At 74.1% G+C, this 56,159-nt stretch carries 49 protein-coding genes, 1 other RNA gene and 1 pseudogene (2 of these 51 running past the window's edge); 17 read left to right on the plus strand and 34 right to left on the minus strand.

Going from position 1 to position 56,159, the window contains the following annotated elements; translation table 11 throughout:
* Nucleotides 1-168, minus strand: the 5' end (the start) of a protein-coding gene (locus tag ACFQRF_RS06375) for an ABC transporter substrate-binding protein (RefSeq protein ID WP_379869617.1). The gene continues 1,110 nt to the left of window position 1, outside the view; only the first 168 of its 1,278 coding nucleotides appear in the window; it begins with the start codon at nt 166-168; the stop codon falls past the left edge of the window.
* Between the two features lie 235 nt (nt 169-403).
* Between ACFQRF_RS06375 and ACFQRF_RS06380 the strand changes: the two genes are divergently transcribed.
* Nucleotides 404-2,065, plus strand: a complete 1,662-nt coding sequence (locus ACFQRF_RS06380) for a discoidin domain-containing protein (RefSeq protein WP_379869619.1) — start codon at nt 404-406, stop codon at nt 2,063-2,065.
* 89 nt (nt 2,066-2,154) lie between these two features.
* On the plus strand, nt 2,155-3,267 hold the full coding sequence (locus tag ACFQRF_RS06385; RefSeq protein WP_379869621.1) for a serpin family protein: 1,113 nt from the start codon (nt 2,155-2,157) through the stop codon (nt 3,265-3,267).
* A 78-nt stretch (nt 3,268-3,345) separates the two neighbouring features.
* On the opposite strand, the gene ACFQRF_RS06390 is transcribed toward ACFQRF_RS06385, so the two are convergent.
* A complete protein-coding gene (locus ACFQRF_RS06390) occupies nt 3,346-4,227 on the minus strand; it encodes an alpha/beta fold hydrolase (protein ID WP_379869623.1) in 882 nt (293 codons plus the stop codon).
* A gap of 107 nt (nt 4,228-4,334) precedes the next feature.
* Between ACFQRF_RS06390 and ACFQRF_RS06395 the strand changes: the two genes are divergently transcribed.
* Entirely contained in the window at nt 4,335-4,838 is a 504-nt protein-coding gene (locus tag ACFQRF_RS06395) for a CGNR zinc finger domain-containing protein (protein ID WP_379869625.1), read from the plus strand.
* Nucleotides 4,839-4,936: 98 nt separating this feature from the next.
* Here ACFQRF_RS06395 and ACFQRF_RS06400 read toward each other — a convergent pair whose 3' ends face one another.
* From ACFQRF_RS06400 to valS, 3 genes are all read right to left on the minus strand, one after another.
* Nucleotides 4,937-5,698, minus strand: a complete 762-nt coding sequence (locus ACFQRF_RS06400) for a DUF3710 domain-containing protein (RefSeq protein ID WP_379869626.1) — start codon at nt 5,696-5,698, stop codon at nt 4,937-4,939.
* Nucleotides 5,699-5,870: 172 nt separating this feature from the next.
* Complete coding sequence (gene dut, locus ACFQRF_RS06405) at nt 5,871-6,380, minus strand: dUTP diphosphatase (protein WP_379869628.1); 510 nt, start codon at nt 6,378-6,380, stop codon at nt 5,871-5,873.
* Nucleotides 6,381-6,466: 86 nt separating this feature from the next.
* Nucleotides 6,467-9,040 (minus strand): valine--tRNA ligase, encoded by a 2,574-nt coding sequence (gene valS / locus ACFQRF_RS06410; protein WP_379869630.1) that lies wholly within the window; start codon nt 9,038-9,040, stop codon nt 6,467-6,469.
* A 215-nt stretch (nt 9,041-9,255) separates the two neighbouring features.
* Here valS and ACFQRF_RS06415 point away from each other — a divergent pair, with 215 nt between their 5' ends.
* Nucleotides 9,256-9,561 (plus strand): DUF4235 domain-containing protein, encoded by a 306-nt coding sequence (locus ACFQRF_RS06415; protein ID WP_379869782.1) that lies wholly within the window; start codon nt 9,256-9,258, stop codon nt 9,559-9,561.
* 34 nt (nt 9,562-9,595) lie between these two features.
* On the opposite strand, the gene ACFQRF_RS06420 is transcribed toward ACFQRF_RS06415, so the two are convergent.
* The 4 genes from ACFQRF_RS06420 to ACFQRF_RS06435 form a co-directional block, all read right to left on the minus strand.
* On the minus strand, nt 9,596-10,570 hold the full coding sequence (locus ACFQRF_RS06420; RefSeq protein ID WP_379869631.1) for a hypothetical protein: 975 nt from the start codon (nt 10,568-10,570) through the stop codon (nt 9,596-9,598).
* A gap of 191 nt (nt 10,571-10,761) precedes the next feature.
* Nucleotides 10,762-11,061, minus strand: coding sequence for a DUF4193 domain-containing protein (locus ACFQRF_RS06425; RefSeq protein ID WP_078762498.1), 300 nt, complete (start codon nt 11,059-11,061; stop codon nt 10,762-10,764).
* A gap of 465 nt (nt 11,062-11,526) precedes the next feature.
* A complete protein-coding gene (locus tag ACFQRF_RS06430) occupies nt 11,527-12,789 on the minus strand; it encodes a sensor histidine kinase (protein WP_379869633.1) in 1,263 nt (420 codons plus the stop codon).
* A gap of 107 nt (nt 12,790-12,896) precedes the next feature.
* A complete protein-coding gene (locus tag ACFQRF_RS06435; RefSeq protein WP_379869635.1) occupies nt 12,897-13,550 on the minus strand; it encodes a response regulator transcription factor in 654 nt (217 codons plus the stop codon).
* A gap of 644 nt (nt 13,551-14,194) precedes the next feature.
* Here ACFQRF_RS06435 and ACFQRF_RS06440 point away from each other — a divergent pair.
* On the plus strand, nt 14,195-14,365 hold the full coding sequence (locus tag ACFQRF_RS06440) for a hypothetical protein (protein WP_379869786.1): 171 nt from the start codon (nt 14,195-14,197) through the stop codon (nt 14,363-14,365).
* A 106-nt stretch (nt 14,366-14,471) separates the two neighbouring features.
* Here ACFQRF_RS06440 and ACFQRF_RS06445 read toward each other — a convergent pair whose 3' ends face one another.
* The 3 genes from ACFQRF_RS06445 to ACFQRF_RS06455 form a co-directional block, all read right to left on the minus strand.
* Entirely contained in the window at nt 14,472-15,272 is an 801-nt protein-coding gene (locus tag ACFQRF_RS06445; RefSeq protein WP_379869637.1) for an inositol monophosphatase family protein, read from the minus strand.
* An 81-nt stretch (nt 15,273-15,353) separates the two neighbouring features.
* Entirely contained in the window at nt 15,354-17,375 is a 2,022-nt protein-coding gene (locus ACFQRF_RS06450; protein WP_379869638.1) for a S9 family peptidase, read from the minus strand.
* Between the two features lie 111 nt (nt 17,376-17,486).
* Entirely contained in the window at nt 17,487-18,524 is a 1,038-nt protein-coding gene (locus ACFQRF_RS06455; RefSeq protein WP_379869639.1) for a ferrochelatase, read from the minus strand.
* A 161-nt stretch (nt 18,525-18,685) separates the two neighbouring features.
* Between ACFQRF_RS06455 and ACFQRF_RS06460 the strand changes: the two genes are divergently transcribed.
* A complete protein-coding gene (locus ACFQRF_RS06460) occupies nt 18,686-19,987 on the plus strand; it encodes a D-arabinono-1,4-lactone oxidase (protein ID WP_379869641.1) in 1,302 nt (433 codons plus the stop codon).
* A 10-nt stretch (nt 19,988-19,997) separates the two neighbouring features.
* Here ACFQRF_RS06460 and ACFQRF_RS06465 read toward each other — a convergent pair whose 3' ends face one another.
* A complete protein-coding gene (locus tag ACFQRF_RS06465) occupies nt 19,998-20,966 on the minus strand; it encodes a hypothetical protein (RefSeq protein WP_379869642.1) in 969 nt (322 codons plus the stop codon).
* A 562-nt stretch (nt 20,967-21,528) separates the two neighbouring features.
* On the opposite strand from ACFQRF_RS06465, the gene sepH reads away from it, so the two are divergent.
* Entirely contained in the window at nt 21,529-22,572 is a 1,044-nt protein-coding gene (gene sepH / locus ACFQRF_RS06470) for a septation protein SepH (protein ID WP_379869643.1), read from the plus strand.
* Between the two features lie 222 nt (nt 22,573-22,794).
* Here the strand turns inward: sepH and ACFQRF_RS06475 are convergent, their stop codons facing one another.
* Nucleotides 22,795-24,465, minus strand: a complete 1,671-nt coding sequence (locus tag ACFQRF_RS06475; protein WP_379869645.1) for a PH domain-containing protein — start codon at nt 24,463-24,465, stop codon at nt 22,795-22,797.
* Nucleotides 24,462-24,980, minus strand: a complete 519-nt coding sequence (locus ACFQRF_RS06480; protein WP_379869647.1) for a PH domain-containing protein — start codon at nt 24,978-24,980, stop codon at nt 24,462-24,464. The genes ACFQRF_RS06475 and ACFQRF_RS06480 overlap by 4 nt, the downstream gene beginning before the upstream one ends.
* 168 nt (nt 24,981-25,148) lie before the next feature.
* On the opposite strand from ACFQRF_RS06480, the gene ACFQRF_RS06485 reads away from it, so the two are divergent.
* Both ACFQRF_RS06485 and ACFQRF_RS06490 read left to right on the plus strand, forming a co-directional pair.
* Nucleotides 25,149-26,141, plus strand: coding sequence for an ATP-binding cassette domain-containing protein (locus tag ACFQRF_RS06485; RefSeq protein ID WP_379869648.1), 993 nt, complete (start codon nt 25,149-25,151; stop codon nt 26,139-26,141).
* A 109-nt stretch (nt 26,142-26,250) separates the two neighbouring features.
* Nucleotides 26,251-27,072: an ABC transporter permease gene (locus tag ACFQRF_RS06490; protein ID WP_379869650.1), complete on the plus strand. Its 822-nt coding sequence runs from the start codon at nt 26,251-26,253 to the stop codon at nt 27,070-27,072.
* Between the two features lie 30 nt (nt 27,073-27,102).
* Here ACFQRF_RS06490 and ACFQRF_RS06495 read toward each other — a convergent pair whose 3' ends face one another.
* Nucleotides 27,103-30,381, minus strand: coding sequence for an AfsR/SARP family transcriptional regulator (locus tag ACFQRF_RS06495; protein ID WP_379869652.1), 3,279 nt, complete (start codon nt 30,379-30,381; stop codon nt 27,103-27,105).
* Nucleotides 30,382-30,718: 337 nt separating this feature from the next.
* Here ACFQRF_RS06495 and ACFQRF_RS06500 point away from each other — a divergent pair, with 337 nt between their 5' ends.
* The 3 genes from ACFQRF_RS06500 to ACFQRF_RS06510 all read left to right on the plus strand — a co-directional run bounded on the left by ACFQRF_RS06500 (nt 30,719) and on the right by ACFQRF_RS06510 (nt 36,681).
* Nucleotides 30,719-31,312 carry a YbhB/YbcL family Raf kinase inhibitor-like protein gene (locus ACFQRF_RS06500; RefSeq protein WP_379869653.1) on the plus strand — a complete coding sequence of 198 codons (594 nt, stop codon included), beginning with the start codon at nt 30,719-30,721 and terminating at the stop codon, nt 31,310-31,312.
* Nucleotides 31,313-31,872: 560 nt separating this feature from the next.
* Nucleotides 31,873-34,086 (plus strand): hypothetical protein, encoded by a 2,214-nt coding sequence (locus ACFQRF_RS06505; protein ID WP_379869655.1) that lies wholly within the window; start codon nt 31,873-31,875, stop codon nt 34,084-34,086.
* 273 nt (nt 34,087-34,359) lie between these two features.
* Complete coding sequence (locus ACFQRF_RS06510; protein ID WP_379869657.1) at nt 34,360-36,681, plus strand: SulP family inorganic anion transporter; 2,322 nt, start codon at nt 34,360-34,362, stop codon at nt 36,679-36,681.
* Between the two features lie 38 nt (nt 36,682-36,719).
* Here the strand turns inward: ACFQRF_RS06510 and ACFQRF_RS06515 are convergent, their stop codons facing one another.
* From ACFQRF_RS06515 to ACFQRF_RS06545, 7 genes are all read right to left on the minus strand, one after another.
* Nucleotides 36,720-36,857, minus strand: a complete 138-nt coding sequence (locus ACFQRF_RS06515; RefSeq protein ID WP_379869659.1) for a hypothetical protein — start codon at nt 36,855-36,857, stop codon at nt 36,720-36,722.
* A gap of 318 nt (nt 36,858-37,175) precedes the next feature.
* Nucleotides 37,176-37,394 carry a hypothetical protein gene (locus ACFQRF_RS06520; protein WP_379869660.1) on the minus strand — a complete coding sequence of 73 codons (219 nt, stop codon included), beginning with the start codon at nt 37,392-37,394 and terminating at the stop codon, nt 37,176-37,178.
* 47 nt (nt 37,395-37,441) lie between these two features.
* Nucleotides 37,442-38,431, minus strand: a complete 990-nt coding sequence (locus tag ACFQRF_RS06525; RefSeq protein WP_379869662.1) for an AraC family transcriptional regulator — start codon at nt 38,429-38,431, stop codon at nt 37,442-37,444.
* A gap of 387 nt (nt 38,432-38,818) precedes the next feature.
* Nucleotides 38,819-39,196, minus strand: an RNA gene (gene rnpB, locus ACFQRF_RS06530) — RNase P RNA component class A.
* A gap of 16 nt (nt 39,197-39,212) precedes the next feature.
* Entirely contained in the window at nt 39,213-40,376 is a 1,164-nt protein-coding gene (locus ACFQRF_RS06535) for a bifunctional RNase H/acid phosphatase (RefSeq protein ID WP_379869663.1), read from the minus strand.
* Nucleotides 40,377-40,437: 61 nt separating this feature from the next.
* Complete coding sequence (locus ACFQRF_RS06540; RefSeq protein ID WP_379869665.1) at nt 40,438-41,181, minus strand: zinc ribbon domain-containing protein; 744 nt, start codon at nt 41,179-41,181, stop codon at nt 40,438-40,440.
* Nucleotides 41,182-41,235: 54 nt separating this feature from the next.
* Complete coding sequence (locus tag ACFQRF_RS06545; protein ID WP_379869667.1) at nt 41,236-42,099, minus strand: Nif3-like dinuclear metal center hexameric protein; 864 nt, start codon at nt 42,097-42,099, stop codon at nt 41,236-41,238.
* Between the two features lie 222 nt (nt 42,100-42,321).
* Here ACFQRF_RS06545 and ACFQRF_RS06550 point away from each other — a divergent pair.
* A pseudogene (locus tag ACFQRF_RS06550) lies at nt 42,322-43,323 on the plus strand (2-dehydropantoate 2-reductase); the annotation flags it as partial.
* Between the two features lie 115 nt (nt 43,324-43,438).
* Entirely contained in the window at nt 43,439-43,954 is a 516-nt protein-coding gene (locus tag ACFQRF_RS06555; RefSeq protein WP_379869668.1) for an LURP-one-related/scramblase family protein, read from the plus strand.
* A 223-nt stretch (nt 43,955-44,177) separates the two neighbouring features.
* On the opposite strand, the gene ACFQRF_RS06560 is transcribed toward ACFQRF_RS06555, so the two are convergent.
* Both ACFQRF_RS06560 and ACFQRF_RS06565 read right to left on the minus strand, forming a co-directional pair.
* The gene (locus tag ACFQRF_RS06560) at nt 44,178-44,561 is read right to left on the minus strand and encodes a VOC family protein (RefSeq protein ID WP_379869669.1); all 384 of its coding nucleotides are present in this window, start codon (nt 44,559-44,561) and stop codon (nt 44,178-44,180) included.
* A 123-nt stretch (nt 44,562-44,684) separates the two neighbouring features.
* On the minus strand, nt 44,685-45,110 hold the full coding sequence (locus tag ACFQRF_RS06565) for a hypothetical protein (RefSeq protein ID WP_379869671.1): 426 nt from the start codon (nt 45,108-45,110) through the stop codon (nt 44,685-44,687).
* A gap of 203 nt (nt 45,111-45,313) precedes the next feature.
* Here ACFQRF_RS06565 and ACFQRF_RS06570 point away from each other — a divergent pair, with 203 nt between their 5' ends.
* The 3 genes from ACFQRF_RS06570 (at nt 45,314) to ACFQRF_RS06580 (ending at nt 47,307) form a co-directional block, all read left to right on the plus strand.
* Nucleotides 45,314-46,216 carry a deoxyribonuclease IV gene (locus tag ACFQRF_RS06570; protein WP_379869673.1) on the plus strand — a complete coding sequence of 301 codons (903 nt, stop codon included), beginning with the start codon at nt 45,314-45,316 and terminating at the stop codon, nt 46,214-46,216.
* Nucleotides 46,217-46,246: 30 nt separating this feature from the next.
* A complete protein-coding gene (locus ACFQRF_RS06575) occupies nt 46,247-46,576 on the plus strand; it encodes a hypothetical protein (RefSeq protein WP_379869674.1) in 330 nt (109 codons plus the stop codon).
* Between the two features lie 143 nt (nt 46,577-46,719).
* Entirely contained in the window at nt 46,720-47,307 is a 588-nt protein-coding gene (locus ACFQRF_RS06580) for a P-loop nucleotide/nucleoside kinase family protein (RefSeq protein ID WP_379869675.1), read from the plus strand.
* A 52-nt stretch (nt 47,308-47,359) separates the two neighbouring features.
* Here ACFQRF_RS06580 and ACFQRF_RS06585 read toward each other — a convergent pair whose 3' ends face one another.
* The 9 genes from ACFQRF_RS06585 to paaA all read right to left on the minus strand — a co-directional run.
* Entirely contained in the window at nt 47,360-48,691 is a 1,332-nt protein-coding gene (locus ACFQRF_RS06585) for an MFS transporter (RefSeq protein ID WP_379869677.1), read from the minus strand.
* Between the two features lie 100 nt (nt 48,692-48,791).
* Nucleotides 48,792-49,547 (minus strand): FadR/GntR family transcriptional regulator, encoded by a 756-nt coding sequence (locus tag ACFQRF_RS06590; protein WP_379869678.1) that lies wholly within the window; start codon nt 49,545-49,547, stop codon nt 48,792-48,794.
* A gap of 110 nt (nt 49,548-49,657) precedes the next feature.
* Nucleotides 49,658-51,004, minus strand: a complete 1,347-nt coding sequence (locus tag ACFQRF_RS06595) for an NAD(P)H-dependent oxidoreductase (protein WP_379869680.1) — start codon at nt 51,002-51,004, stop codon at nt 49,658-49,660.
* Between the two features lie 295 nt (nt 51,005-51,299).
* Nucleotides 51,300-52,235, minus strand: coding sequence for a peptidoglycan recognition protein family protein (locus ACFQRF_RS06600; RefSeq protein ID WP_379869681.1), 936 nt, complete (start codon nt 52,233-52,235; stop codon nt 51,300-51,302).
* A 211-nt stretch (nt 52,236-52,446) separates the two neighbouring features.
* Nucleotides 52,447-53,553 carry a 1,2-phenylacetyl-CoA epoxidase subunit PaaE gene (gene paaE, locus ACFQRF_RS06605; RefSeq protein WP_379869682.1) on the minus strand — a complete coding sequence of 369 codons (1,107 nt, stop codon included), beginning with the start codon at nt 53,551-53,553 and terminating at the stop codon, nt 52,447-52,449.
* Between the two features lie 2 nt (nt 53,554-53,555).
* Nucleotides 53,556-54,083: a 1,2-phenylacetyl-CoA epoxidase subunit PaaD gene (gene paaD / locus ACFQRF_RS06610; RefSeq protein WP_379869684.1), complete on the minus strand. Its 528-nt coding sequence runs from the start codon at nt 54,081-54,083 to the stop codon at nt 53,556-53,558.
* Nucleotides 54,077-55,000 (minus strand): 1,2-phenylacetyl-CoA epoxidase subunit PaaC, encoded by a 924-nt coding sequence (gene paaC / locus ACFQRF_RS06615; RefSeq protein ID WP_379869686.1) that lies wholly within the window; start codon nt 54,998-55,000, stop codon nt 54,077-54,079. Before paaC ends, paaD begins: the two co-directional genes overlap by 7 nt.
* Before the next feature lie 84 nt (nt 55,001-55,084).
* The gene (gene paaB / locus ACFQRF_RS06620) at nt 55,085-55,384 is read right to left on the minus strand and encodes a 1,2-phenylacetyl-CoA epoxidase subunit PaaB (RefSeq protein ID WP_379869688.1); all 300 of its coding nucleotides are present in this window, start codon (nt 55,382-55,384) and stop codon (nt 55,085-55,087) included.
* Nucleotides 55,381-56,159, minus strand: the 3' portion of a protein-coding gene (paaA, locus tag ACFQRF_RS06625) for a 1,2-phenylacetyl-CoA epoxidase subunit PaaA (protein ID WP_379869690.1). It continues 202 nt past the right edge of the window; only the last 779 of its 981 coding nucleotides appear in the window; its start codon lies off the right edge, out of view — the gene reads right to left on this strand; it ends in the stop codon at nt 55,381-55,383. The genes paaB and paaA overlap by 4 nt, the downstream gene beginning before the upstream one ends.

A 56,159-nucleotide genomic window follows, 5' to 3' on the forward strand; every position in this document is an offset into this window, starting at 1 on the left:
GGCCTCCCGCATGAGCTCGGCGCGGTCGGCGTTGCCCCACCACGAGTAGCGCAGTTCGACCGGGCCGTCCTCCCCTCCCCCACCGCATCCGGTGGCGACCAGGGCGGTCGCGAGCAGCAGGACGGTGGGAGCCGTCCAGCGGCGTCCCAGGAAACGCGTCGATCGCACGACTCCACCTCCACTGGTAAATCGATTTAAGGAAAGCGCTTGCTCACTTTGGAGGCTCAGATTAAGCTCCGGTGAACGCCGCGTCAACGACACCGACCAAAATCGTTCGCCGATCCCGCCCGAAGTCGAGCGGATGTCGCGGCCATTGCCGCTGTTCGCGATCACTTCCGGCCATCCGCGAGCATCTTCCCTTCTCCCGCATTCCGGAAAGCGCTATCCCAGCTGGAGGATTCGCGTGTCCGACCGCTCCCCCGCTTCCCCCGCCGCCCGCGCCGTATCGCGTTCCGGTGGCGGCGCCCTCGCACTGCTGCTGGCCGCCGGTCTGGCCGCTCCGGCCCCGGCCTCCGCCGGCACCGCCGCCATCGTCCCCGAGGAGGTCGCGCGCATCGACATCAGCGCGGCCGGCGGCGGCGCGCGGCTGCTCCTCGGCGACGTCAGCGGCGACGGCCGCCGCGACCTCGTCATGATGCAGCCCACCTACTCCGCCGACGACCGCTACATCGGCCGCCAGGTCCAGGCACTGACCGCCTACGACCTCAGCGGCGACCTGCTCTGGCAGATCGGCGAGCCGGACCCCCGCGTCACGACCAACGGCACCGACATCCCCGCCCAGATCCACGACGTCGACGGCGACGGCCGCAACGAGGTGGTCGCCGTCATGAACGACCGGTTCACGGTGTTCGACGGCCGCACCGGCGAGTTCGTGCGGGACTTCGCGCTCCCGGACCCCGAGGCGCACGACGCCATCGCCTTCGCCGACCTGCGCGGCCTGGGCGAGCCGCGCGACATCCTGCTCAAGGACCGTTACGAGCGGATCTGGGCCCTGGACGAACACGGCGAACAACTGTGGACGCACCACGGCAACACCGGGCACTACCCCTGGCCCTACGATCTCGACGGCGACGGCCGGCACGAGCTGATGGCGGGGTACGACCTGCTCGGCCCGGACGGCTCGGTGCGCTGGAGCGCCGACATGGCCGACCACGCCGACACGATGTGGTTCGGGGACGTCGACGGCGACGGCGGCACCAACATCGTTCTGGGCGGCGCCGAGACGGTCGCCCACGACCCGGACGGCCGGGAGGTGTGGCGCAACGACGACACGGTGGAGTCTCAGAACGTCATCCTCGGCGACTTCCGGCCCGACCTGCCCGGGCTGGAGACCCTCGGCCTGGACCGGATCGACCGCGGCGAGAACGGTGTGGACGGGCTGTTCCTCATCGACGCCCAGGGGGAGATGCTGTTCCGCGAGGACCGGCAGACCCGCGGCTGCTGGGGGTCGATCCCCGACCGGATCCACAACTGGGACGGCCGGCACTCCGACCTGATCATGGCGTGGAACCGGGGCTGCGGAGAGCCGCCGTCCATCTTCGACGGCGAGGGGAACGTGGTCACCCGCTTCGACGTGGACGGCCGGCTCGCGCACGCGGACCTGTGCGGCGACGACCGGCCCGAGGTCGTCGATTTCGTCATGGGCGAGACCGCCCACGTGTACGCCAACGGCGGCTGCGACCTCGACTCCCATGTCACCGGCACGCCGCTGCCGCAGCTCAAACAGCAGTACAACTTCACCCGCTACACCGCGGGCGAGCAACCGGTGGACCACGCGGCCGGCCGCGAGCGGGACCGGCTGCGCGGCACGCCCGGCTGGCGGATCGACCTCGGCGCGCGCCGCGAGATCACCGGAGTCGTTCTCAGCGGATCCAACCACGGCGGTTACCGGATCGCCACGTCCACGGACGGCCGCGCCTGGACGCCGCTGGCCGAGGGGCGGCTGACCCGGCGCGACGGCTCGGCAGAGCACGACGTCACCGCCGTGGGCCGGCACGTGCGCGTGGTCTTCGACGACCCGGCCGCCGCGGCCCGGGCACGGATCGAGGTGCTGGGCAACCGCTGACGCCGCCCACGGACGAGATGGCCGCGGGACGCGGCGGTGCGTAGGCTGACTCGCGAGAAGGACTTCAGGCGAGCCGGAGGAGAGCGCCGATGACCGTCGCCCCGCGTCCCGACCATCTCGACTTCGCGTTGCGGCTGCACGGGGAGCTGGCCGGCACCGCCGCCGCGGGCGGTCCGGGGCTGGTCTGGTCGCCCTACTCGGTGGCGACCGCGCTCGGGCTGGTCGCCACCGGAGCGCGCGGCGGCACGCGCGGTGAGCTCACGGGCCTGCTGGGGGCCGATCTGCCGGGCCACCTCGCCGCGCTGGACGACGCCGTCGCCGACGGCCCGGAGCTGGCCACGCTCACCGGCCTGTGGGTGCGGCGCGACCTGCCCGTGGTGGACGCGTTCGAGGCCGAGCTGCGGTCCCGGGCGAACTCGGGGGTGTACCCGGCCGACTTCGCCGGCCGTCCCGACGGCGTCCGGTCCGAGGTCAACGCCGAGGTCGCCAAGCTGACCCGGGGGATGATCACCGGTCTGCTGCAACCGGGCGACGTCACCGAGCGCACCCGGGCGCTGCTGGTGAACGCGCTGTGGGTCCACCTGCGCTGGACCACCCCGTTCGACCCGGCGCGCACCGCTCCGGGACCGTTCCACACCCCTGACGGCGAGCGTCCGGTGCCGATGATGCACCGCACCGGCAGCATGCCCTACGCCGATGCCGGGGGGTGGCGCATGGTGACGCTGGCCGGCGACCACGACCTCGCGCTGGACGTGCTGCTCCCGGGCGGGCGGGGGCGGGACGGCGGCACGCTCACCCCCACGGTGCTGCGCCGGCTCTACCGGGCGGCGAAGCCGGTCGAGGTGGATCTGACGCTGCCGCGCTTCGAACTCACCTGGCACACCGAGCTGTCCCGCCCGCTCGGCTCGGCCGGTGTGCGCACGCTCTTCTCCGACGACGCCGACCTGTCCGGTATCTCCTCCGCGCCGCTGCGCGTGGACGCGGTCATCCACCAGGCCCGCCTGCGGACGGACGAGAAGGGCGCGGAGGGCGCCGCCGCGACCGCGGTGGTGATGCGCCTGGCGTCGTTCGTCCCCAAACGGCCGGTGGACTTCACCGTGGACCGCCCGTTCACGTTCGTGCTGCGCCGCCGCTCGGCGATCCTGTTCCTCGGCACCGTCACCGACCCGCGGGATCCCGGTCCGGCCACGCCCGGCGACTAGGGTCCGTCGCCGAACGTCGTCGATGGGAAATCATGGTGGGGTGGTCCGTTGACGGGACCTTGCCTGCCCGGCGGAACGTCACACCCGGGCGACCGGCAACGTACGGGTCAGAAAGTCCCGGATGTAGCCGGCCACGGTGTCCAGGTGGCTCTCCAGCAGGAAGTGGCCGCCGCCGGGCACCAGGTGGATCTCGGCGTCCGGCAGGTCCCGCGCGAAGGCGCGCGCGCCGTCAGGGCCGAAGATGAGGTCCCCGGCCCCCCATACGGCCAGGAGGGGGACGCGGCTCTCCCGGAAGTACGCGTGCACCCGCGGGTACAGGGGCGGATTGGTGGCGTAGTCACGGAAGAGGGCGAGCTGTACGAGGTCGTTGCCCGGCCGGCTGATGTCACGGTGGTCGGCCGTCCAGGTGTCGGGGTCGACCAGTTCGGGACGGTCCACCCCGTGGAGGTACTGCCAGCGGACGGCGTCGAGGTCGAGGGCGGCGCGGACCGCCGGTTCCGTCCCGGGTCCCGGGTCGTCGGCGTAGGCCCACACGGGCGCCCAGAACTCAGGGACGAAGCCGTCCTCGTAGGCGTTGCCGTTCTGGGTGATCATCGCGGTGATCGCCTCCGGGTTCCGCAGCGCGAGCCGCCATCCGATGGGCGCGCCGTAGTCCTGTACGTACATGGCGTAGCGGGTGACACCGAGTCCGGCCAGGAGCGCCTCGGTGATGTCGGTGAGTGCGTCGAAGGTGTACGGGAACGTTTCGGCGGGCGGGGTGTCGGAGTGGCCGAAGCCGAGGTGGTCGGGTGCGATGACGCGGAACCGGTCGGCGAGCTCCGGGATCAGCCGCCGGAACATGCGCGAGCCGGTGGGGAATCCGTGCAGGAGCACCAGAGCGGGCGCGTCGCGGGGGCCGGCCTCCCGGTAGAAGATGCGGTGTCCCAGCACGGTGGCGTAGCGGTGGCGAACCTCGACCATGACTAACCCTCTCAATCACTTTTGATGGTTATTCCGGCCCCCAGTCGACCCGATGTGGGATAACCTGTCAAGTCGAACAAGAGGGTTAGCCGGGGAGGTGGCCGGGCATGATCGACGAACGGGCGCTACTCGAAGCGCTGAACAGCACCCCAATGGTGGACGGCCGGCCGCGGGATCTGTGGGCCGACGCCGCCGCGCTGCGGCGGTGGGCACAGGAGCACGGCGGCTCTGGGGACGCGCCGGCGATCGACTGGCTGCGCACGGCGAGGGACCTGCTCCAGCGCGCCACACGCGGCCCCGTGCCCGAGGCGGAGCTGCGGCGGCTGCTCACCGGCGTCCACCGGCTCCCCGAGATCGGCGCGTCGGGTCTGCGGTGGCGACTCCAGGCGCCCCCCGAGCGCGTGCTCGCGGTGGAGCTGGTGCTCGCCTGGTACGACGTCCAGGCGCGCAGACCCGGTCGGCTGCGCCCCTGCGGCAACGACGAGTGCCGCCTCTTCCTCCTCGACCGCAGCCGCGCCAACACCGCACGCTGGTGCTCGATGAAAACCTGCGGTAATCGCCTGAAGGCCCGCCGCCACCAGGAGCGCGCCCGCCAGGCTCCGCAGTCCTGACGGGCGCACCCGCCCCGCTGAGACGGGCATGGTGCGTACCGGGTTCAGGTGTCCGGCTCTCCGGAAGGCCGGGTGCCGACGGTCCGCCGGGGGTGCGGCTAGTCGGCCGCCGCGGGATCGTCCGCGCCCGGCTCGCCGGTGGCGGCCGGTGCCGGCGGCTGCTCCCGTCGCGCGGCGGGTGTGGCGGTGGGCCGCGCCTGGGGCGGGAGTTTGAGCTCCAGCAGTTCGCGCGGCGGAATGGGCATCTCGCCGCGGACCACCACGATGTTCTGGAAGATCTCCTCGATCCGGGCCGCGACCGCCGGCTGCGTGGCGCCCTCGCCACGGATCACGCCGCGCAGGAACCACCGGGGACCGTCGACCCCGATGAAGCGGGCGGGCTGCCCCAGCTGGTGCCCCTGTTCGGTCTTCTTGCCCGGCACCGGAATGATGGCCCGCAGCTCGGGACCGAAGGTGCCCTCGAAGTCCTCGACCTTGCCGCCGGACTGGGTGATCTCGGCGGAGATCTCCGCGCGGACCTCGTCCCACAGGCCGCTGGTCTTGGGCGCGGCGAACGGCTGGATCTGCAGGGCGGTCTTGCCGTTGACGACCGTGACGCCGATGACCCGGTTGTGCGGCTTGGCCACGTTGACCTGAACCTCGATGTCCGGGCCCACCGGCACGAGCAGTCCGCCGAGGTCGACCCGCTGCGTCTCCGGCGCGTCCTCCGAGGCGTCCCACGGACCCTGGGCGCGGAACCGGTCCTCGGGCTTGTTCGGCTCCGCGACGGTCCCGGGGCGCTCGACGACCCCGGCCAGGTCGCCCGCAGCGCCGTTCGCCGCGCCGTTACTGTCGCGCTTCTTGTGTCGGCGTCCGAACACGCCTGCACCTCTCCCGACTCGTCCATCCCGGACCGCCCGGGACGTGTTGCTCTTCGATCTGCCGGCGCCGCCGGCCGCCCGCGTGGGCGCTTCCGGTCGCACTCGCCACCTCGCTCCCCTCCACCGCCGGCACCACGAGCCTCCGGCGATCACGGCCGACGGCTCCGGACGCTCAGCGGCTCGTCGCTCCGTCGGCGGCCACGGTGGGCGCCGCATCTGCGTGGCCGCCGGTCGACCCGAATCCGTTCGCGCCGCGTGCGGACTCCGGCAGGGTATCCACCTCGTGGAACGTGACCCGCTCGACTCGCTGGACGACCAGCTGCGCGATCCGGTCGCCTCTGGTCACCCGCACCGGGGTGCGTGGATCGGTGTTGAGCAGGGTCACCCTGATCTCGCCACGGTACCCCGCGTCGACGGTCCCCGGCGCGTTCACCAAGGTCAGGCCGTGTCGCGCGGCCAGGCCGGAGCGAGGGTGCACGAAGGCGGCGTAGCCGTCGGGAAGGGCGATGGCGACGCCGGTGCGCACCGTGGCGCGCTCGCCGGGGGCCAGTTCGACGTCCTCGGCGGAGACCAGGTCGGCGCCCGCGTCGCCGGGGTGGGCGTAGCCGGGCAGCGGCAGGTCGGGATCGATGCGGCGGATCCGCACGGTCACCGGGCCGGTGTCACGGGGTTGGCTTCTCACATTGTGCGAGCCTATCGCGCGCGGCCGGGCGGGCGCCCCGCTCGCCGCTCCCCTGGGGAGACCCGGCGGGCGGAGCGCCCACGGCGTCACTCGGCGGTCTCGGGCAGCGTGACCTCCACCCGCAGGTCGGCCTCGTCGGTCACCGCGAACTCCAGCACTCCGGCGCGGCCGGCCGCGGCGATGTCCGAGCGCGACTGACGGGCGTGCCCGGCGTTCTTGCCGCTGACCACGACGCGGTCCACGTCGGCGCGCATGGAGAGCTTGGCCTCGGACTTGGCCTTGCGGATGGCCCGGAGCACCTCGGCCGTGGCGGCGAGCACGGCGGGGTCGCCGCCCTGCGCCGCCGTCCGGAACTCGGCCGCCTCGGGCCACCGGGCGGCGTGCACGGAGCCCTCCTGCCACCAGGACCACACCTCGTCGGCCACGAACGGCAGGAACGGCGCGAACAGCCGGTGCAGCACGGACAGCGCGATGAGCAGCGCGCTGCGCGCCGACGCCCCGGCCGGCGACTCGCTGTCGTAGGCGCGGACCTTGACGAGCTCCAGGTAGTCGTCGCACAGGTCCCAGAAGAAGCGCTCGGTGCGCTCCAGGGCACGGGTGTAGTCGTACCCCTCGAACGCGGCCGTGGCGTCCTCGACGACCTCCGCGAGCGCGGCGAGCATGGCGCGGTCCAGCGGTTCGGTGACCGCCGCCGGGTCCGCTGCGGCGTCCTCGCCGGCGACCGACAGCGCGAACTTGCTGGCGTTGAGGATCTTGATGGCCAGGCGCCGGCCGATCTTCATCTGGCCTTCGTCGAACGCGGTGTCGGTGCCGGGCCGGCCGTTGGCGGCCCAGTAGCGCACGGCGTCGGAGCTGTACTTCTCCAGCAGGTCGATGGGCGTGACGACGTTGCCCTTGGACTTCGACATCTTCTTGCGGTCGGGGTCCAGGATCCATCCCGACAGGGCGGTGCGCCGCCACGGCACGGAGTCGTGCTCGAAGTTCGACCGGACGACCGTGGCGAACAGCCAGGTGCGGATGATGTCGTGCGCCTGCGGGCGCAGGTCCATCGGGAACACCCGCTGGAACAGGTCGTCGTCGCGCTCCCAGCCGCCGGCGATCTGCGGCGACAGCGAGGACGTGGCCCAGGTGTCCATGACGTCGGGGTCGCCCATGAACCCGCCGGCCCGGCCGCGCTGGTCCTCGGTGTAGCCGGGGGGGACGTCGGAGCTGGGGTCGACGGGCAGCGCCGACTCCTCGGCCACGATGGGCGAGTCGTAGCGCGGGTTGCCGTCGGCGTCCAGCGGATACCAGACCGGGAACGGCACCCCGAAGAAGCGCTGACGGCTGACGAGCCAGTCGCCGTTGAGACCCTCGACCCAGTTCTCGTAGCGGGCCCGCATGAAGGCCGGGTACCAGGTGAGTTCCCGGCCCCGCTCGACCAGCCGGTCGCGCAGCGCGGCCTCGCGCCCGCCGTTGCGGATGTACCACTGGCGGGTGGTGACGATCTCCAGGGGCTTGTCGCCCTTCTCGTAGAACTTCACCGGGTGCGTGATGGGCCGCGGCTCCCCGACGAGGTCGCCGGACTCGCGGAGCATCTCGACCATGCGCTCGCGCGCGGTGTGCACGGTGGCCCCGGCCAGCCGGCCGTAGGCGAGCCGGGCGGCCTCGGTCTCCAGCCCCGCCGGCGGCTCGGCGACGACGCGACCGTCCCAGCCGATGATCGGGCGGGTCTCCAGCTGCAGCTCGCGCCACCAGGTGACGTCGGTGGTGTCGCCGAAGGTGCAGATCATGGCGATGCCGGACCCCTTCTCGGGGTCGGCCAGCCGGTGCGCGCGGACCGGGACCTCGACCCCGAAGACGGGGGTGCGCACCGTTCCGCCGAACAGGTCCTGGTAACGCTCGTCGTCGGGGTGGGCGACCAGCGCGACGCAGGCGGCCAGCAGTTCGGGCCGCGTGGTCTCGATGTACACCGGGTCGCCGTCGGGCCGGTGGAAGGCGAGCCGGTGGTAGGCGCCGGGCCGCTCGCGGTCCTCCAGCTCGGCCTGGGCGACGGCGGTGCGGAAGGTGACGTCCCACAGCGTGGGGGCCTCGGACATGTAGGCCTCACCGCGGGCGAGGTTGCGCAGGAAGGCGCGCTGGGCGGCGGTGCGGGCGTTGGCGTCGATGGTGGCGTAGGTGTAGCGCCAGTCGACGCTCAGGCCGAGCCGCCGCCAAATGCTCTCGAAGACCTTCTCGTCCTCGGCCGTGAGCCGGTCGCACAGCTCGATGAAGTTCCGGCGCGAGATGGGCACCTGGCGCTTGGGGTCGGGCTTGGCCGGCGGAGCGAAGTCCGGATCATACGGCACCGACGGGTCGCAGCGGACGCCGTAGTAGTTCTGCACCCGGCGCTCGGTGGGCAGGCCGTTGTCGTCCCAGCCCATGGGGTAGAACACCGCCTTGCCGCGCATGCGCTGGAACCGCGCGACGGCGTCGGTGTGGGTGTAGGAGAACACGTGGCCGATGTGCAGCGAACCGGAGACCGTGGGCGGCGGGGTGTCGATGGAGAACACCTCGTCGCGGCCACGGGAACGGTCGAAGTGGTACACGCCGGACTCGTCCCAGACGTCTACCCACTTCTCCTCGATACCGTCGAGCGAGGGGCGGTCGGGCACGCGGAAGGAACGAGAGCGGTTGGTCATGAAGCCAATGGTATGGGTGTCCCGGCCGTGATCGCTCCCGGTTTCCCCAGGGGTCCCGGCGGCGGGGCGGCTCGGAAACCGGCCGGGCTCTCCCCCTCCCACGGGAGCGGGCGCGACCGCGCGGTGGGCCCACTGCGCCGCCGATGCGCGGCATGGCAGTATTTCGGCACGTGCCGCAGCGGCACGGACCACGACAACGGAAGCGATCGATGCACATGGCAGACAAGGACGGTGAGCTGGCCGCCCGGATCGTCGGCGGTGTGGCCGCCCTGGCGGCCGGTTACGCGGCGCGCAAGGTGATCACCTTCGCCTGGACGCGGGCGGTCGGCAAGGAGCCGCCGAGCGACCCGGAGTCGCCGGACATCAGCCTGGGCGAGGCGCTGGGCTGGGCCGTGGTGACCGGTGTGGGCATGGAGGTCGCCCGGGTGCTGGCGGTGCGCGCCGCCCACAAGCGGCTCGCGCCGCGCCGGAACCGCTCGGACGCCGAGCTGGCGGTCAGCGCGGCGGCCGGCGCCGTGTAGCGGGCGGCGACGGCACCGGCGGGACACCGGGCCGTCAGTGGTCCTTCCCGCGCGGGAGGACGCGGCCGGAGGCGGGGCGGACGGAGTCGATGCGCCGGACGTTGCGCGCCTCCGGCAGCGCGGCGGCCCGCAGGTCGTCGCGGACGGCGGCGGCGAGGGCGCGAGTGCCCGCGCGGTTGAGCGTCCCGCCGGCGACCGCGCCGGTCAGGTAGGGGCCGAGCGTGGTGAGGTGCCGGCCGAGCAGCCGCATCAGGCGGTTGCGCAACGCGGTGCGGGCGGCCGTGCCCAGGGCCGCGGTGATGGACTTCTCCGCCTGGAGCGGGTCGATGCCGCGCTTCTTCGCCCAGGCCACCAGGTAGCCGGACGTGCGCTGGAGGGTGTTGCCCGCCGCGGGGGTTCCGTAGACCTCGTGAAGTTCGCCGATGAGCTTGACCTCGACCGCGGCGACCACGAGCGTCTCCGCGACGATCTGCGCGGGGGCGGTGAGCAGCAGCGGCGGGGCGGTGAACTCGACGGCGGCCAGCGCGCCGCCGGCGGCGCCCACGGCGGTCGTGGTGTTGACGGCGTTGCGCTCCAGGACGTCGGCCAGGTCCTCGCCGGTCAGCCCCTTGTGGTGCCGGATCAGGGTCTCGCGGTCCCGCACCGGGATTCGGGGGGCGATCTCGTTCGCGAAGAGGTCGGTGAGCCACCGCCCACCGGCGACGCTCCTGGCGCCGGCCGCGCGGGCGCGGGCGGCGATGGCGCGGGAGAGCCGGCCCAGCAGCCGGACCCGCCGCCGCTTGTCGGTTCCCTCGTCCGACATCAGCCGTGCGACGAGGTCACCGACCTCGTCGCCGCCCGGCTCGGCCGGCACGAGTGCGGCCCCGGACGGCCGCCCGGTCCTGGGTGCCCGCGGCGTGGCGCCAGTGCGCCCGGTCCGCTCCGCGCCAGGTTCGGGCCGCTCCGCGCGGTCCCGCCCGTCACCGGGCCCGGTCTCGCTGTTCCCGTCGTCGTGCGCGCTCCTGCTCATGTCCGTCCCATCCCGTCCGCCGCCTGCCCGTGGCGGCCTCCCTGGGCTCAACGTAGACGATCGTGGCGGACGTTCCCGCCCCGCGGCCGCCCGGGACCGGCCGGAAAAGAGTGATGCGCCTCCCACCCGGGAGACGCATCACAAGCCACTGTTCTTCGACCGTCGAGGCAGCGGGAGGGAAGCGGCCTGGCTCAGGCGGCGCACTCCTTGCACACGAGCTGCCCGTTGCGCTCCTCCGCGAGCTGGCTCCGGTGGTGCACCAGGAAGCAGCGGGAGCAGGTGAACTCGTCGGCCTGGCGGGGCAGCACCCGGACGGCGAGCTCCTCGCCGGACAGGTCCGCACCCGGCAGCTCCATCCCTTCGGCGACCTCATCAGGGTCGACGTCGATGGTGCTGGTGCCCTTGTCCACCCGACGTGCCTGCAGCTCCTGAAGGCTGTCCTCGTTCAGGTCCTCGTCGGTCTTCCGCGGGCTGTCGTAGTCGGTGGCCATCTGTCTTACTCCATCCCCCTCGTTCTGTGCCTCGTCGCGCGGGTTGTAACGCTCCAGAGACGCAACTTGTGCCCGATCAGGCAGAAAATCTTGTGGCGCGCGTGGACGGTGACCCCTCCCGGGTTCGGTCGCACCGAATGGCAGCGGCGGGTGGCCGAATCCGGCCGACGCGTCGCGTCGCCACCGCGACTCGATCCACTCCCATGTGCTACCCAACGCCCGAAGGTTCTGACCTGTTTCATCGTCTTTCCTGACGCCCGTCGGAGCGCGGGTACTCGCGCCGGATGCCAGGGCAAGAACAGACACGTTAACGGCCGGAAAAATTCCCGCCGTCGTCACGCCCGGGTGAGCATACCTACCCTGCGGACCACTCCGGACCTCGGGTGGCCGTGTCATCGGACACGTATGAATATCACGGACGGTGGCCACGGCGCAGCCGGTCCCGCGGTCCGCGGATCAGCGGGGTCAGCGGGCGGCGGAGACCGCGGTGCCGTCTCCGTCGGCACGCCGGTGCGCCACGGGGAACTGCACGGTGACGACGAGCCCGCCTCCGGCACGCGGCCAGGCCAGCACGCTGCCGCCGTGCGCCCGCACGACCGAGCGCACGATGCTCAGCCCGAGCCCCGCGCTCTTGCGGGAGCCGGTGCGGTCGCCGGAGCCGCGCCGGAACGGCTCGAACAGCCCCTCGATCTCGTAGGCCGGGATGACCGGGCCGGAGTTCTCGACCTGCACGGCGGGCATCTCGTCGTAGGTACCGGAGCGGACGGTGATCTCGCCGCCGGAGACGTTGTACCGCAGCGCGTTCTCGACCAGGTTGCCCACCAGCCGTTCCAGCAGCACCGGGTCGCCGACGACCGGGGCGCTGAGCAGGTCGGAGCGGACGTGCAGCCCGGAGTCCTCGATGTCCTGGGAGAGCTGGCTCAGGACGGTGCTGGAGACCTCCCCCAGGTCGACCAGGGTGCGCACGTCGAGTTCGCGGTCGCTCTTGGCCAGGAAGAGCAGGCCGTCGATGAGCCGTTCGTGCCGGGAGTTGGTCTCCAGCAGGGTGCGGCCGATGGTGCGCAGGTCGGCCGACGCCTCGGGGTCGGCCAGCGCGACCTCCAGGAGCGTGCGGTTGATGGCGAGCGGGGTGCGCAGCTCGTGCGAGGCGTTGGCGACGAAGCGGCGCTGGCCGTCGAAGGCGCGGTCCAGCCGCTCCAGCATGTCGTCGAAGGTGTCGGCCAGCTCCCGGATCTCGTCGTCGGGGCCGGACAGTGCGATGCGCTCGTGCAGCGACCGTTCGGAGAGCCGCCGCGCGGTCCGGGTGATCTTGTGCAGCGGTGACAGCGCGCGCCCGGCGACCGCGTACCCCAGTACGACGGCGAGGAGGCCGACGATGACCAGCGCCATGATCGAGAACCGGGTGACCTGGCCGAGGACGCTCTCGATGAAGCTGCTCTTGGCTTCCTCCACGATGGCGGGGTCGAGCGTGTAGGCCCCCGGCGCCACGGTGAACTCCAGGCTGTCCAGCACGCTGGCGACGATGACGTAGTTGAGCAGCACGAGCAGCGAGCCGGCCGCGAAGAACAGCATCCCGTAGATGAGCGTGAGCCGCATCCGCAGGCTGATGTTGTCGGTGAGCCGGACCTCATGGTGCGGGCCGCCCGGCCTGCGGGAGGCCACCGGAGCGGTGGCCGGGGTGTTCAGCCGCCGCCAGGTTCCGGTGTCGCCGGGCGGGGTCGGGGGCACCTCGCCGGGTGAGACGGGCGGGTGGGTGTGGGCGCCGCCGTCGCGCACGGTGGGCCCGCCGGGCCGGCCGGGCCCGGGCGCAGACTCACCGTGTCCGCCGGTGGACGTCAAATCCGGTACCCCGCGCCGGGGACGGTGTGGATGACCGGCGGCTCGCCGAGCTTCTTGCGCAGCGTCATGACCGTGACCCGCACGACGTTGGTGAAGGGGTCGGCGTTCTCGTCCCACGCCTTCTCCAGCAGCCCCTCGGCACTGACCACGGTGCCGTTGGCGCGCATGAGCACCTCCAGGACGGCGAACTCCTTCGGGGTCAGGCTGACGTCGCGCTCGTCCCGCCGCACGGTGTGGTTGGCGGGGTCGAGGGTGATGCCGCTGCGGCGCAGCACCGGCGGCAGCGGCGGCGCCGCGCGGCGGCCCAGCGCGCGGACGCGGGCGATGAGTTCGGCGAAGGCGAACGGCTTGGCCAGGTAGTCGTCGGCGCCGAGAGTGAGGCCCTCGACCCGGTCGCTGAGTTCGCCCGCGGCGGTGAGCATGAGGATGCGGCCGGTGTAGCTCTCCTCGACCAGCGACCGCGCGACGTCGTCGCCGTGGGTCCCGGGGAGGTCGCGGTCCAGGACGATGACGTCGTACTCGTTGACGCTGGTGCGCTCCAGGGCGCTGTCGCCGTCGTAGACGACGTCGACCGCCATGGCTTCCCGGCGGAGCCCGACCGCGACGGCGTCGGCGAGGACCTGTTCGTCTTCGACAACGAGTACGCGCACTGGTGTCCTTCACTTCCGGGCCGGCCGGTGTGGCCGCTGCCGGCGCATCCCCCAACACACCGGCAGCGGCGTTTTCCCCCGGCTGCGTCAACCGTTATCGCACGGCTTGGATAAGAACGGGGTAAACCGTCCGCATTCCCGCCATACGAGGGTCGCCGACCTGCGACCTCGGGCGACGCTCGGAGCGTCCTACGGTTCGACCCGCACGCGGCGGCACGGAACGGCCCCGGGTCGGGGACCCGGCCGCCCGCGGCGCCAACGCGGAGTCACTGGTCAGCCTAGACCACTTCTCAGCACCGTTGATCACGGGGCGGCGCCGGTCGGGCACGGGGAAGGCCCCCGGACATGCGGAGTCGCTGCCGGCGTATCCCCCAACCGCCGGCAGCGACGTTCACCCCGCACATCTCAAAAGTGACACGTGTGGGATAAGAAAGAAATAAGATCTGGTCATTCTCCGGAAATGTGGGCTGGACCACGCTCACCCACCCCGGGTGCCCCCGATACCCGCCCCGTGAACGTCCCACCGCCGGCACGGCCGGCGTGTTACCGATTGGTGAACTTCGGCTTCCGCCGGTTTTCCGGATCCGGCCACGTGGGTATGGCCAGGATCCGTCAGCCAACGCATGTGGTGAGAGAGGAGTGTGATGATGGGCGAGTTCCTGTCGGAGATCCGGGGGCGTATCAGCGAAACCTCTCGTTCGCTCCAGGCCGCGCAGAGCGCCGGGGACGACTACCTCGCCGACGCCCACGCGTCGGAGTTGGAGGACTTGCTCCGCATCGCCGCCCGCAACGGAGTCGACGTCCGCTGCGTGTAGCCGCCGCCCGGCGGTTCCCCCCGCTCGAACCGGCGCCGCCGCCGCGATCCACGGATCGCGGCGGCGGCGTTCTCGGCCGCACCGTCCCGCACGCTCCGGGCGCGGTTCAGCCGTCGCCGTCGGCGCCCAGGGGGGCCAGCAGGTCGTGCAGCTCCTCAAACAGCCCCGGCGGGGCCGCGATGGTGAGCCCGGGATTCGGCGGCGCCCCGTGCAGGCCGCCCACCCGGGAGCCGGCCTCCTGGGCGATCAGGGCGGCCGCGCCCCAATCCCACGGGTTGAGCCCGCGCTCGTAGTAGGCGTTCACCTGACCCGCCGCCAGGGCGCACAGGTCGAGCGCCGCCGCCCCGGCCCGCCGGATGTCGCGCACTCGCGGGAGCACGGTGCGCAGCACCTCGGCCTGGTGGGCACGGCGGCGGGCGCCATAGCCGAACCCGGTCGCCACCAGCGCGAACTCCAGCGGCACCGCGGGAGCCGCCCGCAGCGGGACACCGTCGCGGTAAGCGCCGCCGCCGCGCACCGCCGTGTACTGCTCACCGCGCACCGGCGCCGCCACGACCCCCGCGACGACCTCGCCGGCCACCTCGGCGGCGATGCTCACCGCCCACTCGGCGCGGCCGTACAGGTAGTTGACCGTCCCGTCGATGGGGTCGACGACCCAGCGGACGTCCGAGGAGCCGGTGGCCGCGCCGCCCTCCTCCCCCAGCACGGCGTCGCCGGGCCGGGCGGCGAGCAGCCGGGTGCGGATCAGTTCCTCGGTGGCCCGGTCCATCTCGGTGACCACGTCGGTCGGGGAGGACTTGGTGTCGAGCACCGCGACCTTCGCCTGGCCCTCGGCCGCCAGCAGCCCGGCCTCGCCGGCCACGTCGACGGCCAGCTCCAGGAGTTCACGCGGTTCGACCGCGGTCATGGTGGTTCCCCTCTTCATTCGCTCGTCGCTGTCGGGGCGGCCCGTGCCACCGGGCGGCCGCCCCCGTTCGGGCGTCCGGCCTCAGAGCAGTTCGGGCCGGCGCCACTCCTTCCCGAGCACGTGGTGGTCCAGGAAGGCGTACACGGTCTCGTACCAGACCCGGATGTTGCCGGGCGTGAGGATCCAGTGGTTCTCGGTCGGGAAGTACAGGAACTTGGCGTCCACCTCGTTGCGGAGCAGGTCCCACCACAGCCGCAGTCCCTCGCTCAGGGGGACGCGGTAGTCCTTGTCGCCGTGAATGACCAGCACGGGCGTGCGGATGTCCGGCGCGGCCCGGCGCGGCGAGTTGCGCGCGTAGCGCTCCGGGTCGGTGAACGGGTCGCCGAACTCCCGCTCCCACACCCACGGGGCGTCGGTGCTGCCGCCGAACGCGTCCAGCGACCACAGCGACGCGTGCGTGACGATGGCGCGGAACCGGTCGGTGTGCCCGGCGATCCAGTTGGCCATGTAGCCGCCGAAGGAGCCGCCCATGGCCGCGGTGCGGTCGGCGTCGATGTCGTCGCGGGCCACCGCGGCATCGGTGATGGCCATCAGGTCGGCGAACGTGCGCGGCCCCCACTCGCCGAAGGCGCGGCGCAGCATCTGCCGGCCGTACCCGGTGGACAGCGCGGGGTCGGGCAGCAGCACGGCGTAACCGCGGGCGGCCAGCAGCCACGGGTTCCACCGCCACGTCCAGGCGTTCCAGCTCATGTAGGGGCCGCCGTGCACCCACAGCAGCAGGGGCGCCGGCGAGTCGGCGGACGCCTCGGCGGGCAGCGCCAGCCAGGCGCGGATCCGGGTGCCGTCGTCGGCGGTGGTCGCCAGCTCGGTGAGCCGGCCGGGCATGTCCAGGGGCAGCCCGGGCGCCGGCAGCCGGGCCGGCTCACCGGGGGTGGCGGCGTCCAGCCGCACCGGGGTGGGCGGCTCGTCGAAGGAGTCGCGCAGCGCGTAAAGGGCGCGGCCGTCCGGCGCCGGGTTCAGCTCGCTGTAGGCGCCGTGGTCCGGGGTGAGCCGGGTGACGGTACCGGTGGCGAGCTCCAGGCGGAAGATCGGGCGGCGGCCGTCGAGGTCGGCGGTGAACAGCACGGCCGTGGAGTCGGCGGCCCACGCGTGCTCGCGGGGCCACAGCTCGTGGTCGGGCAGCAGGTCGCGGCCCTCACCGGTGGCGAGGTCGGCCAGCCACAGGGTCGCGTCGCGCGGTTCGCCGCCGGGGCGGCCGTCGAAGGAGCGGACCGCCAGCACGTGCCGCCCGTCCGGGGACACGGCGGGAGCGGTGAAGTCGAAGTCCGGGTCGTCGGTGAGGTCGCGGCGGTCGCCGGTCTCGGTGTCGATCGCGACCAAGGCCTCGTACCAGCCTCCGCGTCCGCTGGAGCGCCGCCAGCCGGCGACGACCGTGCGGCCGTCGGGGGCGACCGCGTACGGCTGGTCGACCAGGGCGGCCCCGGGCTCGGGGGTGAGGTCGCGCTCGGCGCCGAGCGGCGCGGCGGGGTCGGCGGGCGGGGCGGCGGCGAACAGCCGCGGCCGGGTGGGGCCGAGATCGTGGTCCCACGACCGGACGGGGGACTCCTCGTGCAGGATCGCGGTGACCCCGGCGTCGGACCTGGCCTTGCGCGCGGCCTCGTCGGCCTCCGCGTCGCTCGCGCCGGGGTGGGTGTCGGCGCGGAACACCACGGTGCCGGAGTCGGCGGCGACCGCGACCCCGCCGATGCCGTTCGGCCGGGTGGCCACGCGGCGGGCCTCGCCGCCGTCGGCGGGGAGCAGCCACAGCGCCGGGCGGGCCTCCTCGCCGGGCGCGGCCTCGGAGGCGGCGCGCCTGGAGACGAACAGCACCGACCCGTCGGGCAGGAACTCCGGCGTGCTCTCGCCCTCGGCGGAGCGCGTCAGCCGGCGTGGTCCGTCCGCGCCGGTGGGGTCGATCTGCCACAGCGCCGTGACGAAGGCGGTACCGGCCGAGTCGGGTTCGCTCACCGGGGCGACCAGCCGCGTGCCGTCCGGGGACAGCCGCAACCCGCCGACCCGGGGGAGCGCGAGGTAGTCGGCGAGTTCATGCCATGGGTGTGCCACGGAAACAGCCTCCGATCCGGCGCGTTCGGGACGCTGCCGAGCCTATCGGCCGAGGCCGGGGCGGCTCCAGACCCGGCCCGGCGCTCGGCGGCCCCGCTCCCCGCCTCCGGGTCAGCGGATCCGGCAGCAGTCCGGGCCGCAGGTGTGCCCGGCCGGGGTGAGCCGGCTGAGCCCGGTGCGCGGCACCGGCGACTCGGCGCGTTCGGCCACGAGGTCGCGCACCATGGCGACGAACGCCGGGTGGGTGCCGGGGGCGTGCGCGCGGACCAGCCGGATCCCGAGTTTCCGGGCGGTCTGGGCGGCCTCCACGTCGAGGTCGTACTTGACCTCCATGTGGTCGGAGACGAACCCGTGCGGCACCACGACGACCGCCTGGACGCCCTCGGCCGCGAGTTCCGCCAGCCGGTCGTTGATGTCGGGCTCCAGCCACGGCTGGGTGGGCGGGCCGCTGCGGCTCTGGTAGACGACCTCGTAGGCGTGGCCGCCGCCGAGTCGCTCGGTGACCAGCCGGGCGACCTCCGCCAGCTGGGCCGCGTAGGCGCCGCCCGGGCCGTGGTCGACCCGCGGGTCGCCGCTGGCGCGGGCCATCGCGAGGGGGATCGAGTGCGCCGAGTAGAGCAGGCGCGCGCCGCCGCGCAGGTCGGCGGGAAGCCGGTCGAGCGCGGTGCGGGTGTGGTCGACGAGGGCGTCCACGAAGCCGGGGTGGTCGAAGTACGGGCGGATGAGGTCGATCTCCGGGGCGTCGGGGCCCACCTCGGCGCGGGCGCGCTCGATGTCCTCCAGGTACTGCCGGTGGCTGGAGTAGCTGCTGTAGGCCGACGTCGACAGCGCGACCACCCGGCGCACCCCGTCTTTAACCATGTCGCGGACGGTGTCGGCCAGGTAGGGGTCCCAGTTGCGGTTGCCCCAGTACACGGGCAGGTGCACGCCGTTGGCGGCGAAGTCGGCGCGGATCGCGGCGATCAGGTCCCGGCACTGCTGGTTGATCGGGCTCACGCCGTCGAACAGGAAGTAGTGCTCGCCGACCTCGGCGAGCCGCTCGCGGGGGATGCCGCGGCCGCGGGTGACGTTCTCCAGGAACGGGATGACGTCGTCGTTCTTCTCGGGCCCGCCGAAGGACATCAGCAGGAACGCGTCGTAGGGACTCATGACTCCATGAAATCAGCACCCCGGCGATCCGGCTCGACGACCCGGTCGTGCCGCGGATGTCAATCGCCGTCGGGGGCCGACTTTGCTGCCGGGCGGGTCAACGCCTCCTCCCCTACCGGCCGGTTATCCGCCGGCCGGGGCGCTGGGTAGCGTCCCGGTGCATGTCGAACGTGACGTGGCGCACGTGGGGTGGCACTCACGAGGCCGTCCCGCGCCGGACCGCCGCGCCCAACAGCACGGGTGAGATCGCCGCGGCGGTCCGCTCGGCCGCCGGGGAGGGCCTGCGGGTCCGGATGGTCGGCTCCGGCCACTCCTTCACCGACGTGGCGGTCACCGACGGGCTGCTGCTCTCACCCGTGGCGCTGACGGGGGTACGGTCGGTGGACGCCACGGCGGGCCTGGCGACCGTCGAGGCCGGGCTGCCGCTGTGCGACCTGAACACGGTGCTCGACGCGCACGGCCTCGCGCTCGCCAACATGGGCGACATCGCGGTGCAGACCGTGGCGGGCGCGGTCCAGACCGGAACGCACGGGACCGGACGGGACGCCGGCGGGCTGGCCACGATGGTGCGCGGCATGGAGCTGGTGCTCGCCGACGGTTCGGTCGTGGCGTGCTCCGCCGAGCGCGAGCCCGCGCTGTTCGAGGCGGCCCGGGTGGGACTCGGCGCGTTCGGCGTGGTGGCGGCGCTCACCATGGCGGTGGTGCCGGCGTTCCTGCTCCGGGCGCGCGAGGAGCCGATGCCGCTGGAGGAGGTGCTCGCCCGGCTGCCCGAACTGCGGGCGGCCAACGAGCACTTCGAGTTCTACTGGTTCCCGCACACCGGCGCGACCACCACCAAGCGCAACAACCGGGCGCCCGGCCCCGCCCGCCCGCTGTCGCGGACGCGGGCCTGGCTGGACGACGAGTTCCTGGCGAACTCGCTCTTCGAAGCGGTGAACCGGGTGTGCCGCCGCCTTCCGGCGGTGATTCCGGCCGTCAACCAGGTGTCGGCCCGGGCGCTCACCGCCCGGGCGTACGTGGACGCCGCGCACCGGGTCTTCGCGAGCCCGCGCCGGGTGCGGTTCGTGGAGATGGAGTACGCGATCCCGGCCGCGGAGCTGCCCGGCGTCCTGCGCCGGATCCGCGCGACGCTGCGCCGGCGCGGCCACCGGATCAGCTTCCCGCTGGAGATCCGGTTCGCTCCGGCCGACGACGTGTGGCTGTCGACCGCGCACGGGCGCGACACCGCCTATGTCGCCGCGCACGTGTACCGGGGGTCGCCGTACCGGGAGTACTTCGCCGACCTGGAACCGCTGTTCACGGAGGTGGACGGCCGGCCGCACTGGGGCAAGGTGCACAGCCGGGACCACCGTTACCTGGAGCGCGTCTACCCCATGTTCGGGGCCGCGCTGGAGGTCCGTGAGCGCGTGGACCCGGACCGCCGGTTCGCCAACCGTTACCTGGACCGGGTGCTGGGGGCCTGACCGCGGGCCGTCAGGGGGCCGGCGTCCCGGGCGCGCCGTCCTGCGGCGGCACGGCCGGGTCGTGCTGGTCGGCCGGAGCGTCCTCGCCGGTTCCGGTCCCGGTGGAGCCGTCATCGGTGCCGTCGCTCCCGGTGCCGTCCTGCCCCTCGGAGGGGCCGTCGTCGGCGCCGGGCGCGGGGGCGGGAGCGGTCGGCTCGGTGGTGGCGCCGTCGTCCGGGCCACCGGTGTCGCCGCCCGGTGCGGGCGTGGTGCCGGGCTCCTCCCGGGTCGCGTCGCCGCCCGGGTCGCCGGTTCCGGTGCCGGACTCGGGGGTGGCGGCGGGGGTGGGCTCCACGGCCGCGCCGCCGCCGGTGCCGCCGAGCAGCGACGGGCCGGAGGAGGTGCCGCCGCCCCGCACGGTGTCGGAGAGGGACCGGCCCGAGTACAGCTCGAATCCGGTGATGACCACCATGACGGCGACGAAGAGCGCCACCGCGGGCAGCACGAGCGCGCGGCCGCGCCATCGGCCGGATCCGCCCGAGGCCTCCTCGTGGTCCCCGTCCGGTGCGCCGGCCGAAGCGGCGGCGCCGAGGGGAAGCGGCTCGGTGCGGGTTCCGGAGCCGTCGGTAGCGGCGGACCGGAACGGCTCCGTGACGGGGGCCGCATCGAACGCCGCGGTTTCGGCCTCGTCGGTGCGCGTTTCGGTGTCGCCCTTACCCGGAGTCACGGGAGGGACCGGCGGGCGCCGGGGGCCCGGCTCCTGGTTCGGGCGTCCCGCGAGGTCACGGGCCGTCTCCCTGCTTCGGCTGAGCAGGTGCTGGACCACGGGGGTGCCCGCGGTGCTGAGGACGCTCATCACCGCGGCACCGATGATCGTGCCGTACACCCCGAGGTAGGACGCCGCGGTCGCGGCGGCCAGCGTGGCGAGGCCCCCGCCGACGACCTGGGAGAAGCTGAGGTCGATGCGCCTGCCGCCGCGCTCGTCCTCGTCGGCGCTCATCCGGCCTCCTCCGGTACCGCCCTTCGGAGGGCGGGCGCGCGGTCCGCCCAGAGGTCGCCGCCGCCGCTCCGTCGCGCACCATAACGGTCACACATGATTTCCCCGTCCATATGCGGTCAACTCGCGCCACACCCGCCGGTGTTCCGGTAACCGGCGGAACTGGGATTGATCACCCTTGGGTCGCGATCGGCGTGTCGATTTGCGATCGTATGCGGCGTTCAGCAGTGAATCAGCACTCCACCGGACGATCCCCCGGAAGCCCGGCCGGACCTACCACCACATAACGGTCCCGGATAGCATCACCCGCACGGCGTCAAGGGCTTTGTGTCCGAAACCAGGCGCCACGGGCGGGCCACCGAGTCACCGGCGTGTCAAGATGGCACGATAGGGAGCGCGATGTCTGCGGCACCGGCCCCGACGGCGCGGCGGCAGCGCCGCACACCACACGACGTGGTTCGGACATGCCGACGGCGGTACTGGCCGAATGGGCGGATGCCAACAAGACTGAGGACATGGGGGATGGCCTAGGACATACCCTCGACGGGACGCGAAAGGGAGGGCGATGCAGGAGCTTCGCCTCGTCGCCGTCAGCGAGGACGGCACCTACCTGGTGTTGGCGAGCGCCGGCCGTGGGACCCGCTTCACGCTGCCCGTCGACGACCGTCTCCGCGCCGCCGTGCGCGGCCAGTTCTCCCGGCTCGGCCAGTACGAGATCGAAGTGGAGAATCCCTTGCGCCCCAAGGAAATCCAGGCCCGGATCCGTTCCGGGGAGACCGCGGAGGCCATCGCCGAGGCCGCCGGGATCCCGATCGAGCGGGTGCGCTGGTTCGAGGGCCCGGTGCTGCAGGAACGCGAGTACATGGCCCAGCAGGCCCAGCGCGCCACGGTGCGCCGGCAGGGCGAGTCCGGCCCGGGCCCCGTGCTGGGGGACCTCGTGGCCGACCGCATCGGCCGGCACCAGCTGGAGACCGGCGACGCGGTGTGGGACTCCTGGAAGCGCGACGACGGCTCCTGGCTCGTCAAGCTGGCCTTCCTGATCGAGGGCGAGGAGCGCGTCGCCCACTGGACCTTCGACCCCCGGCGCCGTTACGTCAGCCCGGCCGACGACGAGGCCGCCCGTTTCTCCACCCCCGAGCCGGAGGAGCCGCTGGACCTCGGTGCCGACACGGGCGGCGGCACGGTCACCCCGTTCGTCCCGCGCCGGCAGGGGGCGTACGAGCCCGCCGTCCGGCCGGAGCCGGCGGCCCCGGCGCCCGCCGCTCCCGCCGAGCCCGTCCGCGCCGAACCGGCGGGCGGGTCCGGACGGGTCCCGGTCACGGCCGCCTCCGAACGCGGCCGTCCCACCGCCGACCCCGCGACGCACCGGGTGCCCGAGCCCTCGAACCGGCCCGATCCCGCACCGGCCGCCGACCCCGACCGAGCCTCCGCCGCCGCCCAGCGGACCGGACCGCCCGGGTCCGCCCGCCCGAGCCAGGAGGAGCCCCCGCTCTCCGCCGCGGCGGCCGGTGGCGTCAGCGGCCAGCCGCCCCGCCGCAAGAGCCGCGGGCGGCGCGCGTCGGTGCCCTCGTGGGACGAGATCATGTTCGGCGCGAAGAAGACCGACTGACCGTCTCCCCCGTCCCCTCCGCGCCCCCGGCCCCTGCCGCTCCGCCGCGCGCGGCCGTATCGGCCCCATCGGCCACCTCGTGGCGACCCTCGCGGACCCATGGCACGCGTTCCGGGACCGTGGGCCGCGCTCTCGTGCCGAGCCGGGGGACAGGGACACCGCCGGGCTGCCGCCGAATCGCCGTGGCCTGCCACCGGCGTCCGGGCGGCCGGGAGCGCCTACTCAGCCGCCCGTCTCGGGTCCGGCCGTGCGTGCGGACGGTGCCGGTGCGTCCGCGGAGCCTTCGCCGCCGCCCTCAACCAGGAACGGCCGCAGCAGCGCCGGCGTCACGTCCGCCGCGAACGCCACCGACGTGCCGAATCCGGCGTCGACGGCGTCGTAGGTCCCGCCGCCCGCGCCGACCGCGATCTGCAGCGTCGCCAGGCCGGCCCGGCGCTGGAAGAGCGTCTGCCGCCACCGCCAGCCGATCACGGCGTCGCGCCGCAGCACCGCCTGCTCGCGTCGCAGTGAGCCGGAGCGCACGCTCACCTGGTGGCCGTCGAACCCGTGCCCCAGCGCGCGATACCGGTCCAGTCCCAGCAGCACGCCCAGCGCCGCCAGCACCGCCAGGATCGCGGCGAGCCAGTACACCCGGCCGGCGAGCGCCACGGCACCGGCCAGCGCGAACGGGCCCACGGCGCGGACCAGCCGCCGGGTGCGGGCCGCCGGCGGATGCGGGGCGAGGGCGCCGCGGTAGGGGGTCAGCGCCTGCTCGACGATCGCGTCGACCCGGTCCCGGGGGCCGGTCGGCAGCAGCGCCGCGGCGGAGGCCGCGTCGCCGAGCCCGGTGACGATCGCCCGCAGCCGGACGGCGCCGCGCCAGCGCTCCAGCGGGTTGTCCCGCAGCGCGTGGCCGCGGATGCGGCGGTGCTCCAGTGTGGCGCTGCGCCGGGTGAACAGCCCCCGCTCGGTCACCAGGGCGGAGTCGCGCCGGCGCAGCGTGAACCCCCAGTTGTTGATGGCGTAGGAGGCCACCGCGAAGATCGGCATGAGCAGCACCAGGACCAGCAGGGTGCCGGCCAGCAGCGCGATCGCCAGCGTCGTGCCGCCGTCGAGCAGCCACTCCGCGGCCCCCACGGCGGCGGGGGAGTCGACGTCCAGGTCCAGGTCGCTGAGCACCTGGGCGACGAAACCGACGAAGGCGGCCAGCGCGGCGAACGGGGTCAGCAGGTACCCCAGGCTGAGCATCGCGTAGAGGTACCAGGCGCGGGGCATCCGGAAGTACTCGGTGTCCCCCGGCGCGGGTTCGGACGGCTCGGCGTGCTCGGCCGGATCGGGCGACGCGCCCTCGGCGGACGTGGCCGCGGTCGGCCCCGCATCGGCGGCCGGCGCACCGCCGAGCACCGCCCGCCGGTGCAGCAGCACCCGGCGCAGCCGCTCCGCCTCGGTGAGCGTCACGGCGTCCAGCTTGCCCTCCTCGGCCACCCGGCCACCGGCCGCCGCCTCGATGCGGACCACCGCGAGGCCGAGGAGACGGTGCAGCAGGGTCGAGGTGACGTCGACGCCGCGGATGCGCTCCAGCGGAATGGTCCGCCGGGACCGCCCGATCAGCCCCCGGCGGATCTCCAGGCGCTCGGCCCCGACCTGGTAGCGCACGGTGCGCCAGTTGACGAAGGCGACCACGAACATGCCGGCCACCGCGGCCCCGGACGAGCCGAGCGCCCACGGATCGAACCCGCCGGCGACCAGGGCGACCACGATGGGCACGACGAAGGAGCGGAGGTAGCGCACCGGCGCGGTCACCATGGTGAGCGCGCTCAGCCGGTACTCCGGCTCGGGCGAATGGGCGGGGACGCCGTCCGGCGGCACGGGCGGCGCCGCCTCGACGGAGCGGTCGTGCTCGGGTTCGGTCACGTGGCGTCGTCCCGCAGCTCACCGGCCCGCACGGCGAGCCGCTCGGACAGCTCCCGCGCCACGTCGGCCCGCAGCCCCTCGATCGTGGAGGATCCGGCGTGCGAGGCGGTCCGCACCTCCACCGTCGCCAGCCCGAACATCCGTTCCAGCCAGCCCTGGGTGTGGTCCACGGTCTGGATGCGGCTCACCGGGACGAGCTGCCAGGCGCGGCTGATCCAGCCGGCCCGGGTGTAGACGACGTCATCCGTGACCTCCCAGCGGTGCACCCGGTACCGCCAGCGGGGCGCGACCAGCGAACGGACGGCGCCGTACACCGCGTAGCAGGCCGCCGGCCACCACGCGTACTCCACGACCGGGCCGGGCAGCCACGCCCAGCCGCCGAGGCGGATCAGCACCGCCGCGCCGGCCAGCAGCGCGGTGACGACCGCCGTGCCGGCCAGGCCGCTCAGCGTCCACATGAGTACGGCGCGCGGCGCGACTCGGTGTTCGGGCGGGCGCAGCCGGGGGTTCGTCACGGGACCGAGTGTAGGGCGTTTCTCCCGGATCGCTGCGGATCGCGAATTATGGCGTCCCGGCGGCGGGGCCGCCACCGCCCTCGCCGGGGCCGTGTCAGGGACCGCGGCGCATGTCAGCGTTTTGTCAGCACCGCACGGCAGGCTGGCACCGACCGATAGGGAGGAACAATGACGGACGCCATCCGCGCCGAGGGCCTGGTCAAGCGGTTCAAGGGCACCACCGCGCTGGCCGGGGTCGACCTCGTGGCGCGCAGCGGCGCGGTGCTCGGCGTGCTGGGGCCGAACGGTTCGGGCAAGACCACCACGGTCCGGGTGCTCGCAACGCTGCTCCGCCCTGACGAGGGCCGGGCCTTCGTCGGCGGCCACGACGTCGTCGCCGAGCCGCACCGGGTCCGGCGGCTCATCGGGCTGACCGGCCAGTACGCCGCGGTCGACCAGGACCTCACCGGCACGCAGAACCTGGTGCTCATCGCCCGCCTGCTCGGCTTCTCGCGGCGCGACGCGCGCGCCCGGGCCGCGGAGCTGCTGGACCGCTTCTCGCTGACCGAGGCCGGCGAGCGCCCGGCGCGCACGTACTCGGGCGGTATGCGCCGCCGCCTCGATCTCGCCGCCAGCCTGGTGGGCCGCCCCAGCCTGCTGTTCCTGGACGAGCCGACCACCGGCCTGGACCCGCACAGCCGCAACGAGCTGTGGGGCGTGGTCCGCGGTCTGGTGGACGAGGGGGTCACGGTGCTGCTGACCACCCAGTACCTGGAGGAGGCCGACCAGCTCGCCGACGACATCGCGGTCATCGACCACGGCCGGGTGATCTCCACCGGCACGCCCGCGGAGCTGAAGGCCCGGGCGGGCGACCAGGTGCTGGAGGTGCGGCCCACCGACGACCAGCGGCTGGCCGCCGTCTCCGGGATCGTCGGGGAGGTGACCGGCGCCACGGCGCATTCGGCGGGCGGATCGATCCGCGCGTCGGTTTCCGACCCCGCGGCACTGCCCGCGGTGGTGCGCCGGCTGGACGACGCCGGGATCGCCGTCGCCGAGCTGACGCTGCGCCGGCCCAGCCTGGACGAGGTGTTCCTGGCGCTCACCGGGCACCCGGTACGGCCTGACGACTCCGCCCCGGCCTCCGCCGCGGCGGAGCAAAGGCCGGAAAGGACGGCCGTGTGACTCCGCTCCCCCGAGCCGACGTTGCGTACCCGATCGGGACGCCCGCCGGCCCGCCCCGCAGAAGTCCCATCTCGTCCCGCCACCGGCGGAGTCCTCTCGGAGGTACCCGATGACGGCCACGGCCGAATCGCCCGCGAGCCCGGCCATTCCCCGGATTCCGGACCGCGTCACCCCGGTGACGGCGGTCTGGCACGGACTGCTGCTCACCTGGCGCAGCCTGCTGCGGATCCGTGGCAATCCCGCGGAGATCCTCGGCCTGACCTTCATGCCCATCATGTTCGTCGGCCTGTTCGTCTTCGTGTTCGGCGAGGCGATGATGGGCGACTGGCGGACCTACCGCGACTTCATCATCCCCGGCATCACCGCACAGTCGGTCATCTTCGCCACCGTGGGCACCGGGGTCTCGCTCAACACCGACATCGAGAAGGGCATCTTCGACCGCTTCCGCTCGCTGCCGGTCGCACGCTCGGCGCCGCTCATCGGCGCCATCCTCGGCGACATGACGCGCTACCTGCTGACCGTCATCATGGTGCTGCTCGTCGCCACGGCGATCGGCTTCCGCCCGCCCGGCGGGGTGCTCGGCGTGGTGGGCGCGGCGGCGGTGGTGCTGCTGTTCGCGTTCGGACTGTGCTGGCTGTCGGCCTTCGTCGGCCTGGCACTGCGCTCGGCGACCGCGGTGAACATCTTCGGCTCCATCTGGATGTTCCCGCTCACCTTCGGCAGCTCCACGTTCGTGGAGACCGACCGGATGCCGTCCTGGATGTCGGCGTTCGCGCAGGTCAACCCGGTCACCCACGTGACCGACGCGATGCGCGGCCTCATGCTGGGCGGTCCGGTGGCCGAGCCGCTGCTGTGGACCGTGGTGTGGACCGTGGGGCTGGTCGCGGTGTTCTTCCCCCTGGCCACCCGCGCCTACCGGCGCCGGTCCTAGCGGTGACGGGAGCGGGCGGCGCCGGCGGTGTCACCCGCTCCGGTCGCCGGTGGCCTCGGGCCGGGCGGCCATGCAGCGCTCCACGGCGGCCGCGCGCTCCTCGCCGGTGGCGGCTTCGGCCCGCCGGTGGAGCTCGGTGAACCGCGCCTCGCCGAGCCGCGCGCGGGCGGCGTCCCGCACCGCGAGGACGGCGGGCACCGTGCGGTTCGGCACGCCGCGGGCACCGTCGGCGTGGCCGAGCAGCCGCGCCGCGCTCTCGGGTTCGCCGGCGGCGATGGCCAGCTCGGCCAGCTGTTCCAGGATCGCGGCCTGGGTCGCTGAGTCCCGCAGCGGTCCGGGGGCATGCCAGGCGGCGGACAGCAGGCGGCGGGCCAGCGCCGTGTCACCGGCGTCGAGCTCGACGCGGGCCCGGGCGACCGCCGAGAGCGGGAACGCCTGCGTACGAACGAACTCCCCCATCTCCGCGGCCTGCCGCATCGCCGCCGCCAGCTTGCCGCGTGCGGCCGGAAGGTCGCCGCAGAGCCGGTCGACCTGCGCCTCGATGAAGGTCACCGACAGCCGGTGCTGCCATTTGAGCCCCGCCTCCCGGATCGCCGCGACCTGCTCCCGGGCCCGGGCGGTGTCGCCGGACAGCGCCGTGGAGACGGCGAGCCGCCCCCGGAACATCACGGCGTGGTCGCGCAGGCCCAGCCGCTCGGCCAGCACGACGCCCTCCGTCAGCAGCTCCCGCTCGCGCTCGAAGTCGCCGTAATGGGCGATCTCCGCCAGCCCGGCGAGTGCCTGGCAGCCGCCCCACGCGTCACCGAGCGCGCGGAACCCGTCGAGCGCGGACCGGAAGCGGCGCTCGGCCAGCCGGGTGCGGCCGCACTGCGCGGCGAGCACTCCGGTGAGCGCCGCCGTGAACGCCCGCTGCCACGGGTCGGGGTGGTCCGGAAGCCCGGCCAGGTGGTCGGTCGTCTTCTCGATCTCCCCGCTCAGCATCCCCATGTACACGGGGACCATGAGCAGATAGGGGTGCTCCTCAGCCCGCTCTCCGCCCGCCCGGAGCACATCGAGCGCGCGGCCCAGGCTCTCGGGCGATCCGGGGCCGCGCAGGTCGCACAGGGTCCGGGCGGCGAGGCACTCGGCGTAGGCGACGAGCCGGCCGTCCGGTGGGTGGTCGCCCGCCAGGCGGACGATCTCCGCACTCCACCGGCCGCCCTCGGTGAGCGTGTCGCCGATGGCCCAGTACCACTGCGCGTGGTGGGCGATGTCGAGCGCCAGCGTCGTTGCGCCCTGGTCGACCGCCCACCGCAACGCGGCGTTCAGGTTGTCGTGCTCGGCCCGCAGCCGCGGCAGCCACTCCGCCTGCTCACCGGTGCGCAGACGGGGGTCGCCGTCGCGCCACAGGTCCAGCACGTACTCGGCGTGCGCGCGGCGCAGCGAATCGGCCTCGCCGGCCTCGGCGAGCCGCCGCGCCCCGTAGGCGCGCACGGTCTCCAGCATCCGGTAGCGCGGGGCCGCGGTGGCGTCGATGGCCTCGTCGGCCACCACCAGTGACTTGTCGACGAGGGCGAACAGCGGCTCCCACACGTCCTGGCCGCCGATGCCGGCGCCGCCCGGGGAATCGGCGCAGACCCGCTCGACCGCCTCCAGCGTGGCGCCGCCCGCGAACACCGAGAGCCGGCGCAGCAGCGCGCGCTCCCGCGCGCCGAGCAGGTCCCAGCTCCAGTCGACCACCGCGCGCAGCGTCTGGTGCCGCGGCAGCGCGGACCTGCTGCCGGAGGTGAGCAGCCGGAAGCGGTCCGACAGCCGCGCCGCGAGCTGCGGGAGCGGCATGGCCCGCACCCGCGCGGCGGCCAGCTCCAGGGCGAGCGGCATGCCGTCCAGCTCGCGGCAGACCCGCGCCACGTGCGCGACGTTGCCGGCGTGCACCCGGAAACCCCCGCCCGCGGCGGCCGCGCGTTCGGCGAACAGCCGGACCGACGGGTAGTCGAGCGCGCGTTCGGCGCTGACCCGTTTCGGCGGCAGCGCCAGTGAGGAGACCCGCACCAGCCGCTCGCCCGGGACCGAGAGCGGCTCGCGGCTCGTCGCGAGCACCCGTGCCCGCGGGCACTCGGCGACCAGACGCTCGGTGAACCGGGCGACCTCGGTGACGAGGTGCTCGCAGTTGTCCAGGACGAGCAGCACACGCTGCCCGGCGAGCGCGCCGGTGAGCCGGGACAGCGGGTCGTCGGCGAGCGCGGCGCCGCGCAGCCCGATGACGGCGCGTTCGCGCAGGCCGAGCGTGCCGAGCACCGCCTGGGCGACCTCACCGGCCTCGCTGAGCGATGCGAGCTCGACGAACCAGACGCCGTCCGCGGCGAGCCCGGCGTGCCGCTCGGCGAAGCGCGAGCCCGCCTCGATCGACAGCCGGGTCTTGCCGGCGCCGCCCGGCCCGATGAGCGTGACCAGGCGCTGCCGGCGCAGCGATTCGACGGTGTCCCGCAGCTCGGTGTCGCGCCCGACGAAACTGGTGAGCGGGGACGGCAGCCGGGTCGGGGCCGCGCCGCGCCCGGCCGTCCCCGGCCCGCCGGGGACGGCCGGGGCCGGGTCGAGTTCGCCGCGGAGCAGGCGGAGATGGAGTTCCCGGGTCTCGGCGGCGGGGTCGGTGCCGAATTCGCCGGCGAGCCGCCGGCGCAGCGCCTCGTAGGCGGCGAGCGCGTCGGCCTGCCGGCCGCACCCCGCGAGAGCGCGCATGAGCAGCCGCACCCGCTGCTCGCGCAACGGCCACTCGGCGGCGAGCGCCTCGGCGTCGGGCAGCACCTCGGCGTGCCGGCCGAGGTCGAGCGCGGCGGCGAGGCGCTTCTCGACGGCGGTGTTCCGGAGTTCGCCGAGCCGGATCAGGACGCTGTGCAGTTCGTCGAGGCCGGCGAGATCGGCCGGGAGGGGACCGTTCCACAGCGCGAGGGCGGCGTCCAGCGCGCGCAGCGCCTCGCGCGGCCTGCCCGCGGCGTGGGCGGCGCGGCCGCGCTCGACGAGCTCCTGGAACTCCCACAGATCGACCTGGCCCGGATCGATGTCCAGCCGGTATCCGGCGGCGTCGGTGACGACGGGAGCGGCGGCGCCGAGGAGACGGCGCAGCCGGGAGACGAGGGCCTGCAGGGCGTTACCGGCCCCGGCGGGCGCGTCGCCACCCCAGATGCCCTCGATGAGGCGCTCGGTGCCGACCGTGCGCCCGGGGTCGAGGAGCAGCAGCACGAGGAGCGCGCGCAGCCGGGCGCCGCCGACGGCGACGGCCCGCGCCGCGTCGTCGTGAACCGTCACCGGCCCGAGGATGGAGAAGCGCACGGATCCATGGTCGCCGATGCGCGGGCCCGGCGACCAACCGATTTGGCGGGTGGTGGACGCCCGGCAGGGGGCGGGGCGGGCGCCCGTTGCGGCCCCGCGCGGCGCAGGCCCGGCCGGGCGGACGCGGGCGCCGCGGCACCCGGGCGCCCCGGCGCGCGGTACCGTTGCCGCGGCGCGACACTCCCCTGTCCGGGGTTCATCCGCACCCGGACCGCAGTAAGGTTCGGTGGGAACTCGCCGGAGGAGCGACCGCGGCGCCGGACGGCGCGCCCGGCCGGTGCCCCCGGGCCGGCGAGGTCGCCAAGCAACCACCGATCGCCCGTTGCGCAGGAGCCCCATGTTTCCGGTCCCACGTCCCGCCTCGCCCGCCTCCCGGCACCGGGGAGGCCGCCGTACGTCCGCCGCGACGGGCGGGGTCGCCGTGCTCATGGCCGTGGTCACCGGATGCGGGGTGCTGCCCACCGGGGCCAACGCGCCGACCAGCGACGACATCACCGTGACCAGCCCGATGATCCGTGAGGGCGAGACGATCCCGGAGCGCTACACCTGCGCGGGCGCGGGGGTGTCCCCGCCGCTGCGGTGGTCCGGGCTGCCGCCGGAGACCGAATCGCTCGCCGTCCTGGTCGACGACACCGAGGCCACCGGCGGCGCGCGGGTGTACTGGACGGTCTTCGGTCTCGACCCGGAGAACCCCGAACTGCCCGAGGGCAGCGTGCCGCAGCCGGCGCACCAGGCGCAGAACAGCGCGGGGGACGCCGACTACGAGCCGCCGTGCCCGGAGGAGGGGCACGAGGATCACGAGTACCGGTTCACCGTGTACGCGCTCAGTGAGGACGTCCCGCTCTCCGACGGGGCTCCGCTGGACGAGGCGCTCGGTGCGATCGCCGCGCGTACGCTGGCCCGCGGACGTCTCATCGCTACTGGGGGGTGAAATGCACCACGCGACACTCTTCTACACGCCGGTACATATCCGGAACTTCACGACATCTCGCCGTGCGCAGCCTCGGGAGAAGGCCGCCGTCTCCCCCTGCACTCGGCACGCAACTATGCATAAAGTGGGGCCGTGCCCCCCACTTCTTTCCTGATGTCCGTAATGCTGTCTTCGTGCGCCACCGCGGGTTCGCCGGCGATCGGGAACGCAGCGGTGCGCGGCGGACGGACTCTCCGGTACGGGACCGGCGGGCGTTCCGGGGGCACTCACGGCCGGCGACCCCACGGACCGGGCGCGGTGCCGAACGCCCGCCGCTGCGGCGGACCACGCGGGCGGCCCGCACCCCGCACACAGCGGCCGCACATCACGGAAAACCTGGACAACCGCCGTGCGCGACAGCGCCCGTTGCGTGTGGACGGGCGGCGACTTTTCGAGCGCGCCGCCGCACAGCGCCACGGCGCCGGCCGCCCGCACGGCTCAACACCGGCCTGTCACATCACCACCGCCGGTGGCACCTCTGTCCTCTACAAGGCCATGGGGCCTAGGGTGGTGCGTTCACCATGATCATTGCGCTCATTGCCGTCATCGTCGTCCTCGTCGTGCTGATGCTCATCATCCTGGGCATGCGCGCGCTGAGCGCGAACAACGCCCGCGACGATGACTACGACGATTACGACGACGAAGACGAGTACGGCGAGGACTCCGGCAAGGACGACGAACCGGACACCCGATCCCGGCGGGCCCGACGATCCGGCCGGGCGGACCGCGACGAACGTGCCGCCGACGACGACTGGGACGACGACCGCGCCGCCGACGAGCAGCCGGAGGACAAGCCGGCCGCACGGGGCCGGAGCGGACGCCGCTCACGCGGCGACGACGCGCCGCGGTCCTCGCGCCGCTCGCGCTCCCGCCGGAACCGGGACGACGACTGGGACGACGACTCCGACGGGCTGTCCGACAACGACTTCTGGTCCAGCCTGTCCGACGACGAACCCGTGGGCGGCGGCCGCAGTGGCCGCGCCGGCGGCCGGGACGACCGGGACGAGGACGACGAGGACGGCGACGTCCGGCCGGGGCGCCGCGACACCCGCAACGAGTCGACCGCGGCCATGGCGGCCGTCCGCGACGAGGACTACGACGACCTCTATGAGGAGGACCCGGTGCCCCGCTCGCGCGGACGCCGGGGGCGCTCCGAGACCGCCGAGCCCGCGGCGGCGGCACCGGCCGGTGAGGCGCCCGCCGATCCGGGACTCGCGGTGCTCGCCAGCCTCGGCCAGAACGGCCCGGAGCCGGCCGGCTCCCCGGCCCCGTCCACTCCGCCCACGGGCGGGCCGAGCACACCGAGCGCGGGCGAACCGCTGGGCGCGGCCCCGCTGGACGACCCGCTGGGCGCGCCGTCCCCGCGCGGGGGTGCCGGGCCGCGCAGCGCGGACCCGCTATCGGCCACCCAGGCGTGGAACCCGCCGGGCGGTGCGTCGGCGAGCCGCTCCGGTACCGCCTGGGACTCCGGTTCGTTCTCCCGCGACCCCTTGGGGTCCCCCGCGGAGACGACGGGGCCGGGCTACCGCCCCACCACCGATCCGGGACGGCCGGCGGCCGGTGACACGGGCGCGGCGGCGCGTTCGCCGCTCGACCCAGGGGCGCCGCTGCCCTCGTCCTACGAGACCGGCTCGCACACCCGGTCCTCCTTCGACACCGGCAGCCACAACCGCTCCCCCCTCGACCCCGGCCCCTACGACACCGGCAACCACACCCGCTCCTCCTACGACACGGGCTCCCACAGCCGCTCGCCGCTGAGCCCGGGCTTGTCCCCGTCGTCCGACCCCCTCGGCGGTGCGGACCCGCTGAGCGATCCGGCGTTCCCCCGGACCCCGGCCGCCGAGTCCGACCCCGGGTCGCCGATCTGGTCGAGCATGGACGGCGGGGCGCCCAGGCCGCCCGCGGCACCGGCCTCCCCGGCTTCCCCGGCGTTCCCGGGCACGCCGCCCGGAGGGGCGCCGGCGGGAGGCGGCTTCGAGCCGCCGTCCTCCTTCACCACCGGTGCTCACAACCGCGCGGCCTTCGACACCGGCGGCTACTCGCGCTCCGACTACGGCACCGGCGAGTACCCCGGCATGCGCGGCGCCCAGCCCCCCGCACCCGCGACCCCGCCCGCAGGCGGTCCCCCGGTGCCGGGGACGCCGCCGGCCGGCGGACCGGCGCTGCCGCCGGGGCCGGGATACCCGGGACCGCTCGACCCGCCGCGCCCCGACGGTTTCGGAACCGGCGCGGGCGGCGGCCCGCAGGCGTGGGAGCAGCAGCCGGGCTGGGCCCAGGGCACCGGCGAGCAGCCGTCGTTCGGCGCCGCGCCGCCGGCGGGCGGCCCGGGTGCCGGAGGAGGCCCCTCACCCTTCACCACCGGTGCTCACAACCGCGCGGCCTTCGACACCGGCGGCTACTCGCGCTCCGACTACGGCACCGGCGAGTACCCCGGCATGCGCGGCGCCCAGCCCCCCGCGCCCGCGACCCCGCCCGCGGGCGGGTACCGGGACGTGCTCGGCGACTACCGGCCGGATCAGCCGGGACCGGTGGGGGGACCCCCGCCCGGAACCGGCGGCTTCGGACCGGGGGGCCCCGGCGGCCCGCAGACCGGGGAGTGGCCGTCGTTCCGCCCAGGCCCGGGCGGGCCGGGCGAGCCGCAGCCCGGCCGACCTGGTGACCAGAATTATCCGGAGCAGGATCCGCCCCCCTACGATTCGGGCGGTTACGGATACGGTGACGGCCGGTACCGTTAGCCACCCGGTGGCGGACACGGCTCAGGGGCGAGGCGCTGACCAGCGTCTCGCCCCTTCTTGTACGTGTGGCGCCCGGCAACGCGGCATCAGTCCGCAGAGTTCCGCCAATAACGGTTATCAAGGTCACTTTGACGAATGATCGCCGATAACCAGGATTGATGACATTACGTAGCCGGGAGAGACCACCAGGTAAACGCTCCGGCACGCGGCGGCCCGCCGCGTCCGCGCGGCAGCACCCCCGGCGCGGCCCGCCCCCTGATCCTGGAGCTCCGCATGCCCGAAACGCGCCCGCCCGAGTCCGCTCCCCCACCCGTCGGCGCCCGGCTGCGGCGCACCCTCGCCGGTGACCTCGGCGCCTCGTTCGTGGTGTTCCTCGTCGCCGTGCCGCTGTCCCTCGGCATCGCCGTCGCCTCGGGCGCGCCGCTGGTCGCGGGGCTCATCGCGGCCGTGGTCGGCGGGGTCGTCGCCGCGGCATTCGGCGGATCGGCGGTCCAGGTCAGCGGGCCGGCCGCCGGCCTCACCGTCATCGTGGCCGACCTCGTGCACACCTACGGGTGGCGGGTGACCTGCCTCATCACCCTGCTGGCCGGGGTGGTGCAGCTCGCTCTCGGCGCCTGCCGGGTGGCGCGCGCCGCGCTCGCCATCTCGCCGTCCGTGATCCACGGGATGCTGGCCGGGGTGGGAGTCACCATCGCCGTCGCCCAGGCGCACGTGCTGCTCGGCGGCGCACCGCACGGCTCGGCGCTCGCCGACCTCACCGAACTCCCCGGTCGGCTCGCCGCGGCGCACTGGCCGTCCCTGCTCGTCGGTCTGACCACGATCGCCGTCATGCTGGTGTGGTCCCGGCTGCCAGCGCTGGGCCGACTGCGGCCCGGGCTGCTCCCCGCCGCCCTCGTGGCGGTGGTGACGGCGACCGCGGTGGCCGCCGGGGTGGGCCGTCCGGTGGAACGGGTAGCGCTGCCGGACTCGCTCGCGGAGGCGTGGAGCGGGCCCGCACTGCCCGCGTTGGCCGACCTGCACGGAGTGGCGGTCGGGGTCGTCACCGTTGCGCTGGTCGCCGGGGTCGAGTCGCTGCTGTGCGCGATCGCGGTGGACCGGCTGCACGACGGACGGCGGGTGCGGCTGGACCGGGAACTCGCCGGGCAGGGCGCCGCCAACGTCGCCAGCGGCGCGCTCGGGGGGCTGCCGGTGGCGGGGGTGATCGTGCGCAGCACCGCCAACGCCCGGGCCGGCGGCCGGACCCCGCTGGCGGCGATCCTGCACGGGGTGTGGATCCTCGCCTTCGTCGGGCTGTTCGCCAACGTCGTCGAACTCGTCCCCATGGCCGCCCTGGCGGGACTGCTCGTCTTCGTCGGCGTGCAGATGGTCGACCTGGCCCGCCTGCGTGACCTGCGGCGGCACCGGGAGGCCGGCGTCCACCTCGTCACGCTGGCCGGAGTGGTGGTGCTCGGCCTGCTCGAAGGCGTGCTCGTGGGGCTGGCGCTGGCCGCGCTGCTCGCGCTGCGCCGGCTGGCCCGGCTGAGCGTGCGGACCGAGGATCGGGCCGGGCGCTGGCACGTGGTGGTGCGGGGCTCGCTCACCTTCCTCGGCGTCCCGCGAGTGGCCCGGGCCCTGCGCGAGATCCCCGCCGGAACCTCCGTGGACCTCGACCTGAACGTGGACTTCATGGACCACGCCGCCTTCGAGGCCGTCCACGCCTGGCGGCTGGACCACGAGCGGACCGGCGGCGCGGTCGACATCGACGAGATCCACGAGAAGTGGTATGAGCGCGCGTCGAACCGGACGCCGCCCACGGCGAAGACACTGCCGCCCGCGCCACTCCGCTGGTGGGCGCCGTGGGCGATGCGGCGCGAGACCGGCGGCGACGCGCGGGTCTCCGGCCTGCTGCTGGCCGGTGCGCGCGACTACCACGAGAGCACCGCGGCGCCGATGCGCCCGCTGCTGAGCCGGCTGGCGAGCGGCCAGCGCCCACAGGCGCTGTTCATCACCTGCACCGACTCCCGCGTGGTGCCCAACGTGATCACGGCGAGCGGGCCCGGTGACCTGTTCACCCTGCGCAACCTGGGCAACCTGGTGCCGCCGCACGAACCTCGGGCGTCGCGGGCGCACGACGCCTCGGTGGGAGCGGCCGTGGAGTACGCGGTGGCGGTGCTGGAGGTCCCGGCGGTCGTGGTGTGCGGGCACTCGCACTGCGGCGCGATGCAGGCGCTGCTGGAGGGCGTCCCGGCAGAGGCGGGCGACTCCGACACGGCCCACGTGGCACGGTGGCTGCGTCACGGCGCGGCGACGCTGGCGCGGTTCCCGGATCTCTCCGCGTCGCTGCCGCCCGCCGAACGGGTGGACCGGCTCGGGCGGCTGAACGTCGTGCAGCAGCTGGAGCACCTGCTCGGCTATCCGGCGGTGCGCCGCCGGTACGAGGAGGGACGCCTGGAGCTGACCGGCCTGTACTTCGACCTGGAGACCGCCCGGGTGCAGGTACTGGACGAGCGGCGGGAGCGGTTCCTCCCGGTGCCCTCGGGCACCGTCCCACGGCCGCGCCCCTCCGGCGACGTACCCGTCACGGACCGGTCCGACCCGCCGCCCACCTCGCCCTGACGGCCGTCCGGCGTCCCGGCCTGGGGAGGCCGTGGACGCTACTCGTCGCCCTCGTCGTCCTTGTCGATCGGCTCCGGTCGCTCGTCCTGCGTGACGGGGGACGCCTGGTACACGGCGAACCCGATGATCACGATGATCGCGACGACAGGAAGCCCGAACATGAGAAGCCAGGTCATCAGGAGTCCCTCACCGCCGGCAACGTCTGGCACCGCCCCGCCACCGGCGTCGGCGGTGCGCGGCGCGGCTTCCCCCAATCTAGCGGCGTTTCCGGCCCGCCGACGCGCCGGAGGGCCATCGAACCGCCCGCCCGGCGGCCGAATCACGCCCGGCACGGCGCCGGCCGGGCGCCGCGGCGCGTCCGCCACCGGACCGGCCCCGCACCCGCGCCTGGGATGACCTGTGACCATCACACCGTGTTCCGGGCGCGGAGGGGGCCGGTATCGGCGGTTCGCCCGGTGGCGGTCGCCTGACCGGAAGTGGGCGCCGCGACGCCGTTACGGCGTCAGCGTGTAGACCCGGCAGTTCTGGCACCCCTTGTGCTGGGACTGGGTGACCGGGTTCCCGCTGGGAACGTCGATCCGGGCGTTGCTCGCGTGGTACACCCAGTTGCTCCAGCCGATGCCCCGGGCGTACACGCGTACCCAGGCGCCGCCCTGACAGGATCCGTTGCTCCCGTTCCGCCGATCACCGGTTCCCTGGTGCTCACCGGCCATTCTGGGAGCCGCGCACGGGCGCGTCCTTCGCATCGCGCGCCGGCTTCTTAGCGCTGGGCGCCGACCCGCAGGCACGCGTGACGGTACTCGGTGGGGGTGGGGCCGAATGCCGAACGGAAAGCGCGCGTGAAGTCGGCGGGACGGGAGAAGCCCCAGCGGGCGGCGATCGCCTGGACGGGACGGCCGGCGTTCCGGGGGTCCGCGAGATCGCGCCGGGCGCGGGTGAGGCGCTGGGACCGGACGTACTCGGCGACGGTGACGCCGTTTCCGTTCCGCTGGAAAAGGCGGTGCAGCGATCGCAGCGACATGTGGTGGGCGGCGGCGATGGTGGACGGCTTAAGGTCGGCCGCGCCGAGGTTGCGGAGGATGAACGCCTGGATCTCCAGGAACCGGACCCGCTCGCGGGTCTCGGCCGGGGTCCGCGCCTCCTCCTCGATGTGGTGGGCCAGCCACGCCGTGATCAGGTCGAGGAGCACCGGTCCGAGCCGCTGGGCGTCCGCGGGCCGGTAAGGGCCGGTCTCCGTGGCGAGCCGGGTGAGACACCCCGCGAGGATGGCGCCGACGCCTTCCCGCCCCGTCAGCCGGGTCGCCATGATCCGGCTGACCCGGTCGGCGGGGAGCGGCAGGCACTCCCGGGGAAACTGGACCACGACGGAGGTCGCTCCGCCGCACGGCGCTTCCACGATGCCCTGGTAGGGGTGCCAGGAGGAGTACAGCACGAGGTCGTTCCCGCGAAGCGGCGCGGCGCGGTGTTCCTGCACGATGGTCTGGCGGCCGCCCAGGATGAGGCACACCACGTACAGTTGCGGATCGCATCTCCGGATCAGTTTCGCCGACCGCCGGGACGTCAGCGTCGAATACATCAGCCCGGTCACCTGGGCCTCGGCCAGCCGGACCGCGCGCAGTGTGGCCAGGAATTCCGCGCCGGGATCGCCCTCGATCTCGTGGGGCACCAGGGCGCTCGCCGTGACCTCCCTCCACGCGGGTACCCGTTCCGCCTCGGGTAAGTCCCGGCTGTCGAACACCTTCCGCATCATCGGCCGCCTCCCCGTGCCCCGGGCCGCATGGTCGCCCCCGCGAGGTCCGGACCGGTGCGCCCCGGCGACGCCGGCGCCACCCCGATCACCGTCCGGAGCGGCCATGCGACCGTCCGTCTTCACGCGGCATTATCGCCGTGAGGCTCCAGCGGGGACCACAGGGAGCGGCTTCGGCTACCGGATTTCGTCAGGTGGCCGATTCGACGCACAGCGACGGCCTGCGGAAGCGGATTCGGCAGCCATCGGACCGCTCGCCGCGGAATTCGGCGGGCGTGAGCGGCCGGCACGGCCGGTACGCGGGGAACCGGAACGGGGACCTCTCCCCGGGGTACGGACGAGGAACGGAGCGGCCTGCCGACGGTCGCACCGCAGGCCGGGGAGCGGCGGCGGAAGAGTCGGCCGGTAAGCCGGATTCTGTCGGTCCGACCGGACCGGGCGGTCATCCATCTGGGACCGGCGTTGCCGCCGGCCTCGTGCGGTCTACCCGCGAACATCGGACGGGCCGCCCTCGAACGTTCGCGCAGGGGACCCGGGGGTCCCCCTCTTGACCTTGCTCCGGGTGGGGTTTACCGAGCCGGCCGGATCGCTCCGGCCGCTGGTGGTCTCTTACACCACCGTTTCACCCTTACCACCGCGAGGGTGGCGGTCTGTTCTCTGTGGCACTTTCCCGCGGGTCGCCCCGGGTCGGTGTTACCGACCACCCTGCCCTGTGGAGTCCGGACTTTCCTCGACGCCGTACGGCGCCGCGACCGCCTGGCCGACTCCTCCGCGCCGATCCAGTCTACCGGCCGGGCAGATGCGCCGTGTCGTTCAGCGACCGCACCACCATGGGACCGTCCGCGTAGCAGTCGATCGTGGTCAGCGAGGCGACGTCGAGGTGCATCCGGTACAGCGCCTGCGGCGGCGCCAGCATCGCCTGCTGGACGAGCACCTTGATCGGGGTCACGTGCGTGACGACCAGGACGGTGCGGCCCGGGTGGCGGGCGAGCAGGGCGTCGCGGGCGGCGGCGACCCGGCGGCCCACCGCCGCGAAGCTCTCGCCGCCGGGCGGTGCCGCCGCGGGGTCGGCCAGCCACCGGTTCAGCTCCCGGGGCCAGCGCTCGCGCGCCTCGGCGAAGGTGCGCCCCTCCCACTCGCCGAAATCGGTCTCGCGCAGGGCGTCGGCCTCTCCCACCGGCAGGCCGAGCTCCTTCGCCACGCGGGCGGCCGTGTCGGCGGCGCGGCGCAGCGGAGAGGAGACGATCACGTCGACGGCGGCCGTGTGCCCGGCCAGCCGGCGCGCCACCGCCTCCGCCTGCTCGTGGCCGGTGTCGGTGAGCGCGACGTCGCCGACTCCGGCGAACCGCCGCTCGGCGGACAGCGCGGTCTCGCCGTGCCGGAGCAGCAGCAGCCGGGTGGCGGCCGTCTCCGGGGCGCCCCATCCGAGGTCGGTCGTGTCCGCCCGGCCTTCGGTCGCCGCCGGCCGGGCGGCGGGTTCGGGCCGGGCCGGTGGTTCGGGCCGCGCGGTCCGGGTGATCGTTCCGGACCGGCCCCGCGCGGCGGCGTCCATCGCCTCGTTGGCCAGCCGGTCGGCGTGCGCGTTGCGGGCGCGCGGTACCCAGGTGTAGCGGACGGCCGGGAAGCCGGTGGCGAGGTCGCGGGCCCGCCGGGCCAGCGGCTGCATGTCGGGGTGCTTGACGCGCCAGCGGCCGGACATCTGCTCCACCACGAGCTTGGAGTCCATCCGCGCCTCGACCTCGGCGCCGGGGTCGATCCCGGCGGCCGCCTCCAGGCCGGCGATCAGCCCCCGGTACTCCGCGACGTTGTTGGTGGCCCGGCCGATGGACTCGGCGACCTCGGCCAGCAGCTCGCCGCTGTCGGCGTCGCGCACCACCGCGCCGTACCCGGCCGGCCCGGGGTTGCCCCGGGAGCCGCCGTCGGCCTCGATGACGAACCGCCTGCTCATCGCCGTCCTCCCCGTCCGCGCCCGCACCGGGCCCGCGTGGCCGTCCGTCCGGTCCGCCGCACTACAGCCCCGACTCGGTGGTGCGGATGAGGATGCGGCGGCAGTTCTCGCAGCGCACCACCTCGTCGGAGAGCGCGGCGCGGATCTCGCCCAGCTCGGCGGTGCTCAGCGCGAGCTTGCACCCCTCGCACCGCCCGTACCGCAGCGGCGCCGCGGCGACACCGCCGTACTGGTCGCGCAGCTTGGTGTAGAGGGCGAGCAGGTCGTCCGGGATCTCCCCGGCGACCCGGGTGCGCCGGTCGCGGGCGGTGGCCGCGTCGGCCCTGATGGCGCTGATCTCGGTGGAGCGGCGCTCCTCGGTGACCGCGCGGTCCTGTTCGGCGGTCGCCAGATCCTTGGCCAGCTCGGCGCGGCGGGCTTCCGCGGTCTCGCGGCGTTCCATCACGTCCAGCACGATCTCCTCCAGCTCGCCCTGGCGGCGCTGCAGCGAGGCGATCTCGGACTGCAGCCCTTCCAGTTCCTTCGGCGAGCTCACCTGCCCGGCCTCCAGCCGTCGGCTGTCGCGCTCGGCGCGGGTGCGCACCTGGTCCACGTCCGCCTCGGCCTTGCGCTGCTCGCGGCCGAGGTCGCCCAGCTCGGTCTCGACCACGACGAGCGCGTTGCGGAGTTCGGCGATGCGGGCGTCCAGGCGCTCCAGTTCCGCGATCTCCGGCAGCGTGCGTGCGCGGTGGTTCATCTGCGCCAGCGTGGTGTCCAGCTCCTGCAGGTCCAGCAGGCGGCGCTGGTGGACGGCTTCAGCTTTCACTTGTCCTCAGTTCCTTACGTAGCGGGGCCGGCCGGGGCGGTCACGACTGGGCGGCTACGAGACCGGGTGATCGGGACGCCCGAACGCCTGGGTCCAGGCGTCCGTCACGATCGTTGATACGCGGATCTCCACGTTAGTGGCTGCGTCCCGCAGCGCGTGCGTCAGGCGGGCGGCGCCGTCGGCCAGCCAGGGCCACTCGCTCGCCCAGTGCGCGGTGTCGACCAGGGCGACGTCGCCGTGCTCGGCGAACTCCGAGGCCGGGTGGTGCCGCAGGTCGGAGGTGAGGAAGACGTCGACCCCCGCCGCGCGGGCCGCGCCCAGCAGCGAGTCGCCGGCCCCGCCGGAGACCGCGACCGTGCGGACCTCGCGGTCGGGGTCTCCGGAGACCCGCAGGCCGGCGGCGGTGCGCGGCAGTCCCGCGGCGGCGCGTTCGGCGAACGAGCGCAGTGTCACCGGCTCGGCGAGGGTGCCGATCCGGCCGATGCCGCGCCGCCCTTCGGGGTCGGCCGGGTCCGGGTCGAGCGGGCGCAGCGGCCCGGTGAGTCCCACGGCGGCGGCCAGCGCGTCCGACACGCCGGGGTGCGCGGTGTCGGCGTTGGTGTGCGCCGTGTACAGCGCGACACCGGAGGTGATCAGCCGGTGCACCAGCCGCCCCTTGGGCGTGGTGGCGGCGACGCTGGTCACGCCGCGTAGCAGCAGCGGGTGGTGGGTGATGACCAGATCCGCCCCCCAGGCGACCGCCTCCTCGACGACCTCGGCGACCGGGTCGACGGCGAACAGCACCCGCCGTACCGGCTGCGCCGGGTCGCCGCACACGAGGCCGACCGCGTCCCAGGAGGCGGCCCACGAGGGATCGTAGATCCGCTCGAAGGCCGAGGTCACGTCGTGCAGGGTCGGGGGTGCGGATTCGGTGCTCACGGACGGCAGGGTAACGGGTGCCGGGCGGTTCCGCCGACGTCTTCCGTCCCGGCCGCTCCCCCGGCCGGGACGGCCCGCCGTGCCGGGCCGCGGCGGGCGCCCACGGACACCTGGTCCGATCCGTCCGGATATCTGGTGAGTTCGCCAGTTAACGCCGCCGTCCACGTTCGGTGACGATCACGCAACACCCTCCCCGGAGCATCGAACCGGACCGGTGAGACCCACCGGGACCTTCTGATGGAGGGCGCGATGACGGAGTCGACGGTCGACGTGTTGACTGGCGCCGCGGGCCGGGAGCCGCTGGACAGACCCCAGCGGGTGGCCGTGGTCGGCGCCGGAGCCATCGGCGGCATCGTGGCGGAGGCCGCGCACGCCGCGGGCCACCAGGTGACCCTGTGCGTCCGCAGGCCGCTGGGCGCGCTGACGGTGGAGCGCGACGGCGCGCGCCGCACGGTGCGGCTGCCCTCGGCCACCCGGCCGGAGGCGCTCGGTGCGCGGATGGACTGGCTGCTGATCGCCACCAAGGCCCAGGACACCCACCAGACGCTGGGCTGGATCCGGCACCTCACCGGACCGGGCACCCGGGTGGTGGTGTTGCAGAACGGGGTCGACCACGAGGAACGCCTCGGCCCGCTGCTCGCCGCGGGCGAACTGGTGCCGGCGCTGGTCTACATCGCGGCCGAGCGCCTGTCCCGTGAGCACATCCAGCACCGCTGGGGGCGCCGCCTGGTCGTCCCGTCCGGCCCGGCCGGCGCCGATCTGGCCCGGCTGTTCCACGGCTCGGCCGTGGACGTGGTGTGCGAGGCCGACTTCACCACCGCCGCGTGGCGCAAGCTCATGACCAACCTCGCCGCCAACCCGCTGACGGCGCTCACTCTGCGCCGGATCGGGGTGCTGCAACAGCCGGACCTGCGCGAACTCGCGCGCGGCCTGCTCGGCGAGGCCGTCCTGGCCGGCCAGGCCGAAGGCGCCCGGCTGGCGATGTCCGACGTCGACCAGACGCTGGACCTGTACAGCGCGATGCACCCGCACAGCGGCACGTCGATGCTGTACGACCGGCTGGCGGGCCGGGCGGTGGAGCACGACCTCATCACCGGCGCCGTGGTGCGCGCGGCGGATCGGCACGACGTGCCGGTGCCGCTGAACCGCGCGATCCTGGCGCTGCTGCGCGCCCTCGGCGAGCAGGGCGCGGTCGGCGTCCAGTCGCTCGCCGGCGTCAACTGAGCGCGCGTCCGGCGGGCTCGGCGGCTCCCCGCCGGACGCGGCTCCGGCTTCCCACACGGCGCGCCGTCCAATACGGTCGTCCTCGACCACAGGCACGGCGACAACGGGGGACGGCATGAAGTTCCTGGTGCGCGAGCGCATCTTCGACATCGGCGACGACTTCTGGGTGGAGAACGAGGAGGGCGAGCGCGTCTTCCTGGTGGACGGCAAGGCGCTGCGGATCCGCAAGACCTTCGAGCTCAAGGACATGGACGGCAACGAGCTCCTCGTCATCCGCAAGAAGCTGATCAGCATGCGCGACACGATGACGGTCGAGCGCGAGGGCGAGCCGGTGGCCACCGTGCGCAAGCGGCTGTTCAACCCGATCAAGGACAAGCTGATCGTCGAACTGGCCGCCGGCGGCGAGTGGGAGATCACCGGGGACTTCTTCGACAAGGAGTACGAGATCACCGATGACGCCGGCCCGATCGCGATCATCTCCCGCAAGTGGTTCCGGCTGGTCGACACCTACGCGGTGGACGTCAACACCTTCCGCGAGGACGCCGGTGGCGACCCGGCGCTGGTGCTCGCGATCGCGGTCTGCGTGGACACGATGACCGGTGACGACGACGAGGACGAGGACGACGAGTAGCCGCCCCGGCGGCGCCCGGGCCGGCGCGCACCGCGCCGGCCGGACCGGCTACCACGGGCGCTCGCGGTCGACATCGGCGGCGACCGCCGCACGGGGCGCCGGGGCGGTGGCCGCCCGGCACGGCGAGTTCGCCGCCCGCCGCGAAACGGCCGGCATCGCCGCCGCCGTCGGCGAGCGGCCGTGACCGGCCCTCACACGCGACGGCCGGGACGGCGCGCGAGCGTCAGGAATGCACGGCGGCTCGGTCGGACTCGCTGCGCAGGACGCAGAATTCGTTGCCTTCGGGATCGGCGAGAACGACCCACCCGGATCCATCGGGATTCCGGTGATCGGCGACGAAGGTGGCACCGAGGCCCAGCAACCGGTCCACCTCCTGATCACGCGACGTCTCGGGGCGCAGGCACAGGTGGATCCGGTTCTTGACCGTCTTGGCCTCGGGCACCTGGTTGAAGTACAGCACCGGGCCCTCCGCCAGCGGCACCTGGGTCTCCCGGTCCCCCGGCCGGTCCTCCGGATGCAGCGGACGGCCCGTCACACGGCTCCAGAACCGAGCCAGCTCATAAGCATCCGCACAGTCGATCGCCACGTTCTGCACTACCGAGACCATGCACGCCAGCATCCATGATCTCCCCGCCGAACGCCACCGAACCGCGCTCGTTCGTTGCGCACCCGGCTCAGGCCCTTGACGGGGCTTCCGCCGCCCGCCCTCCTGTCCCCGCGCCGGTGCCGCTCATGAGCGGCGCCCGGCCCGGCCCGGCAGCAGTCCCGCGGCGAAGACCCCGGCCGCGCCGGCGATCGGGCCCAGGATCAGCCAGCCGAGGATCGCCCCCGGCAGCGCCGGGTCGCCCTGCAGCGACCAGCCCATCACGACGTAGGCCACGGCGCCGATCAGCGCCGCGGCACCCGGCCGCGGCACGTTCAGCAGGCGCAGCAGCCACCACCCGGCCAGCGGCGTGCCGACCAGCCGTGCCGCGAACGTGGCCAGTCCCAGGCCGATGTTCGCGCCGATCACCTGATCGGCGGTGAGGCCGTTGACCACCCAGCCGGCGCCGTCGACGATCAGCCCCACCACGACGGTGGTGCCCAGTCCGACGAGCGCCCCGAAGGCGACGTTCTGCCACGCGGGCCGCAGTGAGGTCGTTCTCGTGTGGTTCATACCGCCATCCTGGCCGCCGTCGGCCGGCCGCGCCTGAGCGCTCGTACTCAGAACCGGCCGGTCCCCGCCCCCGATCGGGTGGGTACATGTCAGGGGTGCCCACTGGCCGGGCCGTCACACCGATCCGGGCGCGCTTCGGGCCCCATCGCACGGTTCCGGCGGCGGATCCGGGCGCCGCGCAGCGACGTTAGGCTGGTCGCGTCATGCACGCACTGCCCCCTTCGCCCGTCGGGGCGCACGTCCCCGTGGCCGGCGGGCTGGCGACCCGCGGTCTCGCCTACGCCGACGAGGTCGGCGCGGAGACCGTGCAGGTGTTCGTCACCAACCCGCGCGGCTGGGCCGTCACGCCCGGGAATCCCGGCGAGGACGCGCGGCTGCGCGCCCGGACCGCCCTGCCCGTCTACATCCACGCGCCCTACCTGGTGAACCTGGGCTCCCCGGACGCCGAGGTGGCCGCGAAGTCGGTCGCGGCCGTCGAGCACGCGCTGCGGCGCGGAACCGAGATCGGCGCCCGCGGCGTCGTGGTGCACACCGGGTCCGCCGTGCGCGGCGAACGCGCCGCCGGGCTGGCGCGCATGCGGGAGCGGCTGCTGCCGGTCCTGGACGGTCTGGCCGACGACGCGCCACCCGTCCTGCTGGAGCCCATGGCCGGGCAGGGCCAGGTGCTGTGCGCGGCGGTCGGGCACCTGGGCCCCTACCTCGCGGCGCTCGACCACCACCCCAAGGCCGGAGTGTGCCTGGACACCGCGCACGCCTTCGGCGCCGGGCACGACATCGCCACCCCTGAGGGCATGCGCGCCATGCTGGACGAGTTCGCCGCGGTGGTGGGACCGGGACGCCTCGGGCTGGTGCACGCCAACGACTCCAAGGCGCCGTGTGGCAGCAACCGGGACCGGCACGAGAACATCGGGGCCGGCCATATCGGCGCGCGCCCGTTCGCGGAACTGTTCCGGCACCCGGTGAGCGCCGGTGTGCCCATCGTCGTGGAGACGCCCGGCCCCGCGGGGCCGCACGCGGCCGACATCGCCACGCTGAAGGCGCTGCGCGCCGACATGCTCACCGGCTCCGTTCCGCCCGCCCGGGCGGCGGACGGTGCGCCACAATAGGTGCCAGCGGCGGAGAGAGGGCGGTGGCACATGGACCCGCTGAGTCTGGTCATCGGCGCGGCGATCGCGCTGGGAGGGGTGCTGGTCGGCCGTGCGCTGCCGAACCGCCGCCCCGGCAGGCCGCAGCCCCGGCAGGCCGTCGCGGCCGCGCCCCGGTCACCGCAGCCGATCTGCGGCTGCGGGCACCATCTGGTCTTCCACGACGCCGAGAAGCGGCTCTGCCAGGCGCAGGTGGTGATCCCCGGCCGGTGGACCGGTGAGCAGTCCAGCAGCTACCGCAAGTGCATGTGCCAGGGCTATCGAGGGCCGCTGCCGGTGGACGAGTACTACGCGCCGGACCTGCTCGGCGACGAGTCCTGACGCCGCCCGGTGTACCGGGCGCCCGGGGCGGCCCCGCGCGGTGGTGTGCCGCCGCTCCCCCACGGCGGGCCATCGCCCGGGAACTCCGGTCCGGCACCGTCCGGCGATTGCCGCCGGTGCGGTGAGGCGGCAGGCTGGTCCCCATGCGGCCATCTTCCGAAGCCGCGGCGGTGTGGGTCGTCGCCGGGGCGCCCGGCGCGGGCAAGTCCACCGTCGCGGACCTGCTGCTGCGGACGCTGTACCCGGTTCCCGCGCTGCTCGACAAGGACGCCCTGTTCAGCGGCTTCGCCGCCGCCGTGCTCGATGCGCACGGCCGGCCACGGGGCGAGCGGGAGGGGCCGTGGTACGACGCGCACGTCAAGGTGCACGAGTACGGCGGGATGACGGCGGCGGCGCGCCAGATCCGGTCGGCCGGCGCGCCGGTGATGCTGGTGGCGCCCTTCACCGGGCAGATCCGCGACGCCCGCCGGTGGCGCTCCTGGACGGCCGAACTGGGCGGCGACCCGGTCCGCCTGGTGTGGGTGCGCTGTGACGTGCCGACGCTGCGGGCCCGGCTGCGCGAGCGCGGCCGTGAACGCGACGCGGGCAAGCTCGCCGCCTTCGACGCGTTCGTCGCGCGCACCCGCCCGGACGAGCCGCCGGCCGCGCCACACCTGGTGGTCGACAACCGCTCCGGGGCGCCACCGCTGGCCGGTCAGGTCGCCGCCCTGGCCGCGGCTCCGGGCCACTGAGGGGTACGCGTTCCCCGGGCCGGGACCGCCCGGCCCGGGGAACGCGGAGGTCTCACCCCGACCGGCCGCGGAGCGGCAGGGCGGCGGCGCGCCGCTCCGCCGGGCCCCACGTGTCGCGGGTCACCGCGACCCCGACCGCGCCGATGACGCCGACGGCGCTGAACAGCAGCGCGACGCCCACCCAGTCCAGCGCCGCGGCCAGCGCGGTGGCGATGAACGGGATGAAGCCGGACAGTGCCGCCGAGCCCTGGTAGCCGAGGGAGGCCCCGGAGGTGCGCGTGCGGGTGTCGAACAGCTCGGAGAACCAGGACGCCTGGACGCCGGCCAGCGAGTCGTGCGCCACCGCCAGGGCGATGACGAACCCGATCACGATGACGACCGCGTCGCCGGTGTTCATCATGAGGAACAGCGGAACGCCGTACAGGGTCGTCAGCACGCATCCGGCGAGGTACACGGGCCGGCGGCCGACCCGGTCCGACAGCGCGCCGAACAGGGGTGTGCCGAACACGCCGATCGCCGACGCCAGCACGATGCCGGTGAGGGCGACGCCGCGGGTGGCGAGCTCGTTCTCCTGGAGGTAGCTCAGCAGGTAGGTGACGGTGACGTAGAACCCTCCGGTCTCGGCGAGCCGCAGCGCGATGGCGCGCAGCACCGTCCGCCAGTCCCGGCGGAGCACCTCCAGCACCGGGCTGCGGACGAGTTCGTCCTGCTGCTGCGCCTCCTCGAACTCCGGCGACTCCGAGACCTTCATCCGGATGAGGATGCCGGCGACGATGAGCACCGCGCTGCACAGGAACGGCACCCGCCAGGCGAGGTGATCGTCCAGTCCGGCGCTGAGCAGGAACGCCACGTTGGCGAGCAGCAGGCCGAGCGGGACGCCCGATTGCGGGATGGCGGAGTAGAAGCCGCGCCGGCGGCGCGGGGCGTGCTCGAACGTCATGAGGATGGCGCCGCCCCACTCCGCGCCGAACCCGATGCCCTGCAGCAGCCGGAGCAGCACCAGCAGGATCGGCGCGAGGATGCCGACCTGCTCGTAGGTGGGCAGCAGGCCGATGCCGACCGTGGCGGCGCCCATGAGCAGCAGGGCGCCGACCAGGACCGGTTTCCGGCCGATCCGGTCGCCCACGTGGCCGCCGATGATCCCGCCGATGGGCCGCATCGCGAACCCGACACCGAGAGTGCCGAACGCGGCGAGCGTGCTGAAGAGGGCGTTGTCGCCGGGGAAGAAGGCGGGCCCGAAGTACAGCGCGGCGGCGGTGCCGTAGGCGAGGAAGTCGTAGTTCTCGATGGTGGTGCCCACGGTGCTGCCGAGGGCGACACGGAGTCGGTCCGGTGACCCCGCCTCGGGGTCGTGCGCCGCGGGGCGCGGAGAAGTGTCGCTCACGGGTGGCTCCCTTCGTCACGGGAGCGGAGACGGCCGCTCCGCTCCACGGTCCGGTCGCCGGGTGGCAGGTGACCGGGTCCGTGCGGCGGAGGGCCGTCGGCTACCGGGTACGGGGGATGACCTGTCCGGCGGTTGTGGTGGTGTCGTAGAAGCTGGTGATGTGGTGGCGGACGAGCCGCGCGGCGCGATCCGCGTCGCGTTTCTCGATGGCGTCGAGGATGTCGCGGTGTTCCCGGCGGACCGTGGTGGCGGTCGCCCGCCAGTCGGTCAGGCCCTCGTAGGCGGCGATCATGCGGCGGTGGATGGCGGTGCGCAGCGAACTCATGAGGTAGGCGCCGAGGGCGTTGCCGGTCGCCTGCGCCATGGCGACGTGGAACTCGGTGTCGAGCCGGTTGAAGTCCCGGGCGCTGAGTCCGGTGCCGTCCATCTGGTCGAGGATCGCGCGGAGCCGGTCGTGGTCCTCCGGCGTGGACCGCCGGGCGGCCTCGGCGACGACCCATTCCTCCAGGAACACCCGCGTACGCAGGACGTCCTCGTCGCTGAAGTGGCCGAGGGCGAGTTGCAGTTTGAGCAGGTTGGCGAAGCCCTCACCCGGGGTGCCGACGAAGACCGATCCGCCTTCGGGGCCGCCTCCGGACCGCACCTCCACGACGCCGAGCGCTTCGAGCACCCGGAGCGCCTCGCGCAGGGACGGCCGGCTGACGCCCAGTAGCTGGGAGAGGTCACGTTCGCTCGGCAGCCGGTCCCCGGGCCGCAGGAAGCCGTCCAGGATGCGCTGCTCGATCTGCGCCATGACCTGCTCGTACGTGCGGATCTTTCGGACGGGCTCCCAGGCGCCCGGGTTGTCGGGACTCACGCGACTCCTCTGGCGAGCGGGGGGTGGTGGTGCTCCTGCACTGCCCCACCCTACGGCGGCCCCGGCTCGGGGCCCTCCGGGCCGGCGGCGGGCGCCCCCGGCGCGGAGTACTACGCGGCGGCGCGGGCGGCGCTCTCCAGTTCGCGGCGGAGCCGCACGGCGAGCACCGACTCGTCCACCTCGACGTCGTCCCAGGTCAGGACGGTACCGGCCGGGACGTCGCGACGGATCCGTGCTCCGTGGGCCAGCCCGATCGGGAACGCCCGCTGGGCCAGGGACGCCTGCGCCGGGGCCAGGCGGCCGTAGACCATGAACCCGCCCTCCCCGTCGAGGACCTCGCCGGCCCGCAGCGCGCGCTTGGTGACCGACGTGACGTCGCCACGGAAGCCGGTCGGCGCGCCGGTGGGCTCGCCGCGCAGCGCCACCGAGGCGACGCTGACACCCAGCTCCAGGCCGATCATGTGGTAGGGCCGGTACAGCGCGCCGTAGCGGCCGGTGGGGTCGGTGTGCACCCCGTATTCGGCGAAGCACCGCGCCGCGTAGTCGGTGCGCGCCTCGAACGTCACGTAGACGCCCCACCGCAGGTCGCGCTCGACCTCCGTGCCGTCCCGGTTCAGGCTGGAGGCGATCTCGACGGTCCCCTTCCGGGTGAGCCGGCCGCCGACCTCGCGCGGGCGGTAGACCGTAGGCAGGTCGTCCACCCCGCAGGGCGGGAACAGCAGGCCCTCGTCCTGCGGCGCCAGGCCGGTGCCGTTGGCGACGGCGGCCATCTCGATGGCGGACTTGGTGCCGTCGAGGAAGGAGTTGAACATCTTGGGGTTGAAGTCGCCGGTGGCGAGCTGCTCCGCGGTGAAGCCGTAGTGGTCCCACACGGTGTCGGGGGTGCTGGCGTGGTACTCAGGGAGGTACTTGGTGCCCTTGCCGGCCGCGACGACGTCGAACCCCACGGTCCGGGCCCAGTCGACGAGTTCGCAGATCAGCGCCGGCTGGTCGCCGTAGGCCATCGAGTAGACGACTCCGGCGCGGCGGGCGCGCTCGGCGAGCAGCGGCCCCACCATGCAGTCGGCCTCGACGTTGACCATGATGACGTGCCGGCCGGCGTCGATGGAGCGCATCGCGTGGTGGGTGCCGGCGACCGGGTTGCCGGTGATCTCCAGGATCACCTCGATCCCGGGGGCGTCGATGAGCGCGTCGCCGCTGTCGGTGACGTGGGTGCCGCCGGTCCGCAGCGCCTCGTCGAATCCGGTGGCGGCGTAGCGCTCGGGGGGCCAGCCGGTGCGGGCGAGCGCGGCGCGGGCGCGGCCGGGGTCGAGGTCGGCGACTCCGACGACGTGCATCCCCGGGGAGGTGAGCGCCTGGGTGAGGAACATGGACGCGAACTTTCCGGCGCCGATGACGCCGACGCGTACCGGGCCCTCGTCGGCCGCACGCCGGGCGAGCAGTGAGTGGAGGTTCATGAGGCTCCCTGGGCATCGGTCTGCCAGATGGTCTGACCAATTAACCAACTGGCCACGTGACCGAAACTATGGCAGGTGGTCCGGATCACAGTCAAGGGCCGGACCCGGGACGCGCCGGACGAACGTCCGCCGCCGCGTCCGGCGGGTCCGGACGCGCGACGCCCCCGGGCCGGGTCCGGTCCGGGGGCGTCGTGGCACCCGCCTCAGGCGGCGGGGGAAGGCGGGCGCCGATGTGGCGGCGCCTCGTTCGGCAGCGAATCGCTGGGACGGTGGAAACCGATGGAAACCCGTGAATTCAGTAGGACCAGGTGTGCACGGAGGCGTCGGAGGACTCCAGCACGACCGGCTGGTCGCCGTTGCTGAAGTGCGTCACGTAGAAGCGGAGCCGGTTGCCGTCCACGCAGTTGCCGTTCCACGTGTGGGTGAAGTGCCCTCCGGCGTTGGTGTGCTGGGGAGAGTTGATCGCGTACGACTGCGCGATCTCCCAGTCGTCACCGGAGCCGGTGACCTCCACGGCGCGCAGCTGGACCTCCGCGCCGGGGGCGAGTCCGGTCAGCCGGATGCCGACCGAGGCCACGAACTGCACGGGGCCGAACGCCACCGAGTAGTCGAAGGTGTCGAGGCGGTCCGCTCCCCGCTGGTTGAACGGCACGTACCGCCATTCGCCCCGGGGGATCCGGACGCTGAGGTCCCGTCCCCGGTACCGTCTGTGCTCGGGCATGTCGTCGTCCTTCCTGTCGCCCTTCCGGCTGAACGTTCCGTCCTGCACCAGCCGGTAGAGGATGTCGCCGGGGCAGGTGGTGGAGGCGAAGTCGCGATGCCCCCGTAGTGTTCCGGCGACCCCGCGTTCCATGAGGTAGCCGCGCAGCTCACGGACGGCGTTGATCTGGGCGCCGGGCGGTTTCTCGCTGGGGCCGGACATCAGCGTGACGCTGTACCAGTCGCGGTTGCCGGCGGTGGTGCCCTGGGCGGCCTGGTACTTCTTCAGGCCGCGGCCCTCGAAGACGTAGCCGTGCGGGCAGGCTCCGTAGGAGTAGCCGATGTCCGCCCATCCGTTGGTGTTGACGTGGAAGTCGCGGGTTGACTTCCAGTAGGAGACGCAGGCCGAGTGCTTCTTGTCGGCCAGGCCCTGGTTGGAGCCGTCGTAGTGGATCACCAGGCCCCGCGTGGGGTTCGCGGCGTCGGCGCCGCTCGCCCCCCACCCGAGATCCGAACGGCTGACCAACTGCATTTCAGCCCTCCCTGCTCGGCGAGCACGATCCGCGATGCCGGCGACGCCATCATTCGTCGTCGCGCGTCATCGCTCGCCCGATCATCTCGCAGGCGGCGGGCTCTACGCTCACGCTTCGCCACATATCGTGACCAACGGGTGGCCGAAACCGCCCGTACAGCACACCAGCCCCGTCCGAAACCCCGGTCGCCCGGCGGCTCCGGCGGCCACGTCAGGCGTCGAAGTCCACCGTGACCTCGTCGGTGACGGGAAGCGACTGGCAGCACAGCACGAACCCGGCGGCCAGTTCGTCGTCCTGCAGCGCGTAGTTGCGCCGCATCTGGACGCGGCCGGCCGTGACCCGCGCCCGGCAGGTGCCGCACACCCCGCCCTTGCAGGCGAACGGCAGGTCCGCGCGGACCCGCTGCGCGGAGTCGAGCACCGGGACGTCGCGCGGCAGGGTCAGCGTGGTGCTGCGGCCGTCCAGCACCACGGTGACCTCGCTGGTGGGGCCCGCGGCCTCGGGATCGTCCTGCGGCGGACGCGCGGGCGGCGGTACGTCCTCGACGAAGAACAGTTCCTGGTGCACCCGGGCCGCGGGGACCCCACGGGCGGAGAGGACCCGGCGGGCGTCGCGCACCATGCCGTGCGGGCCGCACAGCCACCAGTGGTCCACGCCCTCGGCGGCGATCAGGGTGGACAGCAGCGCCTCGATCTTGGCGGCGTCCAGCCGTCCGGTCAGCAGGTCGGCCTCGCGCGGTTCCCGGGACAGCACGTGCAGCAGTTCCAGCCGGGAACCGTACCGGTCCTTCAGATCGGCCAGCTCGTCGGCGAACATGACCGTGTCGGTGCGCCGGTTGCCGTACACGAGGGTCACCGAGGAGCCGGTGCCGCGCAGCAGCGACGCGGCGATCGAGAGCAGCGGGGTGATGCCGGACCCGGCGCCGATCAGCACGTGCCGGGCGGCCGTCCGCAGGTCCGGCGTGAACCGGCCGCTCGGCGGCAGCACCTCGATCGCGTCGCCGGGGCGGACCCGATCCACCAGCCACGAGGAGAACAGGCCGTCGGCGACCCGGCGCACCCCGATGCGCAGCGGCGCCCCGGCCGGCGCGCAGACGGAGTAGCTGCGCCGCTCCTCGCGGCCGTCCACGAGGCGGCGCAGTGTCACGGACTGCCCGGGGGCGAACGCGTACGCCCCGGCGAGGTCGGTGGGGACGTCGAAGGTGACCGCCACGGCGTCCGCGCACAGCCGGTCGACGGCGGCGACCCGCAGCGGGTGGAACGTGCGGCGGGCCCGGACCGGGCGGGTCGCGGCGGGCGTGGACTCGGCCGATCGCACGGTCAGACCTCCTTGACGTGCTCGAACGGCTCCCGGCACGACCGGCAGCGCAGCAGGGCGCGGCACGGGGTGGCCCCGAAGCGGGATACCTCCTCGGTGTCGGCGGAGCCGCAGTGCGGGCAGCGCGCGGCCGTGCGGGTGGGCAGCAGGGTCAACGGCACCGGGCCCGCGGCGCGGCGCGGCGCCGGTCCCGGCGGGGAGATGCCGTGCTCGGCGAGCGCGCGCCGCCCGGCCGCGGTGATCCAGTCGCTGCTCCACGGCGGGGACAGCACGGTGCGCACCCGCACGCGCCGGAATCCCGCGGCGTGCAGGGCGGTGACCAGGTCGTCGCGCATCGCCTCCAGGGCCGGGCACCCGGAGTAGGTGGGGGTGATGGCGACGGCGACGGTGCCATCGGCGTCCGCCTCGACCCCGCGCAGGACGCCCAGGTCGGCGAGCGTGAGCATGGGCAGCTCCGGGTCGCGGACCGCGGCCGCCGCCTCCCGGGCGCGGGCGAGTCCGGCCGGGCCGGTGCGGGTGGTGCTCACCATGTCGCCTCCGGGTGCTCGCGGGCGACGCTCTGCATCTCGGCGAGCAGCGCGACGAGCTCGGCACCGTGCGCGCCGTCGCGGCCCGAGTCGGCCGCGGACGGCGGCGGAGGCGGAGGCGGAGCGGACGCCGAAGTACCGAGGATCGGCTGATCCAGCCCCGCCGCGGTGCGGACCTGTTCCAGGACGGCGGCCACCTCGCCGTACACCTCCTCGGGCCGCACGGCGGCCCCGTGCCCGGCGAGCCGGTCCTCGACCGGGTGGACGGCGAAGAGTTCACCGAGCAGCGGGCGTAGGGCCGCCAGTCCGGCGGTGAGGCGACGGTGCGACTCGTCGGTGCCGAGCCCGAGCCGCAGCGTCCACTGCGCCGCGTAGTCGCGATGGTAGGCGAGCTCGTTGACGCCCTTGGCCGCGATGGCGGCCAGTACGGGATCGGCGGAGCCGGCGAGCCGGGTGAACACCGCGAGCCGCCAGGTGGCGAAGACGAGCAGCCGGGCGATGGTCCGCCCGAAGTCGCCGTTGCCGGCCTCGGCCAGCCGGACGTTGCGGAACTCTCCAGGGTCGCGGAAGTAGGCGAGGGCGTCCTCGTCACGGCCGGTCCCGTCTGCCTGACCGGCGCGGGTGAGCAGCAGCCGCGCCTGGCCGAGGAGGTCCAGGGCGATGTTGGCGAGCGCGACCTCCTCCTCCAGCTCGGGGGCGTCGGTGCACCACTCGATGAGGCGCTGCGCGAGCACCAGGGCGTCGTCGCCCAGCATCAGGCAGTACACAGCGAGGTCGCCGGCGGGCACGTCCGGCGGGACCGCGGTGCCGGTGCCGGCCGGCAGCCCGGCGAGCGGGGCGGTGAACCCGGTGCCGAAGGCCCAGCGGGCGTCGCCGGTGTGCTCCTGCGCGATGGCGTCGTAGGCGCTGTCGCCGCTCATGGTGGCGTCTCCCCCGTCTCGTTCGTCTCCTCCGTGTCCGTCATCCGCGCGCTCCCTTCCCGCCTTCGTGCCGCCGCGCACCGGTCACATGTGCGGCACGTCGTCGGGGATCGGGTAGAAGGTCGGGTGCCGGTAGATCTTGTCGCCGCTCGGGGCGAAGAACGGGTCCTTCTCGTCCGGGCTGGACGCCGTGATGTCCGCCGAGCGGACCACCCAGATGCTGACCCCCTCGTTGCGGCGGGTGTACAGGTCGCGCGCGCTGTGCAGCGCCATGGCGGGGTCGGCCGCGTGCAGCGAGCCGACGTGCACGTGGTTGAGGCCGCGCTTGCCGCGCACGAACACTTCGAACAGCGGCCACTCCGGCCGCGCCGGCCGCTCGCTCATGCCGGTGCCTCCGTCCGTTCCCGCTCCGCCTGCCGGCGGGCGGCGTAGGCGGCGGCCGCCTCGCGCACCCAGGCGCCCTTCTCGTGGGCCGCGCGCCGGCGGCGCAGCCGCTCGGCGTTGCACGGGCCCTGCCCGGACACCACGCGCCGGAACTCCGCCCAGTCGGGCTCGCCGAAGTCGTGGTGGCCGCGTTCGGGGTTCCACCGCAGCTCCGGGTCGGGCAGCGTGACGCCGAGCTTCTCGGCCTGCGGGACGGTCATGTCGACGAAGCGCTGCCGCAGCTCGTCGTTGGTGTGCCGCTTGATGCGCCAGGCCATGGACCGTTGCGTGTTGGGCGACTCGGCGTCCGGCGGGCCGAACATCATCAGCGCGGGCCACCACCACCGGTCGGTGGCGTCCTGCACCATGGCGCGCTGCTCGGGGGTACCGGCCATCATGCGCAGCAGCAGTTCGTACCCCTGGCGCTGGTGGAAGGACTCCTCCTTGCAGATGCGCACCATGGCGCGCGCGTAGGGGCCATAGGAGCTGCGGCAGAGTGGCACCTGGTTGCAGATGGCGGCGCCGTCGACCAGCCACCCGATGACGCCGACGTCGGCGAAGGTGCGGCTGGGGTAGTTGAAGATCGACGAGTACTTCTGCCGCCCGGAGATGAGCCGGCCGGTGAGGTCGGCCCGGTCCACGCCGAGCGTCTCGGTGGCGGCGTACAGGTACAGGCCGTGCCCGGCCTCGTCCTGCACCTTGGCGAGGAGGATCGCCTTGCGCCGCAGGCTGGGCG

Source organism: Marinactinospora rubrisoli, assembly GCF_042664915.1.
Classification (GTDB): Bacteria; Actinomycetota; Actinomycetes; order Streptosporangiales; family Streptosporangiaceae; genus Marinitenerispora; species Marinitenerispora rubrisoli.

Excerpts from the sequence above, each read along its gene's own strand:
- ACFQRF_RS06385 (WP_379869621.1), top strand. The coding sequence starts at position 2,155 with ATGACCGTCGCCCCGCGTCCCGACCATCTCGACTTCGCGTTGCGGCTG.
- ACFQRF_RS06390 (WP_379869623.1), bottom strand. The coding sequence starts at position 4,227 with ATGGTCGAGGTTCGCCACCGCTACGCCACCGTGCTGGGACACCGCATC.
- ACFQRF_RS06395 (WP_379869625.1), top strand. The coding sequence starts at position 4,335 with ATGATCGACGAACGGGCGCTACTCGAAGCGCTGAACAGCACCCCAATG.
- valS (WP_379869630.1), bottom strand. The coding sequence starts at position 9,040 with ATGACCAACCGCTCTCGTTCCTTCCGCGTGCCCGACCGCCCCTCGCTC.
- ACFQRF_RS06415 (WP_379869782.1), top strand. The coding sequence starts at position 9,256 with ATGGCAGACAAGGACGGTGAGCTGGCCGCCCGGATCGTCGGCGGTGTG.
- ACFQRF_RS06420 (WP_379869631.1), bottom strand. The coding sequence starts at position 10,570 with ATGAGCAGGAGCGCGCACGACGACGGGAACAGCGAGACCGGGCCCGGT.
- ACFQRF_RS06425 (WP_078762498.1), bottom strand. The coding sequence starts at position 11,061 with ATGGCCACCGACTACGACAGCCCGCGGAAGACCGACGAGGACCTGAAC.
- ACFQRF_RS06440 (WP_379869786.1), top strand. The coding sequence starts at position 14,195 with ATGATGGGCGAGTTCCTGTCGGAGATCCGGGGGCGTATCAGCGAAACC.
- ACFQRF_RS06445 (WP_379869637.1), bottom strand. The coding sequence starts at position 15,272 with ATGACCGCGGTCGAACCGCGTGAACTCCTGGAGCTGGCCGTCGACGTG.
- ACFQRF_RS06455 (WP_379869639.1), bottom strand. The coding sequence starts at position 18,524 with ATGAGTCCCTACGACGCGTTCCTGCTGATGTCCTTCGGCGGGCCCGAG.
- ACFQRF_RS06460 (WP_379869641.1), top strand. The coding sequence starts at position 18,686 with ATGTCGAACGTGACGTGGCGCACGTGGGGTGGCACTCACGAGGCCGTC.
- ACFQRF_RS06465 (WP_379869642.1), bottom strand. The coding sequence starts at position 20,966 with ATGAGCGCCGACGAGGACGAGCGCGGCGGCAGGCGCATCGACCTCAGC.
- sepH (WP_379869643.1), top strand. The coding sequence starts at position 21,529 with ATGCAGGAGCTTCGCCTCGTCGCCGTCAGCGAGGACGGCACCTACCTG.
- ACFQRF_RS06485 (WP_379869648.1), top strand. The coding sequence starts at position 25,149 with ATGACGGACGCCATCCGCGCCGAGGGCCTGGTCAAGCGGTTCAAGGGC.
- ACFQRF_RS06490 (WP_379869650.1), top strand. The coding sequence starts at position 26,251 with ATGACGGCCACGGCCGAATCGCCCGCGAGCCCGGCCATTCCCCGGATT.
- ACFQRF_RS06500 (WP_379869653.1), top strand. The coding sequence starts at position 30,719 with ATGTTTCCGGTCCCACGTCCCGCCTCGCCCGCCTCCCGGCACCGGGGA.
- ACFQRF_RS06505 (WP_379869655.1), top strand. The coding sequence starts at position 31,873 with ATGATCATTGCGCTCATTGCCGTCATCGTCGTCCTCGTCGTGCTGATG.
- ACFQRF_RS06510 (WP_379869657.1), top strand. The coding sequence starts at position 34,360 with ATGCCCGAAACGCGCCCGCCCGAGTCCGCTCCCCCACCCGTCGGCGCC.
- ACFQRF_RS06515 (WP_379869659.1), bottom strand. The coding sequence starts at position 36,857 with ATGACCTGGCTTCTCATGTTCGGGCTTCCTGTCGTCGCGATCATCGTG.
- ACFQRF_RS06520 (WP_379869660.1), bottom strand. The coding sequence starts at position 37,394 with ATGGCCGGTGAGCACCAGGGAACCGGTGATCGGCGGAACGGGAGCAAC.
- ACFQRF_RS06525 (WP_379869662.1), bottom strand. The coding sequence starts at position 38,431 with ATGATGCGGAAGGTGTTCGACAGCCGGGACTTACCCGAGGCGGAACGG.
- ACFQRF_RS06535 (WP_379869663.1), bottom strand. The coding sequence starts at position 40,376 with ATGAGCAGGCGGTTCGTCATCGAGGCCGACGGCGGCTCCCGGGGCAAC.
- ACFQRF_RS06555 (WP_379869668.1), top strand. The coding sequence starts at position 43,439 with ATGAAGTTCCTGGTGCGCGAGCGCATCTTCGACATCGGCGACGACTTC.
- ACFQRF_RS06560 (WP_379869669.1), bottom strand. The coding sequence starts at position 44,561 with ATGGTCTCGGTAGTGCAGAACGTGGCGATCGACTGTGCGGATGCTTAT.
- ACFQRF_RS06565 (WP_379869671.1), bottom strand. The coding sequence starts at position 45,110 with ATGAACCACACGAGAACGACCTCACTGCGGCCCGCGTGGCAGAACGTC.
- ACFQRF_RS06570 (WP_379869673.1), top strand. The coding sequence starts at position 45,314 with ATGCACGCACTGCCCCCTTCGCCCGTCGGGGCGCACGTCCCCGTGGCC.
- ACFQRF_RS06575 (WP_379869674.1), top strand. The coding sequence starts at position 46,247 with ATGGACCCGCTGAGTCTGGTCATCGGCGCGGCGATCGCGCTGGGAGGG.
- ACFQRF_RS06580 (WP_379869675.1), top strand. The coding sequence starts at position 46,720 with ATGCGGCCATCTTCCGAAGCCGCGGCGGTGTGGGTCGTCGCCGGGGCG.
- ACFQRF_RS06595 (WP_379869680.1), bottom strand. The coding sequence starts at position 51,004 with ATGAACCTCCACTCACTGCTCGCCCGGCGTGCGGCCGACGAGGGCCCG.
- ACFQRF_RS06600 (WP_379869681.1), bottom strand. The coding sequence starts at position 52,235 with ATGCAGTTGGTCAGCCGTTCGGATCTCGGGTGGGGGGCGAGCGGCGCC.
- paaD (WP_379869684.1), bottom strand. The coding sequence starts at position 54,083 with ATGGTGAGCACCACCCGCACCGGCCCGGCCGGACTCGCCCGCGCCCGG.
- paaC (WP_379869686.1), bottom strand. The coding sequence starts at position 55,000 with ATGAGCGGCGACAGCGCCTACGACGCCATCGCGCAGGAGCACACCGGC.
- paaB (WP_379869688.1), bottom strand. The coding sequence starts at position 55,384 with ATGAGCGAGCGGCCGGCGCGGCCGGAGTGGCCGCTGTTCGAAGTGTTC.